The sequence below is a fragment of the Streptomyces sp. Z26 genome, assembly GCF_003665095.1.
Lineage (GTDB): Bacteria > Actinomycetota > Actinomycetes > Streptomycetales > Streptomycetaceae > Streptomyces > Streptomyces phytohabitans.
On the sequence record NZ_RCHV01000002.1, the window covers coordinates 3,305,149 to 3,362,547 of the forward strand.

Sequence of the window (57,399 nt, forward strand, 5' to 3'; positions counted from 1 at the left end):
TGGAGACACCGGCGGCGGCGGCCACGTCACGGATGCCCGCTCGCCCGTTCAGCCGGCTGCCCGACGGGGGGTTGGCGGCTTTCCGGCTCACCTGATGCTTCTCTGCTGCTGTCATGGCGACCCGATCGTAGGCCCGCAGGAGTGTGTTCGCGGGGACGTACAAGCAAAGGGGGGCAGGCACGATTCTGCATGCTGCCTGTGCACTAACGGCCTTGGAATTTCCGGTAGTTGTGCTGTTCGCTGAGCGGATCATCCCAGATGGGGCCAGTTGCACCCGCAGAATCAGCCAGGTCTCGAACCGGTCACAACTCACCTTCACGAGCGATGCGCGCTACGGCGCGCGCCACCGGCGCACAGATATGGGGGAACACACCCCCTCCCCGCCTGGGAATCCTCTTAGGGTGTGCGGAGATCGCCCGATCCGAGGAGGCAGCCACATGTCCGAGAACGTTCCGAAGCTCCGTGCCGCGCTGGACGACATGCCCTCCTACAAGCCCGGAAAGCGGAACTCCTCCGACGGCCCCGCCTCGTACAAGCTGTCCTCCAACGAGAACCCCTTCCCGCCGCTGCCCGGTGTCCTCGAATCGGTGACCGGGGCCGCCGCGTCCTTCAACCGCTATCCCGACATGGCCTGCGCCGATCTGCTCAACGAGCTGTCGACGCGGTTCGATGTGCCCGTCGAGCACCTCGCCACGGGCACCGGCTCGGTCGGCGTCGCCCAGCAGCTGCTCCAGGCCACGGCGGGCCCGGGGGACGAAGTGATCTACGCCTGGCGGTCGTTCGAGGCGTACCCGATCATCACGCAGATCTCCGGCGCCACCTCCGTACGCGTGCCGCTGACCGCCGGTGAGGAGCACGACCTCGACGCCATGGCGGACGCGGTCACCGACCGCACCCGCCTGATCTTCGTCTGCACCCCCAACAACCCGACGGGCACGGCGATCCCCGGCCCGGAGCTGGAACGGTTCCTCGACCGCGTCCCGCGCGACGTGCTGGTGGTGCTGGACGAGGCGTACCGCGAGTTCGTACGGGACGACCGCGTCGCCGACGGCCTCGCCCTCTACCGCGACCGCCCCAACGTCTGCGTGCTGCGCACCTTCTCCAAGGCGTACGGGCTGGCCGGGCTGCGCGTCGGCTTCGCCGTCGCGCACGAGCCGGTCGCCGCCGCGCTGCGCAAGACGGCCGTGCCGTTCGGCGTCAGCCAGCTCGCCCAGGACGCGGCCGTCGCCTCGCTGCGCAGCGAGGACGCGCTCCTCCAGCGCGTCGGCGCGCTCGTCGCGGAGCGCACGCGCGTCGCGGCGGCGCTGCGCGACCAGGGCTGGACGGTCCCGGCGACGGAGGCGAACTTCGTGTGGCTGCGGCTGGGCGACCGTACGACGGACTTCGCGGGGGCGTGCGAGCGCGCGGGTGTGGTCGTACGGCCCTTCGCGGGCGAGGGCGCACGGGTCACCATCGGTGAGCCGGAGGCCAACGACATCTTCCTGGAGACGGCCGAAACCTTCCGCAAGACGCTCTGAGAGCGGCGCGGCGGGGCGGGCTCCGGGGCGCCGTCGGGTCCTTCACGGGCCCGGCGGGGCGCCGTCGTCCGGTGCGCGGAGCGAGAGGGACCCCCGTGTTTCGGGTGAAAAAGGCCTGCTGCATACTGGGCTTGTGAATGTGAACGCATTCACAAGATCTGTTTGCGGGCCGAAGGAGACCACCTCGTGGACCACCTCGCTCTGGCGCCGGAGACCCTGGCGCGATGGCAGTTCGGCATCACCACCGTCTACCACTTCCTCTTCGTCCCCCTGACGATCTCGCTGGCCGCCCTCACCGCCGGCCTGGAGACCGCGTGGGTGCGCACGGGCAAGGACACGTACCTGCGCGCCACCAAGTTCTGGGGCAAGCTCTTCCTGATCAACATCGCGATGGGCGTCGTCACCGGCATCGTGCAGGAGTTCCAGTTCGGCATGAACTGGTCCGACTACTCGCGCTTCGTCGGTGACGTCTTCGGCGCCCCGCTCGCCTTCGAGGCGCTGATCGCGTTCTTCTTCGAGTCCACCTTCATCGGCCTGTGGATCTTCGGCTGGGACAAGCTGCCGAAGAAGCTCCACGCCGCCTGCATCTGGACCGTCGCCGTCGGCACCGTGCTGTCCGCGTACTTCATCCTCGCCGCGAACTCCTGGATGCAGCACCCCGTCGGCTACCGCATCGACGAGGCCACCGGCCGCGCCGAACTCACCGACTTCTGGGCCGTCCTCACCCAGGACACCACCCTCGTCGTCGTCTTCCACACCCTGACCTCCGCCTTCGTCGCGGGCGGCGCCTTCATGACCGGCATCGCCGCGTACCACCTGCTGCGTGGGCGGCACGTCGCCGTGATGCGCACCTCGCTCCGGCTCGGCCTGGTCACCCTCGTCGCCGCCGGGGCGCTCACCGCCGTCAGCGGCGACGAGCTGTCCAAGGTGATGTTCAAGCAGCAGCCCATGAAGATGGCCGCCGCCGAGGCCCTGTGGGACGCGGAGTCGCCCGCGCCGTTCTCGATCTTCGCGTACGGCGACGTGGAGAAGGGCCACAACACCGTCGCCGTCGAGGTGCCCGGCCTGCTCTCGTTCCTCGCCGAGGGCGACTTCTCCGCCGAGGTCCCCGGCATCAACGACGTCAACGAGGCCGAGCAGCGGGCGTACGGCCCCGGCGACTACCGCCCCAACATCCCCGTCGCCTACTGGGGCTTCCGCTGGATGATCGGCTTCGGCATGGCCTCCGTCGCCCTCGGCGCCGCCGGACTCTGGCTGACCCGCCGCCGCCTCTGGCTCGCCGAACGCCTCCGCACCGGCCCCGACGAGGTGCCGCGCCTCGCGCTCACCCGGGAACGGGAGCTGGGCCCGGCGCTCACCGGCTGGTACTGGCGGCTGTCCTTCCTCACCCTCACCTTCCCGCTGATCGCCAGCTCCTGGGGCTGGATCTTCACCGAGACCGGCCGCCAGCCCTGGGTCGTCTACGGCGTGCTGCGCACCCGCGACGCCGTCTCGCCCGGCGTGACGCAGACCGAGGTGCTGATCTCGATGTGCGTCTTCACGCTGCTCTACGCCGTGCTGGCCGTGATCGAGGTGCGGCTCCTCGCCACGTACGTCAAGGCCGGGCCGCCCGAGCTGACCGACGCGGACCGGCACCCGCCCACCCGGATCGGCGGCCCGCCCGGCGGCGGGTCCGGTTCCGGTTCCGGGGACGGTGCGGACGCGGACGACCCCGACCGCCCGATGGCCTTCTCCTACTGAGCCCGAGGAGCGCGAGATGGAACTGCACGACGTCTGGTTCGTCCTCATCGCCGTCCTCTGGACCGGCTACTTCTTCCTGGAGGGCTTCGACTTCGGGGTCGGCGTCCTCACTCGCGTGCTCGCCCGCGACCGGCGCGAGCGCCGCGTACTGATCAACACCATCGGGCCCGTCTGGGACGGCAACGAGGTGTGGCTGCTGAGCGCCGGCGGCGCCACGTTCGCGGCGTTCCCCGACTGGTACGCCACCCTCTTCTCCGGCTTCTACCTGCCGCTGCTGCTGGTCCTGGTCTGCCTGATCGTGCGCGGCGTCGCCTTCGAGTACCGCGCCAAGCGCCCCGAGGAACGCTGGCAGCGCAACTGGGAGCGCGCGATCTTCTGGTGCTCGCTGCTGCCCGCGTTCCTGTGGGGCGTGGCCTTCGCGAACATCGTGCACGGCGTGGACATCGGCCCCGACAAGGAGTACGCGGGCGGGCTGCTCGACCTGCTCACCCCGTACACCCTGCTCGGCGGGCTCACGACGCTCGTCCTCTTCACGTTCCACGGCGCCGTGTTCACCGCGCTGAAGACCGTCGGGGACATCCGCGGCCGGGCCCGCGCCCTGGCCACCGCGCTGGGCTGCGCGGCGCTCGCCCTGGCGGCGGCGTTCCTGGCCTGGACGCAGGCGGACCGGGGCGACGGCGGCAGCCTCGCCGCGGCCGCCGTCGCGGTGGTCGCGCTGGCGGGGGCGGTCGGCGCGAACGTACGGGGCCGGGAGGGCTGGTCGTTCGGGCTGTCCGGGGTGACGGTCGCGGCGGTGACGGCGGCGCTGTTCCTCGCGCTGTTCCCGGACGTCATGCCCTCGACGCGGGACCCGCGGTGGAGCCTGACCGTGAGCAACGCGGCGTCCAGCCCGTACACGTTGGAGATCATGACGTGGTGCGCGGCGATCGCCGCGCCCGTGGTGGTGCTCTACCAGGGCTGGACGTACTGGGTGTTCCGCAAGCGCATCGGCACCCAGCACATCGCGGACAGCCACGCGGTCGGGCACACTCCGGCCGGTGGCGACACGGCAGCGAAGCGCTGAGGGGTTTCACGTGAAACCAGTCGACCCCCGGCTGCTCCGGTACGCGCGCGCCACCCGGTTCTTCCTCGTCGCCCTCGTGGTGCTGGGGCTGGCCGGGGCGGGGCTGGTCATCGCGCAGGCGATGCTGATCGCCCGGATCGTCGTCGGCGCCTTCGAAACGGGCCTCTCCACCGCCGAGTTGCGCACCCCGCTGCTCCTGCTCGCGGCCGTCGCGCTCGGCCGCGCGCTCGTCGCCTGGGCCACGGAACTCGCCGCGCACCGGGCCGGTGCCGCCGTCAAGTCCGAGCTGCGGCTACGGCTGTTGCGGCACGCCACGGCGCTCGGCCCCGCGTGGCTGGGCGACCGGCGCAGCGGCGAACTCACCGCGCTCGCCACGCGCGGAGTGGACGCCCTCGACGACTACTTCGCCCGCTACCTGCCCCAACTCGGCCTCGCCGTCGTCGTTCCCGTCGCGGTCCTCGCCCGTATCGTCTGGTCCGACTGGATCTCCGCGCTGACGATCGCGCTGACGCTGCCGCTGATCCCCGTCTTCATGATCCTCATCGGCTGGGCGACGCGCAGCCACATGGACCGCCAATGGCGGCTGCTGGCGCGGCTGTCCGGGCACTTCCTCGACGTCGTCGCCGGGCTCCCCACGCTGAAGGTCTTCGGCCGGGCGAAGGCACAGGCCGACAACATCCGCGCCATCACCGCCGACCACCGCCGGGCCACCCTGCGTACGCTGCGGCTCGCGTTCCTGTCGTCGTTCGCGCTCGAACTGCTCGCCACGATCTCCGTCGCGCTCGTCGCCGTCGGCATCGGCATGCGCCTCGTCCACGGCGAACTCGACCTCTACACCGGGCTGGTGGTGCTCGTCCTGGCCCCCGAGGCGTACCTTCCGCTGCGGCAGGTCGGTACGCAGTACCACGCGGCGGCCGAGGGGCTGGCAGCTGCGGAACAGGTCTTCGACGTGCTGGAGACGCCACTCCCCGGCCCGGCCGACGTGCCCGCCGGGGGCGCCGGTGCCGGCAGCGGCGTTGTGCCCGTACCCGTACCCGACGTCCGTACCGCCGGGCTCGTCCTCGACCGCGTCGCCGTACGCCACCCCGGCCGTGCCCGGGACGCGCTGCCCGAGACCAGCCTGACCGTCGCGCCCGGCGAGACCGTCGCCCTCGTCGGCCCGTCCGGCGCGGGCAAGTCGACGCTGCTGGCGGCGGTGTTGGGCTTCGTACGCCCGGCGGCGGGCCGGGTGCTCGTCGGCGGCACGGAGCTGGCGGCGCTTCCCCCGGCGGGGTGGCACGCGCAGATCGCCTGGGTGCCGCAGCGCCCGCACCTCTTCGCCGGGACCGTCGCCGACAACGTGCGGCTCGCCCGCCCCGACGCCACCGACGCGCAGGTACGCGCCGCGCTCCGCGCCGCCAGCGCCGCCGACCTCGCGCCGGACACGGTCCTCGGCGAGCGCGGCGCGGGCCTGTCGGCGGGCCAGGGTCAACGGGTCGCGCTGGCCCGCGCGTTCCTCGCGGACCGGCCGCTGCTGCTGCTCGACGAGCCGACCGCCGCGTTCGACGGCGCGACCGAGGCAGATGTCGTGGCCGCCGTCCGGCGCCTCGCGGCGGGCCGTACGGTGCTGCTGGTCGCACACCGGCCCGCGCTCCTCGCCGTGGCCGACCGCGTCGTGACCCTCCCGGACCCGGACACCGGCCCGCCCGCCGCGGCGGACACGGCGGGTCCGACCCCGGCGGCGGTACGGGGCGCGGACGCCGCTGCGCCGGCGCCCGGCCCGGCGCCCGCCCCGACGGCGCCCGCCCCGGCCGAGCACCCCGACGCCCCCGCCGTACCCGCGCCCCGTACCGGCCATCCGCTGGCGGCCGTACGGCGGGCCGCGCGGCCGTTCGCCGGGCGCTTCGCCCTCGCGCTGCTGCTCGGAGCGCTGGCGCTGGGCAGCGCCGTCGGGCTGATGGCCACCTCCGGGTGGCTGATCTCCCGCGCCTCCGAACAGCCGCCGGTGCTGCACCTGTTGGTGGCGGTGACGGCGACGCGCGCGTTCGGGATCGGGCGGGCCGCGTTCCGGTACGCCGAGCGGCTCGTGTCCCACGACGCCGTGCTGCGGGTGCTGGCCGGGCTGCGCGTGACCGTGTACCGGCGGCTCGAACGCCTCGCGCCCGTACGCCTCGCCCGCGCCCGGCGCGGTGACCTGCTGTCGCGCCTCGTCGCGGACGTCGACACCCTCCAGGACCACTTCCTGCGCTGGCTGCTCCCCGCGGCCACGGCGGGCGTCGTCGGCGCCGCCGCCGTCACGTTCACGGGCGCGGTGCTCCCGGCGGCGGGCGCCGTACTGGCCGTGGGCCTGCTGGCCGCCGGGGTCGGCGTACCGGCCCTCACCGGCGCCGTGTCCCGGCGTACCGAACGGCAGTTGGCGCCCGCCAGAGGCGTACTGGCCACCCGCACCGTCGACCTCCTCACCGGCACCGGCGAACTGACGGTCGCGGGCGCCCTCCCCGCGCGTACGGCGGAGGTACGGGCCGCCGACGCCGCCCTGACCCGCGTCGCCTCGCGCAGCGCGGCCCGTACGGCGCTCGCGGCCGGGCTGACCGCGCTGGTCACCGGGCTGACGGTGGCGGGCGCGGCCTGGGTCGGCGTACGCGCGGTGGGTGACGGGCGGCTGGACGGGGTGTGGCTGGCGCTGGTGGTCCTCACGCCGCTCGCGGCGTTCGAGGCGGTGGCCGGGCTGCCGCTCGCCGTGCAGCACCGGCAGCGCACGCGCCGGGCCGCCGAACGCCTCGAAGACCTGCTGGACACGGGTGACGCGGGGGGCCCGTACGGGCCGGAGGCGCGCCCCGGGCGCGTACCCGCCGAGGCGGAGGCGGCGGCGCTGCGGGCCGCGCCGCGCGTCGCCCTGCGCGGGGTCACCGCCCGCTACCCGGGGCAGGCCCGCCCGGCACTCACCGGCTTCGACCTGGACCTGACGCCCGGCAGGCGCGTCGCCGTCGTCGGCGCCTCCGGCGCGGGGAAGTCCACACTGGCGCAGGTCCTGCTGCGCTTCCTGGAACCGGAGTCGGGCACCTACACCCTCGCCCCGGACACGTCCCCTCTCCCGAACGCGCACGACGCCACGGCCCACGACGCCACGGCCCACGACGCCACGGCCCACGACGCCACCGCGCTCGACCCCGACGCCGTACGCCGCGTCGTCGGGCTGTGCGCCCAGGACGCGCACCTCTTCGACAGCTCCCTCCGCGAGAACCTGCGCCTCGCCCGCCCCGCCGCCGACGACGACGCCCTCCACGGCGCCCTCGCCGCCGCGCGCCTCGACGACTGGGTGCGCACCCTCCCGTACGGCCTCGACACCATGGTCGGCGAGCACGGCGCCCGGCTCTCCGGCGGCCAGCGGCAGCGCCTCGCGCTGGCCCGCGCGCTGCTCGCGGCCTTCCCCGTACTCGTCCTGGACGAGCCCGCCGAGCACCTCGACCTGCGGACGGCCGACGCCCTGACCGCCGACCTGCTGGCCGTGACGGAGGGCCGTACGACCGTGCTGATCACCCACCGCCTGCACGGGCTTGAAGCCGTCGACGAGATCGTCGTCCTCGACGCGGGCCGTACGGTCGAACGCGGCACGTACGGGCGGCTGGCCGCCGCCGACGGCCCCTTCCGGCGGCTGCTCGACCGGGAGGCGGAGACGGCCGGGCTGCTCGCGAAGCGGTGACGGGCGGGGCGACCCGGGGGACGCCCCGAGGAGGCGACCGCTCGCTACGCGGGCGCCGCCAGCAGCTCCTCGATGGCGACGGCCACACCGTCCTCCTCGTTCGACACCGTGCGGTCGGTGGTCGCGGCCAGCACGGCGGGATGCGCGTTGGCCATCGCGTACGACCTGCCCGCCCAGGCCAGCATCTCCAGGTCGTTCGGCATGTCCCCGAAGGCGACGACCTCGTCCGGGCCGATGCCCCGCTCCGCGCAGCACTGCGCCAACGTGCTGGCCTTGCTCACGCCCGGAGCGCTGATCTCCAGCAGCGCGCTCGGGCTGGAGCGCGTGAACTCCGCGTGCGCGCCCGCGTGCGTACGCCCCAACGCCAGGAAGTCGTCCGGGTCCAGGTCCGGGTGACGCGCCAGCAGCTTCAGCACCGGTCCGTCGCTCAGCGTACGGCCGTCGCGCTCCGCCGCCGACTCCGCCAGGAGCTTCTCGGCGGGGGCGACGGCGCCGCCGGGGTCGAGCGCGTACTGCGGGTACTCCGGTTCGTGGTCCACGCCGCCGCTGCGCTCCACCGCGAAGCACACGCCGGGGGCCGCCGCGCGCAGCGCGTCCACGACCGTCAGCGCGTCGGCCCGCTCCAGCGGGCGCACCCGCACCGTCTCGCCGCCCCGGTGCAGGTCCACGACGGCGGCGCCGTTGGCGCAGATCGCCAGGCCGTGCCGGTGCACGTGCTCGCTGACGACGCCCATCCAGCGCGTCGGCCGCCCGGTGACGAAGAAGACCTCGACCCCGGCCTCCTCGGCGGCGGCCAGCGCCCGCACCGTACGGGCGGACACCGACTTGTCGTCGTGCAGCAGCGTGCCGTCCAGGTCGGTGGCGATCAGCCGCGGGCGGGGGCCGTACCGGGAGGCGCTGACGGCGGCGGGGGCGGGGGCGGCAACGGGGTGCTCGGAAGGCTCGGTCACGTCCCTATCCTCCCGTAACGCCCGCACAGGAGTGCGGCCGGGCGCCCGGATGAGCCCCGCGTATCCCCCCACTCCTGGTCACAGCCCGCCTCTCCGCGATCACCCACGGCCAACCCCGCTCACTCCCGGGCCCGGTTCGGCCACCGCCAGCGGTGGGTGGGTCAGCGGGCTGAGGGGGAGAACAACCGGGTCTCGTTCAGCCTGGCCCACGCCACGGAGGCGTCCTCCGAGGGGAAGAGTCGCTTCTTCCGCGAACTCCACGCCGCGAGATCACGCGCGACCTCGTCCGGGTCGCGGGGAGCGCCGCCGTCGCGCGTGGCCAGGTAATGCACGCTGGCGAGCAGCTCCATTCCCTCCGGGTATTCGTAGCCGGTGAACGTGCGGCTGAGTTTCTGCCACGCCTGCTCGAACTCGCTGTCGCCCCGCACGATTTCCTCGGCCTTTTCGGCGGTCTCGGGGCGCAGGCTGATATCGGCGCGCGCTCCGCCGGTGCCGTCACCGAAACCGATCACGTGATGACTTTCCAGCGCCGCCATCGCCCGGTCGAGACCGCTGGAGTACGGGCCGTAATGACCGGCCTCGAATCGCAGCCCCAGGTCGGCCCCGGCGCCCTGGAGAAGATATGCGATCTTGTGGAATTCCAGCAGTGACGCCTTGGGCACCTCGGTGATGCCCGCCGACCAGGCGCTCCCGATGTATCTGCCCACCGCGGTCAGGAACCTGGCTCGCTGCCGGTTCAGCTCCGGCGGCGCCGTGGCCGTGGGCATGTCCTCGGGAGAGGGCGTGCCCAGGCCGTAGAGGCGGACATCCACGTCGAGGTCCTGGAGTTTCTCGACGATCAGGGACCGCACCTCGGGCCACGGCAGACCGCCGTTGCCGCAGCCGAGCGGGGGCACGGCGACGCTGGAGATGCGCAATTCACCGAGCACACGCGCCAGATCGTCCAGCCCCGTCCGGATGTCCTCGATACGGGACGGCTGCCGCCAGTGCCTTTTCGTCGGGAAGTTGAGCACCCATCTTCCACCCGGCACGGGGACCGCCTGCACAGTGCCCGGTTTTACTTCCCCCGCCGCACACGCGGCGGCATAGGAGGTGAAAACCTCGGGGAAGGCGCGTTTGAACTGCAAGGCGATTCCCTTGCCCATCACTCCCACCGTATTGACGGTGTTCACCAGAGCCTGCGCGTCGTCACGCAGCAGATTTCCCCGGGTCTCAGTGATCATCGCTGTCGCCTCCCCTCGTTCGAAGTCCAGGATCGCAGGTGTCCGGCGGCCGGTGCGGTTCGTGAACCATCTCTAGAAGTACCACCCGGGTAGGACAGCGACATCCGGCCGGTGGGCGAGGCCGCCGGTGACCGACCCGACCCGCTGCGCCATGGCCGGTGTCCGGACCACGACGCCGACGACCGCGGTCCAGGGTAGGACGCGGTGCACCAGGAACTCCGCCAGCCGACGTTCCCGCCGAGACCCGTCCGTGGGGGTGTTCGTCCAGATCTGGGCCCTCATGACGTCCCAGTCGACATGCGTCGCGAGCCGGGCCGCCTGATCCGTGTACTTGGCCGTCGCGAGCGCCGCGTTACGGTCGGTGGCGGCCCACGCCAGGCCGTGGCCCTCCACCCGTGACACCCGGGACACGAGGTAGACCAGGTCCTCCTGCCGCCCCGAGTAGGTCTTCACTCCGCCTCTGTGGATGCGGTACAGCATCGGGGACCGTGGCGCGAAGTAGAAGGGGGCGTAGTCGGCGACGACTCCGCCGGGGCCCGCCCGTACGGCCTGGGTGCGTCGCCGCTCCTTGATGGTCAGGTCGGCGCACTCCACGGTGTCCGAAGGCTTGCGACAGTCCGCGACGAGACCGGTGGCGGCGATCCCCGCGAGGTTCTCCACATGCGTGAAGTGCAGCAGTCGAGGATCGGCGGTGTCCCACATGAGGGCACAACTCTAGTGCCCGTTCCGTGGTGCCGACCCTCCACCGCATGGCCCGGGGCTGGGGGGCTCTCGTAGGGTCGGGGGATGCGACTGAGCACCTGCATCCTGCCCGTGCACCGTTGGGCCGAGGGCGGTCGGGAGGTGTGGGAGCGGGCCGAGGCGCTCGGCTTCGACACCGCCTACACCTACGACCACCTGTCCTGGCGCGAACCGTTCCGCGACGGCCCGTGGTTCGGCGCCGTACCGACGCTGACCGCCGCCGCCGGTGCCACCTCCCGGCTGCGGCTCGGCACCCTCGTCACGTCGCCCAACTTCCGGCACCCGGTGACCCTCGCCAAGGAACTCGTCACCCTCGACGACCTGTCCGGCGGCCGGATCACCCTCGGTGTCGGCGCGGGCGGGTCCGGCGCGGACGCCACCGCGCTGGGGCAGGAGGCGTGGTCGGCACGCGAACGGGCGGACAGGTTCGGGGAGTTCGTGACCCTCCTCGACACGCTGCTGACGCGGGACGTCACCTCGTACGCGGGGACGCACTACTCCGCGCGGGACGCCCGTATGCTCTCCGGCTGCGTGCAGCGCCCCCGCGTGCCCTTCGCCGTCGCCGCGACCGGCCCGCGCGGCATGCGGCTCGCCGCCCGGCACGGGCAGGCGTGGGTGACGACCGGCGACCCGGCGGTGTCGGGCGCGCCGGACGCTACGGCGGAACGCTCCCGTACGGCGATCGCCGCCCAGCTCGCGCGGCTCGCCGCCGCCTGCGAGGAGGAGGGGCGCGCGGCGGGCGGGCCGGAGAAGGTGCTGCTGACGGGCTTCACGCCGGACGAGCCGCTGGACTCGCTGGACGCGTTCGTCGACTTCGCCGGTACGTACGCCGCCCTCGGCTTCGACGAACTCGTGCTGCACTGGCCGCTGCCCCACTCCCGGTTCGCCGCCGACCAGCGGGTCTTCGAGAAGATCGCGACGGACGGGCCCGGCCAGCTCTGACCCGGGGCCGCCGCCGCGTTCAGCGCAGGGCGTTCGGGGCGTCCAGGGCGAGGCGTTCCGTCGCCAGGTAGTAGAGGGTGGCGTCCGGGTCCAGGGTGACGTCCCAGCCGGGGGCGACCAGCAGCGTGCCCTTCTGCCGTACGGCGATCACCGTGGCGCCGAACTCGCGGCCCAGCCGCGTCTGGCAGTCCCCGAAGGTGCTGCCGGAGAGGGCGGCGGGCAGGCGCGTGGAGTACGTGTTGCCGCCGCCGTCGCCGCTCATCAGGTCCGCGTACACCTCGGTGATGCCCGGGTCCAGCGACTCCTCCGTGAGCAGCGCCGGGGTGTGCCACTGGACGCACTGCACGCGGGAGTTGACGTACCGCAGGTGCTTGCCGCGGTTCATGTCGCGCAGCGCGGCGACGACGTGCGCGTCCGGGCACAGGTGGTCGACGGCGACGGCGACGGCCAGCGTCTCGTTGTCGTCGCGCGCGTCGATGACCACGGTGGCGGCGCGGCCCACGCACGCGCGGGTGAGCACGTCGACGTCGGTCAGGTCGCCGCGTACGAACTCGACCCGCTCCTCCTCCGGCACGGGGTGCTCCGGCGTCTCCTCCCAGGCGCAGAGCACCAGGGGCGTACGCAGCTCCAGGAGCAGCTCGTTGATGATCCGCTCGGTGCGGCCGGGGGTGTAGCCGAGGAGGACGAGGTGGTCGCGTACGTCGAGAGCGACGGCGCCCTTCATGCGCTTTCCCTTCACGGCCTGGATGTTGACGGCCAGTTCGGTGAACAGGATGGTCAGCGCGACGATCCCGCCGACGATCACGTACGCGCCCACGACCTGCCCGGCGGCGGACTCCGGGAAGAAGTCGCCGTAGCCGACGGTGGCGCTGGTGACGAGGAACCACCACCAGTACGTGCCCGGCCGGGCGATCTCGTTCGAGCCGGGCTCGGCCAGCCACATGGCGAGCCAGCTGCTGGCGAAGACGAACAGCGCGACGGCGAGGGCCGCGCGCCAGCCGCGTACGCGGGCGCGGAGGGCTTGGACGAGCTTGGCGACGATGATCGGCACCGGTGTGTCCGTCCCCGTTCGGTGTGGTGCGGTCGCGCCCGATGGCGCGACGCGGTGGGTGGTGGTGCGGCGGTGGCGGTGGTGCGGAGGGGGCGCGCGTGGTGTGCTGCCGCGCCCCGCCGTGGAGAACAGCACCCTAGCCGCAGGGGCGCGCGGCGTCAGGCGTGCAGGATGCGTTCCGGCCGCAGCGGCACCTCGTGCAGGAGCAGGCGGCTGCGCAACTCCCGTACGCCCAGGTCCCGTTTGAGCACGTCGATCACTGTCTCGAACTCGCGGGCGTCCGTACAGACCACGCGCAGCTGGTAGTCGTACTCGCCGGTGAGCCGCATCGCGCCCACCACCTGCGGCACGTCCGCGAGCCGCTGTTCGAACTCGGCCCGGTCGGTGGCCTCGCGCAGCCGTACGTCGCTCAGCATCTCCATGCCGTGGCCGAGCACGGCGTGGTCCAGCTCGGCGCGGTAGCCGCGGATGACGCCGTCCTTGCGCAGGCGGCGTACGCGGTCGGCCACGGTGTTCGCGGAGAGGCGCACGTGGCGGCCCAACTCCTGGTACGTGGCGCGGGCGTCGGCCAGCAGGAGGGTGAGCAGGTCGCGGTCGATGCGGTCCAGGCGGGCGGGGCCGGTGGGGGCGTCGTCGTGGCGGGGGTGCGGGCGGTCGGTGCGCGGCATATCGCCAGCCTAGACAATCTCGGCCCAGGAGGGAAAGCGACGAGAATAACTCGGCACTCAGCGATCAGGTGCCGAGATTACCGAGCCAAGTGCGGCGGCCGTCCTGGCAGGGTCGCGGGTATGGAGATCCTCCTCGCCCGCGCCGCCCTCGCCCCCTCCGTCGTCCTCCTCGCCTCCGTCGTCGCCCGCCGCCTGGGACCGCGCCGCGGCGGGCAGTTGCTGGGCGCGCCGACGACGTCCGGTCCGTTCCTCCTCCTCGTGTGCGCGGAGTCCGGGCCCGGCGCGGCCGGGCGGGCGGCGCAGGGAAGCGTCGCGTCGCAGCTGGTCGTGGCCGTGTTCTGCCTCGTGTACGGGCGGCTCGCGACGCGTACGCGCCCCGCGCGGGCGCTCCCCGGCGCGCTGCTCGCCGCCGCCGGTGCCGCGCTGGTCGCCGCCGCGATCGCCGCCGCCGGTACGGGCTCGGGTGCGGGTGGCGGTACGGGCACGGGCGGCGGTACGGGTGGCGCGGCGCCGATCGTGGCCTGCGCCCTCGTCCTGGCAGTCGTCGCCGCCGGGCTCCGGACCTGGCCGCCCACCCCGCCCGATCGCGTACCGGCGCGCCGCCCCCGCCGCTGGGAGACCCCGATGCGGATGGCGGTGTCGGGCGTGACGGTCGTCGTCGCGGTGGTCGCCGCGCGGGAGTTGGGCACGTACGCGGGCGGGGTGCTGTGTTCGCTGCCGGTGCTGCTGTCCGTGATGGCGCCCGCCGTGCACCGTACGACCGGCTCGCGCGCCGCCGCCGAACTGCTGCGCGGGGCGCTGACGGCCACGGCGGGCACCGTCGTGTTCCTGTTCGCGCTGGCGACGGGTCTGCCGCGGCTGGGTGCGGCCGGTGCGTTCCCGCTGGCGCTCGTCGCGATGCCCGCCGCCGACGTACTCCTCCGTACGGCACTGGCCCGGCGCCCGGGAACAGGTCATATGCCTTGACGGGTATATAGCCGCTTCCGTATATTCGCGTCCCGTGAACGACACCGTCTGGTCGGCCCTCGTCGATCCCCGCCGCCGTGCCGTGCTCGACCTGCTGTGCGAGCGTGAACGTACGGTCGGTGAACTCGTCGACCGGCTCGGCACCGCACAGCCCACCGTGTCGAAGCACCTCCGGGTGCTGCGGCAGGCGGGGCTCGTGCGCGTACGGGTCGACGCGCAACGCCGCGTCTACGGCCTCGAACCGGGGCCCCTCACCGAACTCGACAGCTGGCTCACCCCGTACCGCCGCCTCTGGAACGCCCGTCTCGACGCCCTCGGCGACCACCTCGACCGACAGGCGGAGGCGGCCGAGGGGGATACCGGAACCGGTGACGGGACCGCCTGAGCGCGTACCGACGAACCCTGAGCACGTACCGACGAACCGAGGAGCGCACCACCATGACCACCCGCGTCATCGACGACGGAAGCTACCTCGAACACGACGGCCGCCCGGCCGTCCGCTTCCGACGCCACTACCCGGGGCACCCCGTCGCACGCGTCTGGGCCGCCGTCTCCGAACCCGACGGCCTGCGCCACTGGTTCCCGTCCACCGTGCGGATCGAGCCGCGACGGGGCGGCCGCATCGAGTTCGCGGACGACCCGCACGCGGAGCCCGACACCGGCGAGGTCCTGCGTTACGAGCCGCCGCACGTCCTCGCGTTCACCTGGGGCGGCGACGAACTGCACCTGGAGGTCGCCCCCGGCACGCCGGACGACCCCGACGCGGACGGCTGCACCCTCACCCTCGTCAACGTGCTGGAGGCCCGCGACACCGCCGCCCGCAACGCCGCCGGCTGGCACGTCTGCCTCGGTGAGCTGGCGCGCCACCTCGACGGCCACGCCACCGGCGGCCCGCACGCGCCGGACGCGCAGCCGTGGCGCCCGGTCTACGAGCGGTACGTCGCGGCGGGCGTACCCCACGGCGCGGCCGTCCCCGGCGCCGACGCAACCGGGGACGACGCCTAGGGGGCGGGTGCCGGCGGCGAGGGCTGACGCCCCGCCACGACGCGCGCCCCCGCGCCCGTACGTGCCGTACGCGCCCCCCACGTCACCGCTTCAGCGCCAGCCCCCCGTACACCGCTACCTCCTCCGGCACACCGAACGGCGCGATCTCCAGCCGCCACTGCGAGCAGGTCACCACCCCCGGCGACAGCAGCTCCAGCCCGTCGAAGTACCCGGCGATCTCGGCGGGCGTACGCGGCGTGTACGGGGCGGCCGGGCTGTTGCCGTTGTGGCGGCGGATGGCCTCCACGTACGCCGGGTCGGTCGCGGAACCGTCGTTCAGGCCGAGGTAACTGCCCGGCGGCAGCGCCTCCAGCAGGCGCCGTACGGAGGCACGCGCCTCCTCGTAGTCCGGGACCAGACCGAGTACGCCCATCAGCATCAGGCCGACCGGCCGCGAGAAGTCCAGGGTCTCGGCGGCCCGTTCGAGGATGCTCTCCGGGTCGCGCACGTCGGCGTCGATGTAGTCGCACGCCCCCTCCGGCGAACTCGACAGCAGCGCACGGGCGTGCGCGAGCACCAGCGGGTCGTTGTCCACGTACACGATCCGGCTCTCGGGTGCCACGCGCTGCGCCACCTCGTGCGTGTTGTCGTGCGTCGGCAGACCGGTGCCGATGTCCAGGAACTGCCGTACGCCCTCCTCCTGCGCCAGGTGCCGTACGACGCGGCCGATGAACGCCCGCGACTGGAACGTGATGTCGCGCATCCCCGGGAACACCGAGAGGACGCGCTCGGCGGCCTCACCGTCGACGGGGTAGTAGTCCTTGCCGCCGACCAGGTAGTTCCAGATCCGGGCCGAGTGCGGGCGGGTGCTGTCGATGGTGTCGCTGCCGCTGCCGCGACCGTTGCCGCCGGGCGGTTGTCTGACGCTGTCCCTCATGTCGTCCGCTTTCTCGGGTCCCCGCGCCTTCGGCCGCCTCGTCGCGCGGCCGCGGGTCCCTCGTCGCCGTTCGTGGATGGGTGGTTGGGGGGTGGGGTTGGGTTCTGGTGGGTGCGGGTTTCGTCGTCCGGGGTGTCGTGGCCCGGGGTGTCGTGCGGCGGGCGGAGGGGCGTGGCGTACGGCTCCGTCCGACTCCAGTGTCCCGGCGCCCCGTTCAGCCGTCGCGGCGCACCCCCGCTCCACCCGTACGCCCGTCCATGTCCCCATCCTGCGGCAGCGGGCGCCGCACGGGTACCGGCGCGGGGCGACGGCCGCGCCCCGTCAGGGGGCCGGGGCCGGGGCACCGCCCGGGGGCGGGGGCGCGTGGGTCGGCAGGGACGCGAAGTACGCGCGCTGCGCCGGGTAGTACGCCGTGAAGTCCGGCAACGGCGCGTGCGCGCGGGAGGCGACGAGCAGGTCGAGGTAGAACTCCCAGCCGGGGCCGATCTCCCCGACACCGTCGGCGCTCGGTCGGTGGTGGACGAGACGGAGTTCGGTGACCCCGTCCGCCTCCGAGAGCAGCAGCTCCATCGGCCACGGGTCCGCGTCCCCCGCCTGCTCCGGCGGGGAGGCGTGCGGGACGCCGGGCTCCCCGGGCGCGGACGCGTCGGACGTCGGTTCCTCGGACGGGGACGGGGACGGGGACGCGGGCGCGGACGCGTCGGACGCTTCGGAGGCGGACCCGTCGGCCATGGACACGGCGAGCCGGTACGGCGGTTCGCACGCGTCGATCCGCATCGCGCACCACGGCGCCCCCTCCTCGAACGCCATCCGCATCTCCACCACCCTCCCCGGCCCGGCCTCCCCACGCCACTCGCCGAACCAGCGGGCGGTGCGCGCCGGTTCGGTCACGCTCGCCCACACGTCCTCGACCGGCGCGCGGAACGTACGGGTGAGGACCAGGTCGTACCCCTCCCGCGTACGGACGAGGCGGCCGGTCGGCGTGGGCGGTCCCGAAGGCGCGCGCCGGGACGGGTCGTCGTGGGGCGGATCGTCGTGGGGCGGGTTCATGCCGATTCCTCCTGCTGGTGGTCCGGTGCCCGCGGGTGGTCCGCGGAGTCGTCCGCCGCGTGCCGCCGTTCCCGGCGGGTGCGGCGCACCTCCGTGTCGAGGGCGTCCAGCCGCTGCTCCCAGCCGGCCGCGCGGGTGAACAGGCCGGTCCACGCCTCCAGTTCGGCCAGCGGCGAGGTGTCGAGCGCGTACAGGCGCTGCCGTCCCACGGACTCGTCGCGCACGATCCCGCTCTCGCGCAGCACGCGCAGATGGCGGCTGACCGCCGGGCGGCTGATCGTGAAGTGCCGGGCGATCCCGCCCGCGGACCGGGGCCCGTCGAGCAGCATCTCCAGGATGCGGCGGCGTACGGGGTCCGCGACGGCCGCCGCCACGTCGTCCAACGACGCGGCGGGCGGCGGCTGTCCCCCCTCCTGCTCCGGCGCGGGGCGGTGGGGGCGCGGGCGTTGGCGGGGGGCGGGGAGCTGGCTCACGGACGTAAGCGTAACGCATCAGTTACGCGTATGGGTGGGCGTACGCCGCACGGATCGGTCTGGCCCCACGCATGGCGCTCCGCGCCCGACGCGGGGCACGATGAACGCGGCAACCCGCGCCGCGCCGCGCCGCGCACGACGACGGGCGGAGCGGGCGGGACGGGGCGGTGAACCGGCGGCCGTGGTCGAGCGGGGAAGGCGGTGACGGTGTGACGGAGTCGTCGGAACGGGCCGTGGAACCGGACGCGGGCGCGGCCACCCCCGGTCGGACGGCGGCCGTGCCCCCACCCGACCCCCGCCCCACGCGCCGACACCGCTTCGACCGGGCCGCCCTGCGCGCCGACCTGCGCGCCGCCGTACCCGACGCCACCGCCGCCCTCGTCGTCACCGCCCTGATCTACGCGTGGCTGTACGCACGCGTCCAATCCGGCACCTCCGCCACCCTCGCCGTCATGCCGTTCCTCGCGGACGCCGACACGTACTGGATGTACTGGCTCTGCCAGGCGTTCGGCTGGTCCGCGCTCCTCTGGTCCTGGATCACCCTCGTCCTCGGCCTCGTCCGCTCCAGCGCGCGCCCCGCACCCCTCCGCGTACCCGCCGCCCGCGTCGAACGCTGGCACCGCACCACCAGCCTCACCACCATGGGCCTGATGTTCGCCCACGCGTTCCTGTTCTTCGCCGAACTCGTCCGCGACAACGGCGACGAACTCGCCTGGCCCGGCCGCCTCACCAGCGCCTTCACCGACACCTTCGTCCCTGGCGGCTACACGTCCGGCACCGGCCGCCTCGCCATCCTCATCGGACTCCTCGCCTTCTACCTCGCCGTACCCCTCGGCCTCGCCTACTACCTCCGCCGCTCCACCGGCGGCCGGACGTGGCGCGCCCTCCACCGCTTCATCGTCGTCGTCTACGTCCTCAGCGTCTGGCACACGCTGCTGTACGGCACCAACGTCTGGTACGACGGCACCTTCCGCACCCTCGTCTGGCTGCTCCAACTCCCCGTGGCCGCCCTCTTCCTGGCCCGCCTCCTCGCCCCCGCCCGGCGCGGCGACCGGCTCGGCCCGCCACCGCGCCGTACCGCGCCGCGGCACCCGTTCCCGTACGCGCTCCCGTACGCACTACGGCTCGCGGCGCGGCTCGCCGCCGCGGCCACCCTCGTCGTCCTCCTCGCCGTGCCCGCCACCGGGCGGGACGGCGGCCGCACGCCGGACGGCGAGGCCACCGCGCCGGGCGTCGAACCCGGCACGGTGTGGGCGGGGTTGGCGGTGCTGTGCGTCACCGTGGCGATCACCGCGTACCGCACCCGGCCGCGCGCGACGGCCCGTACGGGGACGACTTCCCGTACGGGGGAGGCTTCCCGTACAGGGGAGGCTTCCCGCACGGGGGAGGCGGCGGGGCCGTCGTGACCGGCGGCCGGGTGCGCCGCGTTCGGGAGGGCGCCGTGCCTACGGGGGCGTCGCGCCCGTTCCACCGAACCGTTCGACGCGGAACCGGGCCGGTGGGCGCGTCGCGTAGCGGGTCGTCGTCCCGACCGCCCACACCTCGTCCGTACCGGGGACCGGCGCGAGATGCGTCATCATCGGCGTCAACCCCTCGGCGAGCGGCCCGCGTTCGCTGACCCAGCCGTCGCCGCCGCGACGCAGGTAGTGGGTGCGGGCACCGTCCCAGAAGTCCCAGCCGGACAGCAGCGCGGGACGGCCGTCGGCGTCGGCGACGACCGAGAACAGGGCGCCGACGCCGAACGGGAGGCTGTCCCGTTCGGACACCCACTCCGTACCGTCCCAGCGGAGCAACACGACGCCCGGCGGCTTGTCCGGCGGGCCACCGGGTCCGAACGCGGCACCCACCGCCCACACCTCGTCCGGCGCCACCGGCAGCAGGTCGGTGACGGTGAGGCGGATGCCGCCGGGGGAGGGCAGCACCGTCCAACCGCCCTGGTGCCAGCGGGCGATGGCGTCGCCGGACACCCAGACGGAACCGTCGGGTGCGGTGCGTACGTTCCACAGCGCGGGCGGGCCAACGGGGCTGTCGGGGTCCGTGGGGTCGGTGGGGCTGTCGGGAAGGGGCGGCAGCCAACGCCACCGGCCGCCGGACCGCCGCAGCAGGCGGGCGCGACCGTCCCGTACGCCCGCCGCCCACACGTCGCCGTCCGCCGCCACGGTGAGGGCGGAGAGACGGGTGCCCGCCTCGGCGCGGCCGGGGAAGGGGCAGTCCTGCCACGTCGTACCGTCCCAGCGGAGCAGGCGGTCGCAGCCCGCGCCGGTGTCGCCGCCGATCGCCCACGCGGCGGGGGGAGTCGGGGGCGTGGCGGATGGGGCGGACGTACCGGATGTCGGGGCGGTGGGGGCGGTGGGGAGCGCCGCGACCCCGGTCAGGGCGCCGACCAGGGCGAGGTGGTCGAGGTCGGTGTGCGACCAGGCCGTACCGTCCCAGTGGAGCGCCAACGGCTGTCCCGGCGCGGTGCCGTCCCGGCCCTGCTCACCGACCGCCCAGGCGCGGTTGGGCCCGGCGGCGGCCACCTTGAGGAGCCGCGCGGCGGAGACACCCGGCGGTACGGCGACCTCCTGCCAGCCCAGCAACGCCCGTCGACCCCGCGGGGACGGTACGCCTGTCCCGTTCGGGCCCTTCAGCCCGGGCGCGCTCCGGCCGTGGGCCACGGCCGACTCCGGCACCGCGCCCCACCCCAACCCGGCCGTCATCCCCGCCAGTCCCGTGACGAAGTGTCGTCTTCGCATGATCGGTCCCCTCTCCGACGTGTCCGCGAGAGGCATCGTCGACGAGGAGGCGATGGAGGGCAATGAGGGCAGATGAGCCCTTCGGGCCGAAAAGATGTCACGTGTCTGCGGTACGCGGCCCGCACCACCCTGCGGAACCTCCCCCTCCGTAAGGGCCCCGCTTCACCGTGTACGGCAGCCGCTCGTTCCCCTGGGCGGGGCGCAGTCCGGAGCGTCGCCCTCCGGCTCAGGCCCGTTCGCCGCTGCCGCGGGGTCGTTCCCCGTACGGGGGTGGCTCGGCCAGGCGGTCCATCGTGCGGGCCGCGACCTCCCGTTCGGCGGCCGCCGCCACGAAGGCGGCGGTGCGGTCCGCGCCCACCAAAGCCCGTACGGCTGCCACCGTCGCGGCCGGGAGCGCCACCCACTCCGTCTCGGCGCCACCGGGTCGGGCCGCCGCGTCGAGGGTCCCCGGGTGCCCGGCGGCGGTGACTGGTGCCTCCGGCGGGTCCGTCGCCGCGCCCACCCGGGCGTCCCGGCTCTCCGCCACCGCGGCACCGGCCCCGACGCCGATCCCGACGCCACCCGCGCCGACGGCCGTCCCCGGCGCACCCGACACCACCGCGTCGTGCAGGTGGTCACGGAGGTTGCGGGTCGCCAACAGCTGCATGGCGCGGGCGAGTTCCGCGTCGACGGCCTGCTGCGCGAGGGGCCGCAGCTTCCGTACCAGCTCGGCCGCCTCCCCGACCTCCGCGCTGCTCGGCGTGTGCCCGAGGTAGCGGGCGAAGACGTGCTCGTTGGTGAAGTCCACGAAGCGGGCGGCGATGTGCTCCACCCGGGAACGCAGCTCCCGCAGATGTCCGCTGACCGCCGTCAGCGGCACCCCGGCGTGGTGCAACTCGGCGGCGACGGCCAGTTCCTGGGGGCTGGGCACCACGAACTCGCCGGTGCCGTCCGGGGCGGGCACCAGCACGCCCAGCGCGACCGCCTCCGACACCGCCTCGTCGTCGTACCCGCCGCCGAACAGCTCGCTCAGCTCCGCGCGGGTGAGGCGGCTCGACTGCTCGTCGCTCCAGGGGCCGTCGACCTCGGTGACCAGGCCGAGGACTCCGCCGAGGCCGCGGCCGGTGTCCCACGCGTCGAGGAGTTCCTTGATGGAGGCGAGGGTGTAGCCACGTTCGAGCAGCTCGGTTATCTGCCGCAGGCGCGCGAGGTGGGTGTCGTCGTAGACGTTGGCGCGGCCGCGGCGTTCCGGCCGGGGGAGGAGCCCGCGGTCCTGGTAGGCGCGGATCGTACGGACGGTGGCGCCGCTGCGGTGCGCCAGATCCTCTATGCGGTACTCGGTGAACGCCACACCCTCACCTTCCCCTTCGCGCCTGGCACCCTGGGCGCCGGACCCCCTCAGCACCGTGCTCTGCCCTCACCACACCGCTCTCACCACCGGAGCCGACCCACGCCGGTGCCGCAACGGGGCGGTGCCTTCGGTCACTTCCGCTGCCTGGGGGCCCTCCCCCCCCCCGCCCCCACCCCTCCCCTCGCCCCCCTGCCCCGTTCGCCGACCCGGGTCTCACAGCCGCGGCTTGACGCGGGCCAGCGCCCGCGCCGCGCCCGGTGAGACGCGGGACAGCAGGCGTGCGCCGTGCGCCTCCGGCGTGACCGGGACGACGGCCTCGTCCCGTACGACCGCGCGGAGCACCGCGGCGGCGACCTTCTCCGGCGGGTAGTTCCGCATGCCGTACAGCTTCGCCGTCCGGTCCTGTCGGCGTTTCTCCTCCGCCGTGTCGGTGCCCGCGAACCGCGTCGTGGCCGTGATGTTCGTGTCGACGACGCCGGGGCATATCGCGCTCACCCCGATGCCCTGGCCGGCCAGCTCCGCGCGCAGGCACTCGCTGAGCATCAGCACGGCGGCCTTCGACGTCGCGTACGCGGGCAGGGCGCGCGACGGCTGGAACGCGATGGCCGACGCCGTGTTCACGATGTGGCCGCCCTGACCCCGCTCGGCCATCTGTCTGCCGAACGTCCGGCAACCGTGGATGACGCCCCACAGGTTGACGTCGAGGACCTTCCGCCACTCCTCCACGCTCGTGTCCATGAAGTCCCCGGAGACGCCCGTACCGGCGTTGTTGACCAGCACGTCGACCACGCCGTGCTCCGCCGCGACCCGCTCGGCCAGCTGCTCCACGGCCTGCCCGTCACCGACGTCGACGGTCTCCGCCCACGCGCCGGTCGCGCCCGCCCGCCGCGCCGTCTCCGCCGTACGGGCCGCGCCCTCGCCGTCGCGGTCGACGGCGACGACCCGCGCACCGGCCGCCGCGAACGCGAGCGCGGTCGCCCGGCCTATGCCGCTGGCCGCCCCGGTGACCACCACCAGCTGCCCGCCGAAGCGCTGTGCGTACCGGCCGGTCCGCGGCGCCGCCGCGGGCGGGGCGTCACCGCCCGCGCCCGGCTCGTGGGCGGCCGCGAACCCGGCTATCCAGAGCGCGAGTTGGTCGGGTCTCGTGCGCGGCAGCCAGTGCTTCGCGGGCAGTGTGCGCCGGGTGAGGCGCGGCGCCCACCTCTCCAGGTCGTCGTACAGCCGCTCGCTCAGGAACGCGTCCCCGGTCGGAGTGATCAGTTGTACGGGGGCGTGCGCGTGGCAGTCCTCGCGGGGTCTGCCGAGTCGTGCCCGTACGTTGTCGCGGTAGAGCCAGGCGCCGTGTGCGGCGTCGGTCGGCAGCGACGCTGTCGGGTACGGGCCGGGTGGCACCTTCTCCAGTCGCTGGAGGATGCGCGGCCAACTCCTGCCGAGCGGTCCCCGCCAGGCGGCCTCGGGCAGGACCGGGGTGTGCAGCGCGCCCACGTACCAGGACTTGACGCCCTGGTTGAGGAGTTGGGCGACGCGGCGGGGCGTGGGCTTGGCCAGCCGTTCCCTGATCCAGTGTCCGAAGTGGTCGAGGGAGGGGCCGGACATCGAGGTGAAGGAGGCGATGCGGCCCTGCGTGCGGGCCACCGTCACGAACTCCCAGCCCTGCACCGATCCCCAGTCGTGGCCGACGAGGTGCACGGGTGCGTCGGGGCTCACGGTGTCCAGCACCGTCAGGAAGTCATCCGTCAGCTTCTCCAGGGTGAAGCCGCCGTGCAGCGGCTTCGGCGCGGACGAGCGGCCGCAGCCCCGCACGTCGTACAGCACGACGTGGAAGCGGTCGCGCAGGCGGGCGGCGACGGGCGCCCAGACCTCCTTGCTGTCGGGATAGCCGTGCAGCAGCAGGACGGTGGGGTGCGACGGGTCGCCCAGCTCCGCGACGCACAGCTCGACGCCCTCGGCGGTACGGACCCGGTGCTCCCGTGCTCCCGGCAGCACCGGTTCGTGGGTGTCGCCGCTCCGTTCCGGACCGTTCGCCATCTGCCCCGGCTCCTCCCCCGCTGCCGCTCCCCTTTCCCGTTCCGGTCCGCGTCCCTGCTCGCGCTTCCGCCCTTGCTCGTCCGTGCCCATGCGGCCCCCTCACCAGCCGTGTTCCGCTGCTCCACCCGCCCCGCGCGTCCGCCCCGCGCCACCGCCACCGCCCCCGCCCGCGGCGGAGGGCCGGAGCGGAGCCGGGCCGAGGCGTTCCGGCTTGCGCGCAACCTGACACCGATGACTGTGACAACGACCGATGGCGCAGTCAAGATCGAGGTACGCGCCTGTGGATACTGCCGGTAACGGAACTTTCGTCCCCTTGCCCCTGACCCCGACCCGCGCTTTCGTACCGGTGCCCTTAGGGGCCCGTCCGCCTCCGGTACGACGCCGATGCACGCCCACCGGGGGACGTGTTCCCGCGCACAAGGGCACTAACTTCGTGGGGTGACTGTGATCGCGACCCAAAGCCTGACCATGCGGTACCCACGGGTGACCGCTCTCGACCGGCTGACCGTGGACATCACACCAGGTGTGACCGGTCTGGTGGGTGCCAACGGCGCCGGAAAGTCGACCCTGATCAAGATCCTGCTCGGGTTGTCGCCCGCCACCGAGGGCAGCGCGCACGTCCTCGGCCTGGACGTGTCCCACGAGGGCGGCGCCATCCGCGAACGTGTGGGCTACATGCCGGAGCACGACTGCCTGCCGCCCGACGTGTCGGCGACGGAGTTCGTCGTCCACATGGCGCGGATGTCGGGCCTGCCGCCCACCGCGGCCCGCGAACGTACCGCCGACACCCTGCGGCACGTCGGCCTGTACGAGGAGCGGTACCGCTCCATGGGCGGCTACTCGACCGGTATGAAGCAGCGGGTGAAGCTCGCCCAAGCACTGGTGCACGACCCGCAGTTGGTGCTGCTGGACGAGCCCACGAACGGCCTCGACCCGGTCGGGCGCGACGACATGCTGGACCTGATCCGGCGTGTCCACACCGACTTCGGCATCTCCGTGCTGGTGACGTCGCACCTGCTCGGTGAGTTGGAGCGCACCTGCGACCACGTCGTCGTGATCGACGGCGGGAAGCTGCTGCGTTCCTCGTCCACGGCGGACTTCACACAGGACGCGGCGTCCCTCGCGGTCGAGGTCACCGACACCGACGCGCGGCCGGACGGTACGGCCGCGCTGCGTGCCGCGCTCACCGCCGCCGGGCTCACGGTGAAGTCCCTCGCGGACGGCGGCGCGCCGGGCAGCGGGCACGTGCTCCTCGTCGACGTCGAGGGGGAGTCGGTGTCCGACACCGTCCGCGACGCCGTCGTCGACCTCGGGCTCGGCCTGGTGCGGATGGAGCAGCGCAGGCATCACATCTCCGAGGTGTTCTCCGACGACACCCCCGCCGCGGGCAGCCACGAGGGCGGCAGCGGCGGCGATGACACCGGGGCCGGTACGGCCCACGACCCCGCCGCCTGGCAGCGGCAGTACGCGGGCACCCGCGCGCAGGAAGGGGGCAGTGGCGATGTCGCCTGAGCCCAGCCCGACGCCCGTCGCACCACGCGGCACGGACGTCATCCACAACATCGGCTACCGCAAGTACGACGGTCCCCGTCTCGGCCGCGCCTACGCCCGCCGCTCGCTGTTCCTCCAGACGCTGCGCGGCGCGTACGGTCTGGGCCGGGCCGGTAAGTCGAAGGTGCTGCCGATGATCCTCTTCGCGGTGATGGCGCTGCCCGCGGGCATCATCGTGGCGGTCGCCGTGACGACGGGCGCGGACGAACTGCCCGTGGGTTACGCGGAGTACGCGGTGCAGCTCCAGTTCGTCATCGCCCTGTTCGTGGCGGCGGTGGCGCCGCAGGCGGTCTCGCTCGACCTGCGGTTCAAGACGATCCCGCTGTACTTCTCGCGGCCCATCGAACGGAGCGACTACGTCGCGGCCAAGGCCGCCGCGCTCGCCGCAGCCCTGTTCGTCTTCATCGCGTCACCCGTGGTGATCCTGTACGCGGGGGCGCTGCTCGCCAAGCTCGACTTCGTCGACCAGACCGGCGGTTTCGTGCAGGGGGTCGTGTTCTCGGCGCTGTACGCGCTGGTGTACGGCGGGGTCGGGTTGGCGGCCGCCGCGCTCACGCCACGTCGCGGGTTCGGCGTCGCGGCCATCATCGCCGTACTGACGATCCCGTACATGCTGGTCAACGCCTTGCAGAGCATCGCCACGGAGCAGGACAGCGACGCGGGCGGCTGGCTCGGGGCGGCCTCTCCGGGCACGTTGCTCACCGGGGTGCAGGAGAAGTTCTTCGGCGGTGACTCGCTGTTCGCCGGTGCCGTGGAGCTGAGCGACGCGCAGGGCGCCGTCTACCTCCTGCTGCTCGCCGGGCTGATCGCCGGTTCGTACGCGCTCCTGCTGCGCCGCTACGGGAAGGCCGGACTGTGACCGCCTTCCCGCCGCCCGCCGCACCGCCGCCCGCCGTCCCGCGGCCCCTCGGCCCGCCGCCCACCGCACCTTCGCCCGCCCACTCCCAGCAGCCAAGGAACGGGTCGCGCTCATGACCACCCTCACCATCGACCGCACGTCCCGCTGGTTCGGGAACGTCGTCGCGGTCAACGACGTCACCATGGAGATCTCCCCGGGCGTGACCGGCCTCCTCGGCCCCAACGGCGCCGGGAAGTCCACCCTCATCCACATGATGGGCGGCTTCCTCGCGCCGTCCACCGGCAGCGTCACGCTCGACGGCGCGCCGATCTGGCGGAACGAGAAGGCGTACCACGAGATCGGTCTCGTGCCCGAACGCGAGGGGATGTACGACTTCCTCAAGGGCCACGAGTTCGTCCTCGCCAACGCCGAGCTGCACGGTCTCGCCGACCCCGGCGCCGCCGCCCGCCGGGCGCTGGCCACGGTCGACATGGAGCACGCGCAGGACCGCCGGATCTCCACGTACAGCAAGGGCATGCGGCAGCGCGTGAAGATGGCGTCGGCGCTGGTCCACGACCCGTCGGTGCTGCTGCTCGACGAGCCGTTCAACGGCATGGACCCGCGGCAGCGCATGCATCTGATGGACCTGCTGCGGAAGATGGGCGACGACGGCCGTACGGTGCTGTTCTCCTCGCACATCCTGGAGGAGGTGGAGCAGCTCGCGTCGCACATCGAGGTGATCGTCGCGGGGCGGCACGCCGCCAGCGGCAACTTCCGGAAGATCCGCCGTCTGATGACGGACCGGCCGCACCGCTACCTCGTACGTTCCAGCGACGACCGTGCCCTGGCGGCGGCCCTCATCGCCGACCCGTCCACGGCCGGTATCGAGGTCGACCTCGGCGAACACGCCCTGCGCGTGCAGGCCGTCGACTTCACCCGCTTCACCGAGCTCCTGCCGCGGGTCGCCCGCGAGCAGGGCATCCGGCTCCACACGGTCTCGCCCTCGGACGAGTCCCTGGAGAGCGTCTTCTCGTACCTCGTCGCGGCCTGAAAGGAGCCTGAGCGATGTCCGCGTACAACCCCACGGTCGCCCGGCTCACCTACCGTGCGCTCCTCGGGCGCCGCCGCGCGCTGACCCTCTGCGTGCTGCCCGCGCTGCTGCTGGCCGTCGCGGTCGCCGTCCGCGCCATGGTCGGCGCCGACGACGACGTCACCGCCGAACTCCTCGGCGGCTTCGCCCTCGCCACGATGGTGCCGCTCATCGGCGTCATCGCCGGTACGGGCGCCATCGGACCGGAGATCGACGACGGTTCCGTGGTCTATCTGCTGGCGAAACCGCTGAAGCGGTCCACGATCGTCAGCACGAAGCTGATCGTCGCGATCGGTGTCACCGTCGTCTTCTCGGCGGTGCCGACGCTCGTGGCGGGCTTCGTACTGAACGGCAACAGCCAGCAGTTGGCGGTCGCGTACGCCGTGGCGGCGGCCGTCGCCTCCGTGGCGTACAGCGCGCTGTTCCTGCTGCTCGGCACCGTCAGTCGGCACGCCGTCGTGATCGGCCTCGTCTACGCGCTGGTCTGGGAGACCCTCTTCGGCAGCCTGGTGCCCGGTGCCCGGACGCTGTCCGTGCAGCAGTGGGCGCTGGCGCTCGCGGAGCGGATCGGCGGCGACGGCATGATCACGTCGGACGTGGGTCTGCCGCTCGCCGTCGTGCTGCTCGCCGCGGTGACCGCGGGCGGCGCCTGGTGGGCGGGGCAGAAGCTGCGCACGCTGACCCTCGCAGGGGAGGGGTGAGCGCGCCGCGCGGCTGAGGGCCGCCGCCCGTCTGCCGCGTCACGCCGCGCCGCCCGGTCCCCGTCGAAGGGGGGCGGGCGGCGCGGCGGGCGTTCCGGCCGGTGCGGTGGCGGGGTCAGCCGGCGAGCAGCTTCTCCAGGACGACGGCGATACCGTCGGCGTCGTTCGACTCCGTGACCTCGTCCGCCACGGACCGCAGCTCGGTGTGGGCGTTGGCCATCGCCACGCCGTGCGCCGCCCACGCGAACATCGGGATGTCGTTGGGCATGTCGCCGAACGCGAGGGTCTCCGACGCGTGGACGCCGAGGCTGCGTGCGGCCACGGCGAGGCCGCGGGCCTTGCTCAGCCCCAGGGGCAGGAGTTCGACGACGCCGGGCCCGGCCATCACGACCCCCACCAGGTCGCCCGCCGACTCGCGTGCGGTGCGGGCGAGTTCGTCGTCGCTCAGCTCGGGGTGCCAGAGGTAGACCTTGTTGAGGGGTTCGGCCCACAGCTCCGCCGGGTCGTCGGTCACGAGGACCTCCAGCGGGCCGTCGCCCTGCGGGAAGCCGGGGCCGACGACCACCGCGCCGTCCAGGCCGTCGCGGGACGCGGCGAGCGCCAGGGGGCCGGTCTCCGCCTCGATCCGTGCCAGCGCCAGTCCGGCCAGCTGCCGGTCGAGGGTCACGGACGTCAGCAGGCGTTGTTCGCCCGCGTGGTAGACCTGCGCGCCCTGCCCGCAGACGGCCAGGCCGGTGTGGCCCAGGTCGGCCAGTATCCGCTTCGTCCACGGCACGGCCCGGCCCGTCACCACGATGTGCGCGGCGCCGCGTGCGCAGGCCGCGTCGAGGGCGTCGCGGGTGCGGCGGGAGATCGAGTCGTCGGAGCGCAGCAGCGTGCCGTCCAGGTCGGTGGCGATCAGCCGGTACGGGAACGGCGCCGTCTCCGCGGGCCCGTCCGCGGCGGGCCCGGTCACCCCGGGCCCGTTCACCGCGCGACCGGTTCGAGCACCTCGCGCCCGCCCAGGTACGGCCGGAGGACCTCCGGGACCCGTACCGAACCGTCGGCCTGCTGGTGGTTCTCCAGCAGCGCGACGATGGTGCGGGGCACGGCGCACAGCGTGCCGTTCAGCGTGGCCAGCGGGCGTACGCCGCCGTCCTGGCCCTTGCCGCGCATCCGGACCGACAGGCGGCGGGCCTGGAACTCGTCGCAGTTCGACGCGGAGGTCAGCTCCCGGAACTTCCCCTGCGTGGGAATCCACGCCTCGCAGTCGAACTTCCGGGCCGCCGACGCGCCGAGGTCACCGCTCGCCACGTCGATCACCTGGAAGTGCAGGCCCAGCCCGGTCAGCCACTCCTTCTCCCACTCCAGCAGCCGCCGGTGCTCCGCCTCCGCCTCCTCCGGCGCGACGAACGAGAACATCTCGACCTTGTCGAACTGGTGCACGCGGAAGATGCCCCGCGTGTCCTTCCCGTACGAGCCGGCCTCGCGGCGGAAGCAGGGCGAGAAGCCCGCGTACCGCAGCGGCAGCCGGTCGGCGTCGACGATCTCGTCCATGTGGTACGCGGCGAGCGCCACTTCGGAGGTGCCGACCAGGTAGAGGTCGTCGTCCTGGAGGTGGTAGACGTCGTCGGCCGCCTGGCCGAGGAAGCCGGTGCCCTCCATGGCCTGCGACTTGACGAGGGCGGGCGTCAGCATCGGCGTGAAGCCCGCCGCGGTGGCCTGCGCGATCGCCGCGTTGACCAGGGCCAGTTCGAGGAGGGCGCCGATGCCCGTCAGGTAGTAGAAGCGGGCGCCCGACACCTTCGCGGCGCGTTCCACGTCGATGGCGCCGAGGAGCTGGCCCAGCTCCAGGTGGTCCCGGGGGGTGAAGCCCTCGGCCCCGAAGTCCCGCGGCTCACCGACGGTCTCCAGGACGGTGAAGTCGTCCTCGCCGCCGACGGGCACCTCGGGGTGCACCAGGTTGCCCAGGCGGCGCAGCAGCTGCTCCGCCTCGTCCGCGGCGGTGTCCTGCTCGGCGTGCGCGGCCTTGACCGCCGTCGACAGCTCGCTCGCCCTCGTCAGCAGCGTGACCTTCTCCTCGCCCGCGGCTTTGGGGATCAGCTTGCCGAGCTGCTTCTGCTCGGCGCGCAGCTGGTCGAAGCGGAGGCCGGACGACCGGCGCCGTTCGTCGGCGGAGAGCAGCGCGTCGACGAGGTCGACATCCGCTCCACGGGCTCGCTGCGAGGCGCGCACACGGTCGGGGTCCGTTCGAAGGAGGCGAAGGTCAATCACCCCGCCAGCGTACCGGTGCCCTCCGACACCCTCGACTCGATATCCGATTTGGCCTGCTTGTATATGTTTAGGGGGAATGGTGATCTCGGGTGCCGCCGCCGTTCGGCCGAGTCGCGTACGGGCCGTGGAAGGGAATCCGTCATTCTCCCCGGTGTCACCTCCGGGTGGCCTTCCGTCCCCGTTCCCGTCGCTCCAAGGGCGGCGAGGAGGGGCCCGGTGGCGGCTGACCGGGGTTCTTATCCACAGCCCTGTGGCCTTCTCCGAGGGTTTTCCACAGGGAGGGGGTGGGCTGTGGAAATTCTTCGGCGGTGCGTCGCCGGGAATGCGCGGTGGCGCAGAATTCCCCTCGCACGTGCGGGATACACCCGGTTTCAAGAAGAAATGCGTCACTCCAAAGAGTTGTTCGGCTCAATTGGGGTGACGTACGTTGTTTCGGAGCGCTGTGGATGCCTCCGAGGTCTCCATGCGGTTTTGTCGACACTGCCCGTTTCGGGTGTCGACTTGTGCACAGGCAGCCCGTACGGCCTGTGGATAACCACGGGACCGTCAGGCGCGGCCGTCCATGCAGCGGGTCAGCCAGTCGGCCGCCGCCACGAACTCCTCGTCCGTCGTCCCCGCCGTCAGCGTCGGCGGCACCTCGTCCGCCCGCGGATACGACCCCAGGAAGCGCACCTTCTGGCACGACCGCTTCAGCCCCATCAGCACGTCGCCCACGCGCCGGTCCGACACGTGCCCCTCGCAGTCGACCGAGAAGCAGTACCGCCCGATCCCCTCACCCGTCGGCCGCGACTCGATGCGCATCATGCTCACGCCGCGCGACGCGAACTCGTGCAGCAGCTCCAGCAGCGCGCCCGGATGGTCCTCGCGCAGCCACATCACCACCGACGTCTTGTCCGCGCCCGTGGGCGCCGCGGGCCGCGCCGGGCGCCCCACCAGCACGAAGCGGGTCGTCGCGTTCTGCGCGTCGTGGATGTCCCGTACCAGCGGCTCCAGCCCGTACGGCGCCGCCGCGAACTCGCCCGCGAACGCCGCGTCGTAGCGCCCCTCCTGCACCAGCCGCGCGCCGTCCGCGTTCGACGCGGCCGACTCCCACAGCGCGTCCGGCAGGTGCGCCCCCAGCCAGTTCCGCACCTGCGGCTGCGCGACCGGGTGGCCCGTCACCGTCTTCACGCTCTCCAGCGCGGTGCCCGGCCGTACGAGCAGCGCGAACGCGATCGGCAGCAGCACCTCGCGGTAGATCATCAACGGTTCGCCGCCCGCGAGTTCGTCCAGGGTGGCGGTGACGCCGCCCTCCACCGAGTTCTCGATCGGCACCAGCGCACCGGCGGCCTCACCGCTCCGTACGGCGTCCAGCGCGGCGGGCACCGAGACCATCGGCAGCAGTTCGCGCGTGGCGGCCTCGGGCAGGGTGCGCAGGGCGGCCTCGGTGAAGGTCCCCTCGGGACCGAGGTACGTGTAGCGGCTCGCGGGTGACATGCGGACACACTAGTCGCGCGTACGGGTGCCCCGTCCCGGCCGTCCACGCCCGTACGGGACGCCCGCGCGGAGCCCGTACGACACGCCCCGCGCGCGGTGCTCAGCCCTCCAGCAGCCGCTGACCCACGTACTCGCCCTCCGCCGCCCCGCCCGGCACCGCGAACAGCGCGCTCGCCTCGTGCCGCAGGAACGCGGACAGCGCGTCGCCGCTGTCGAGCTTCCGCTGCACGGGCACGAAACCGGTCAGCGGGTCCGCCTGCCAGGCGACGAACAGCAGGCCCGCGTCCGGGGCGCCGTCGTCGCGGAAGCCGTCGTGGAAGGAGAAGGAGCGGCGCAGCATCGCGGCACCGCCGTTGGTGTCCGGCGCGGTCACCCGCACGTGCGCGTTCGCCGCCACGGCGGGGGAACCGTCGCCCTTCCGCTTCTCCATGTCGACGGCGGTGGTCTCGGTGCCGCCCGACAGCGGCGCGCCGTCCGACTTCCGGCGGCCGATGACCTTCTCCTGCCGCGCCAGCGACAGCTCGTCCCAGCTGTCGAGGAGCATCCGGATGCGCCGGAAGACGGCGTACGAACCGTGCTCCATCCAGTCGGGCGTGCCCCCCGGCGGCACGAACACCCGCTCGTCGAAGTCGGGTTCGGACGGCTTGGGGTTGTTCGTGCCGTCGACCTGCCCCATCAGGTTGCGCATGGTCATCGGCCGGGCGGTCGCGCCCGCCGAGCGGTTGAAGCCGTTCATCTGCCAGCGCAGCCGCGCGGTGCCGGACGCGTCCCGCTGCACCGCGCGCAGCGCCTCGAACGCGACGAGCCCGTCGTCCGCCCCGACCTGCACCCACAGGTCGCCGTCCGAGCGCCGCGCGTCGAGCGCGTCCGTCGAGAACTGCGGGAGCGGCGCGAGCGCCTCGGGCAGTCGCGCCGCGAGCCCCGTACGGCGGAAGAAGCCGCGCCCGAAGCCGAACGTCACCGTGAGCGACGACGGGCCCGCGTCCAGGGCCACCCCGGAGTGCCCGTCCGGCGCGGGCCCGCCCGCCATCAGCGCGGCGGCCGTACGCGACCAGCGGCGCAGCAGCGCGGCGGCCCGCCCGCGGCCCGCGTCGGACACCAGGTCGAACGCGGCGAGGTGCGCGTGGGCCTGGAGCGGCGTGGTGATGCCCGGCTGGTGTCTGCCGTGGAAGGGCACCTCCGTCGACCCGACGGTGGCGAGCGCGGTCGGCGCCTCGTCCTCGGCGGCGGACCGGGCGAACGCGCCGCCCGCGCCGCCGACCGCGAGCCCGGCGGCGCCCGCGGCGCCGACGGTGCCGAGGAGGCGGCGCCGGGTGGGGCTGGTGTCGTGCTCGTTCATCGCTTCCTAGTTCCGTGCTGGTGCTGGTGCTGGTGCTGGTGCTGGTGCTGGTTGTGGTTGTGGTTGTGGTTGTGGTGCCTGTGCTGGTGCCGGTGTCGTCCGTGCCGACGGCCGGGCGCGCGTCAGCCGATCCGTACGGACTCCGTCTCCGTGACCTGGTCGATGTCCGACGTGCGGACCGTGACGGCGACCTCCCACTCGCCCGCCACCGGCAGCCGTACGTCCGTCGCCTCCCAGTGGCCCGCGCCCGCCGAGCGGGGGGAGCTGCGCAACGGCCCCAGATCCTTCGCGGGGAGGCTGAACGCGACCTGCACCTCCGGCACCGTCAACGGCTTCCCGGCCCGGTCGGTGACGTGCACCTCCAGCAGGTTCGCGCCCGTACGGCCCGGGTCGACGGTGACCTCGGCCGTGCCCGCGCCGCCGGGGCCGCCCGTGTCGAAGGGGAGGGTGAGGGCCGCCGGGCCGTCGGGCGCGCCGCCGGACGGGCCGCCCGCGCGTTCCGTGGCCTCGGCCGTACGGCCGGGCTCGGCGCCGGTCAGCGCCGTCGTGACGGCGAGGACGACGACGGCGACGGCTGCCTCAGCCAGTACGGAACGCCGCAGTCCGGCGCGGCGCGGGTCCGCGTCCCGCACCCGCCTGCGGTGCGCGGTGTCGGCGGCGGCACGTTGCCGGGCGAGCTGCGCGGCGCGTACGGGATCGGGCACCCCTGCGGGTGACGACGCGTCCGCGCGCGCGGTGGCCGGAACGGGCTCCGGGACCTCGTCGGACGCGGGTTCCGCGACCGGTTCCGGTTCGGCGTCCGGCCCCGACGCCGGACCCGTACCCGCGTTCGTACCCGTACCCGTACCCGCGTCCGGCGCGGTCGCCAGCCGGGCCGTCCAGCGTCGCGAGAACCAGCCCAGGCCCAGCAGCACCGCCACCAGTCCGACCTTGACCAGCAGCAGCTGCCCGTACCAGGTGTCCACCAGCGCGGACCAGGTGCCGACCTGCCGCCAGGACTGGTAGACGCCCGTGGCGACCAGCGCCACGACGCTGCCGAACGCGACCCGCGAGAAGCGCCGTACGGCGTCCGCGGTGACGGGGGCGCCCCCGTGCAGTGCCGCGAGCAGGGCCGCCAGGCCGCCGAGCCAGGCGGCGACCGCCAGCAGGTGCACGACGTCGGCGGGCATGGCCAGGGAGGTCTGGATGCCGGTGGAGGCGTGTTCGGCCATGGCCCAGGTGGCGGCCAGCCCGGTGGCCACGACGGCGCCGCCGAGGGCGAGTCCGAAGAAGAGGTCGCGCTGCTCGGCGCCGGTACGGAGGTTCCCCTTCCGTTCCGTTTCCCCTTCCGGTCCGCCCTTGCTCGGCGTCGTCGTCCCCGCCGCCCCTTCCGGAACCGTGACCGTCCCGGTTGCGGACGCGGTGCTCCCGGACCCGCCCTCGGGCCCGCCCTCCGCGCCGTCACGCGCGGGGCCGCGTTCCGCGTCCACCGCCCCCCGCGCGTACGTGCCGAACAGCACCGACACGAACAGCGCCGCCGCCGCGAGCAGCAACAGCCGTGAGATCAGCGCGGCCGCCGGCTTCGTGTCGACGACCGCCCGCAGCCCGGACAGGTCGAACACGTCGCCCGGCCCGCCGCCCTCGTCGTACGCGTGCCGCAGCAGGAGCATCGCCAGCGTCGCCGCCGTCAGCGTGACCCAGCCCGCCGCGACCAGCCGCCGCACCGCGTGTTCCCGCGCCCCGCCCGGCCAGCAGGCCAGCACGAACACGGCGCCGCCGACGAGGAGCACGAAGCCCGCGTACGCCGCGTAGCGCCCCACGTCGTACAGGAAGCCGACCGTGCCGCCGCCCGCCTCCTGCCGGGGCAGGTCCACGGACGTCTCCGAGGGGGCGCCGACGGAGAAGGTGAACGCCCCCGACACCGGGTGGCTGTCGGCGGACACCGCCTTCCACGCCACCGTGTACGTGCCGTCGCCCAGCTCGTCGCGCAGCGCCGCGCCGTACTCGACGCTGCCGCCGCCGCCCAGGTCGCGGACCTTCCCCGCGTCGACACGTTCCCCGTCTGGCGCGAGGACGCGTACGGAGTCGTCGGACAGGGCGACGCCCTCCGAGAAGGTCAGCGTGATCTCCGCGGGCGCGCTGCCCACCACCGCGCCGTCCGCCGGGTCGCTGCCCGTCAGCGCGGCGTGCGCGGAGGCGGGGGCCGCCGTGCCGAGCAGCAGCGCGCAGACGGCGGCGAGCAGGCCGAGGACGCCGAGCAGGGCACGGTCACGCCGCGCCCGTACGCGTCCCCGCGCCCGCTCCCGTACGCGTATCCGGCTCCGTACGTCCGCACCCGCGCGCGCGGATGCCCGGGACCGTGCGCGTGTGCGCGGCCGTGGTGCGGTGGTGAGCGGCACGCTTCAGCACCTCATTTCGGGGGTGTGTAGTTCGTCGCCTTGACCGGAACGGACAGCTTGATCGGGTCGGACTTCTCGAAGTGCAGCTCCACGGAGACCTTGTCGCCCTCCGCGGGCCTGCGCGCCAGGTCGAGGAACATCAGGTGCTTCCCGCCCCGGCTGAGGGCCAGTTCGCCGTCCGCCGGGATCGGGAACGACGTCACCTGCCGCATCTGCCGGTCGACCGTCTCGTGCAGTTCCACGGTGTCGGACAGGTCGCTGGTGACACGGGTGAGGCGGTCGGCCGTACCGCCCTCGTTCTCGACGACGAGGAAACCGCCCGCCATGTCGTCCATGACGGGCCGCGGCACGTACGCCCCGCTGGCCTTCAACTCGGGCGCGCCCCCGGAGTCCGAGCCGGAGTCGGACGAGCCGCAGCCGCCCACCGCGAGGGCACCGGCGAGCGCCAGGGCGCACACGCGCGCGCGGGTCACGGCGTACCGCCCTTCAGGAGCGTCGGCAGTTCCTTCGCGAGGATCTGCGCGGTGGCGTTCTGCTCGGTGTAGAGGACGTGCGCCTTGTCGTCCTTCGCGGAGAACGCCAGCACCTGGGCGCCGTGCGTGGACACCACGTCGCCGTTCTTCTTCTCGTACGACGGCTCGATGTGCACGCCGACGCTGCGCGCCCCCGCCTGGATGGTGTCGAAGTCGCCGGTGAGGCCGACGAACGACGGGTCGTGCATCCGGAGCCACTTGCCGAGGCGCTTCGGGGTGTCGCGCTTCGGGTCGGAGGTGACGAAGACGACGTCGAGTTTCCGCTGTTCCGCCTTGTCGAGCTTGGACTTGGCGACGGCGATGTTGCTCATGGTCAACGGGCAGACGTCGGGGCAGTTGGTGTAGCCGAAGTAGACGAGGGTGGTGCGGCCCTTCGTCTCGTCGACCAGGTCGTACTCCTTGCCCTCGGTGTCGGTCAGCGTCAGGTCGGGCTTCTCGAAGGGGCGGTCCAGTACGGCGCCGCCCTTCTCCTGCCCGCCGTCGACCCGGGCGGCCGCGGAGTCGTCCCCGCCGTCGTCGCCGTCGTCCCCGCCGCAGGCGGTGAGGGCGGCGGCCGCCACCGCGACGAGCGCGGCGGCGACTGCCCTACGTGTTGCTGTGGTGCGCATGTGCTGTTCCCGCTGTTCTTCGTGTGGACTGACGGACGGTACGGAGGGTCACGCGGAACGGCGTCGTCCGGCGAGTACGCCGAAGGCCACCCCGGCGACGCCGACGACGATCCCGGCGACGCCGAGGACGCGCGCGGTGGTGTCCGTGCTGTCGGAGTCGCCGTCGGAGGAGGCGGCGGCGTTCTCGGTCGCCGTGTCGTCCTCACCGTTCTTCGCGTTCCCGGCGTCGGCGCCGTGCCCGCCCTCCGCGGCGGGCGTCAGCTTGAGCACGGGCGCCGGGCTCTCCGGCTCCTCCGCGCCCTCCTTCGGCTCCTCGATCCAGCGGACGACCTCCTTGTTGTCGTACGTCTGGAGGGACTTGAGGACGAGCTGGTCGGCGTCCTCCGGCAACTGCCCCATCGACACGGGGAACTGCTGGAACTGCCCCGGCTCGATCTTCCCGCCCGACCACGTGATCTTCGAGACGGCCTCGTCGATCTGCTCGCCGTGCGACTCGATGGGCTCGTCCAGCTTCGACTTGGTGACCTTCACGTCCCAGCCGGGCACCGGCTGCGGCATCACCGACGTCAGCGGGTGGTCGGTGGGGAGGCTGACCTCGAGCTTGATCGTGGAGGCGTCGTCCCGCTCGTTGGGGACCTTGAAGTTGACGGTGGCGTAGCCGCCCTGCTCGGCCGCCTCCGGGTTGACGGACACGTGGGCGGAGGCGGTGCCCGCGGCGAGGAGTACGGCGGACACGGCGAGCGCACCGGTGGTCGCGGCGCGGCGGTGGGACGTCTTCATGGGGTTCCTTACGGCTGGCTGTCACGGCGGATGTCTTCGGTGGGCGCGCGCGGGCGCGTCCGGCACGTGTCGGGCCCCCGCCGCGCGCGGCGGCGGACGGGCGGTGGACGGCGGTGCGCGGGGGCGGTACGGCGGCGGGGCGTGTCCGCGCGCGGGGCGCGCGTTCCACGGGGCGGCGGGGTGTACGGCGGAGCGGTACGTACGCGGTCCGCCCGACGTGTGGGCGCGTCCGCGCGCGCGGACGCGTTTCTCCGTGTCCGCCCGCTCCCGGAACCCTGCTCCCCCGACGCCTGCCGTACGTGCCCGGACGCACCACGTGTCACCGCGTCCGGCACCGGCCTGTCACGGCCGGTGCGTACGGGCCGCCGTCACGCGCGCGCTGTCACGCGCCGAACGGCCGCCCGGTGGGCGGTCACGTGGCGAACCGTCACGCTGCGAGCGCGAGGCTCTCCGTCCCGGACGGCGGCCCACGCCGCCGCACACCGTGGCGCAGCAGTACGGAACGGGGCACACGTACGTCGTGCGCCCCACGGGTGAGGTACGGCTCCGGGGCGCACGCCGGCAGCCCCGCGCGGAGAGCGCGCGCACAAGCGAACGCCGTCCGCAGCTCCCGTACGGTCGCCAGCTCCTCCGCGCGCGCGGCGGCCTCCGCCGAGCAGCGCACCAGCCGCCACAGCGCGGCCTCGCCGCGCCGCAGCAGCCAGCCCGTCGCCACGGCGGCGAGCAGGTGCCCGAGGAGCATGGTGGCGGAGCACGCGGTGAACGCCGCGTCCACGGCGGCCCGCAGGCACTCGACGGTCGTCTCCGGCCCCGTACCCGCGCCGCCCGTACCTCCGCCCGCGCCGCCCGTGGCGGCGTGCGCCCCGGCGGCGTGCGCGGCGTGCCCGCCGCCGCCGATGCCCGCACGGTTGAGGACCTGGTGCGCCTCGGAGTCGGTCAGGGTGGTGGCGGCGGCGCCGTCGCCGCACAGCAGCCGCGCCGCCAACTCCCGGGCGCCACCCGCCGCTTCGCCGCCACCCGCGGTGTGTCGCGGCGCCGCGTGCGGCCCGTACGGGGCCGCGTGCTGCCCGTACGAGAAGAGGGTGTGCAGCGCGAGCTGGCCGAGGGCCAGCAGGGCGGCGATGCCGGGCAGCGAGCGTTCGCGTCCGGCGAGCGGCGCGGCCACCGCGAAGACGAGGGCGCAGCCCGCGCCGACCGCCCACAGCGGTACGCGCGGTGTCCCGGCGACGAGGACGTGCCCGGCCACGGACAGTGCGACGCAGACCGCGGTGAACACCGCAGCCCGCAACACCCTCAGATCCGCACCGGCAGTCATGGCGGCGCCATCATCTCACCGCGGGCGCGTTCCGGACCTGGCGGGCCGGGAACCCGTTCCGGAGCACGCCATGCACAAGCGGGCTCCGCGCCACATCGGCCGAACGGGCGGAGTCAACCCAAAACCACGCTTACTACGCGTTCGTCCCGGCAATACCTACCGACATGGCCGGACGGCCCCTCGCGGCCGGACACGAGCCGCGGCCTGGAGGGTGAGCATGAGCATCTGGTGGACGCTCCATCTGCGCCGCGAGGCGGCGAGTGTGCCTCTCGCGCGGCGGCTGCTGCTGGGGACGATGGAGACCGCGGGCGTCGACCGCGAGATCTCGTACGAGCTGGCGGTCGCCCTGTCGGAAGCCTGCGCCAACGCCGTCGAGCACGGCGCCGGGGACCGTGGCGACGCGTACCGCGTCACCGCCTGCATCGACGGCGACACCTGCCACGTCGAGGTGACGGACGCGGGTCCGGGCTTCCCGGAGCCGCCCGCGCGCGCGGCGGCCGGTTCCGACGCGTACGCCGTGTGCGCGGCGGCCGGGACCGCCGCCGGGGTGGGCGTCGGCGTCGGTGCCGCACCCGTGCCGCCCGTCGCGGAGGACGGCCGCGGTCTGCGCATCATCGAGTCCCTCGCGGACCACGTCCGCTTCCACAACCGTTCCGACCGGGGCGGCGCGGTGGTCAGTTTCGACAAGATCCTCAAGTGGCGGGACGACGCCCTGCTCCGCGCGGGCTGAACGATCCTCGCCGGGCGATATGCGTGGCGACCAGGTGTTCGGATCGTTACGCTCCCCTTTGAGGCGGGTTCACAGCGGGAGCGGAGGATCGCCCCATGTCGTCCGGAGCCCCGGGGGAGGAGTACGGCATGTGGTCCGCCGTCGGCGTCACGGAGTTCGAGGAGCGCGTCTACCGCGAGGCGCTGCGCCACCCCGGCGCCGGGCCGGAGAGATGGGCGCACGGTGTGGGGGAGAGCGAGCCCCGCGTACGCCGGGCGCTGGCACGCCTCGCGGAGCTGGGGCTCGTCGAACTCCCGCGCACACCCGACCGTACGGACGGCGCGGACGGTACGGCGACCGAGGACCCCGCCGAACCCGCCGCCGGGTCGTCCCCGTCCGCAGCGTCCGTACGCTCCGCCGACATCACCGCGCTCGACCCCCGCGTCGCGATACGCGACCTGATCCGCCGCCACGAGCGGCAGTTCGACCTGCTGACCGCCCTCGCCGGTGGCGAGCTGGCGCGCGAGTACGACGAGGCGCGGCTGCACACGGAGCCGTCCCGGCTGCTGGAGGTCGTCGTCGGCGGCACGGAGCACTCCGTACGGCTGCGGCAGCTGTACGCCGTCGCGGAGCACGAGGTGTGCGTCCTGGACACCGCGCCGTACGTGGTCGACCCCGCGCTCCACTCCGCGTACGAGTCGGAGGCGATGCGCCGGGGCGTCGCGTTCCGCACGGTCTACGCCATCGGCGGCCTGGAGGACCCCGAGCGCCTCGCGCAGGCCCGCCGGATGGCCAGCTTCGGGGAACGCGGGCGGGTGCTGCCCGCCGTACCGCTGAAGCTCGTACTGGTCGACGGGCGGACCGCGATGGTGCCGCTGACCAGACCGGAGTACGGGGCGGGGGCGAGCGCCGCGCTCGTGCACCACTCGGCGCTGACGGACGCGCTGGGCGCGGTGTTCGAGACGCTGTGGCGGGGGGCGGCGCCGCTCGGCACGACCGGCTCCGGGGTGCCGTCGGCCACCGCCTCCGGTGAACTCACCGGCACGGAACGGGAGATACTCACCCTGCTGGCCGCCGGGCTCAGCGACGTCGCGATCACCCGGCAGCTCGGCCTCAGCGTCCGCACGCTCCGCCGCAGGATCGGGGACCTCCAGGAACGCCTCGGCGCGAACGGCCGCTTCCAGGCGGGCGTGCTCGCCGCCCGCCGCGGCTGGATCTGACGGGGCGCCGCGCACCGCCCGTACGCCCCGTCACCGTCATCCGTCACCGGCGTCCCGTCGGACGGCTTCCCGGCCGTCCGCGCGTCAGGCGTCCGTCCCCTTGAGCCGCGCCATCCACGACTCCACGTCCGCGCTCGTACGCGGGAGCGCTGCGGACAGGTTGCGGTTGCCGTCGTCCGTGACGAGGAGGTCGTCCTCGATGCGGACGCCGATGCCCCGGTACTCCTCGGGCACCGTCAGGTCGTCCGGCTGGAAGTACAGCCCCGGCTCCACCGTCAGGCACATGCCCGGTTCGAGCGTCCCCTCGACGTACGCCTCCCGGCGCGCGACCGCGCAGTCGTGCACGTCCATGCCGAGCATGTGCCCGGTGCCGTGCAGCGTCCAGCGGCGTTGCAGGCCCAGCTCCAGGACCCGTTCCACCGGGCCGTCCAGCAGGCCCCACTCGACGAGTCGCCCCGCGAGCACGCGCTGCGCGGCGCGGTGGAAGTCCAGGTACTTCGCACCCGGCCGCACCTCCGCTATCCCCGCCACCTGCGCCTCGTACACCGCGTCGTAGATCTTCCGCTGGAGGTCCGTGAAACGGCCGCTGACGGGGAGGGTGCGGGTGACGTCGGCGGTGTAGAGCGTGTGCGTCTCCACACCGGCGTCCAGCAGCAGCAGGTCACCGGAGCGCACGGGACCGTCGTTGCGCACCCAGTGCAGCGTGGTGGCGTGCGGGCCGGACGCGCAGATCGAGCCGTAGCCGACGTCGTTGCCCTCCACGCGCGCGCGGAGGAAGAAAGTGCCCTCCAGATAGCGCTCGGAGGTCGCCTCCGCGCGGTCCAGCACCCGTACGACGTCCTCGAAACCGCGCACCGTCGAGTCGCACGCCTTCTCCATCTCCCCGATCTCGAACTCGTCCTTCACGAGCCGCATCTCGGAGAGGAACGTGCGCAGCTCCGCGTCCCGCTCGGCCGTCACCTTGTCGGTGAGGGCGTCGTCGACCGACGCGTCCTGGCCGCGCACCACGCGCACCGGCCCGGAGGCGGCGCGCAGCCGGTCGGCGACACCGCGCACGTCCTCGCACGGCAGCCCGTACAGCCGCGCCGACTCGGCCAGGCTGTGCCGCCGCCCGACCCACAGCTCGCCCTGCCCGTCGAGCCAGAACTCGCCGTTCCCGCGGTCGGAGCGGGGCAGCAGGTAGAGGGTGGAGACGTGCCCGCTGTCGCCGTCCGGCTCCATCACCAGGACGCCGTCCTCGACGAGGGCACCGGTGAGGTACGCGTACTCGACGGTGGCGCGGAACGGGTAGTCGGTGTCGTTGGAACGCACCTTCAGGTTGCCCGCCGGGACCACCAGGCGCTCGCCGGGGAAACGGGCGGACAGGGCGGCGCGGCGGGCGGCCGTACGCGCCGCCTGCGGGAGGGGGCTGACGTCGCGCAGCTCGGTGTCGGCCCATCCCGTCCTCATGTTGGCGGCCAGCTCGTCGGACACGTCCGCGTACACCCCGTTCTTCCGCTGCTGCACCGGCTGTTCCGGCGCGGCCTGCCCCGACCGTCCCCCGTCCGCCGCCCCCGGCGAACGGGGCTCCTCGGGCGACCCTGCGGGCTGTTCTGCGGCGTCTGTCACGTCTCCTCCTCGTACGGTGCCGGACCGCTCTCCATCGTATGGCTGCCGGGCCGGACGTACAGGAGCGAAAACCTGTGACGTCTATGTCAGCCCGGGTGGGGCGCCGTACGGGAGCGCGCCGCACCCGTACGCCGCGTACGGACGAACGTGGTGCGGGTCCCTCCGCCCGTACCGCCGCGCGGGCGTGACACGCGCTCCGCGCGCGGGGCGGTGCTCTCGCCGCCCGTCAGGCGAAACGGGCGGCCAGCAGGACGACGTCCTCCGGGTCGTCCGACCGGTCCCGCCCGTCCGGCAGCACGGTGCGCAGCACGTGGTCGACCAGCGCGTCCGGGTCCTCGCGCGCCTCGAACGGCGCGTCGACGGCGGCGGACCGGAGCCGGGCGGAGGCGCGGTCCGCCGACTCGCCGGTGCGGTGCAGCAGCCCGTCGCTGTAGAACAGCATCGTCTCGCCCTGCCGCAGCGTCAGTTCGACGCTCGGCGCCTCCCAGCAGGCCAGCATGCCCAGCGGGGCGGAGAGAGTCGTTTCTGCGTACTCCGTGCGCCACGGCCCCGTGATCAGCGGCGGGCAGTGCCCGGCACCCGCGACCACCACCCGCCGCGTGGCGGGCTCCGCGTACGCGAACAGGGCGGTCGCCGAACGCGCCGGCTCCGTCAGCCGCAGCAGCAGCTCCAGGTCGGACAGGACGGCGACGGGGTCCTCGCCCTCCATCACCGCGTACGCGCGGAGGGACGCGCGCAGCCGCCCCATCGCCGCCATGGCGCCCGCCCCGCGGCCGGTCACCCCGCCCACGGACAGGCCCAACGCGCCCTCCGGCAGCGGCAGCGCGTCGTACCAGTCGCCGCCGCCGAGCGGCCCCGTCCGGTGCCGTACGGCCAGCCGCACACCCGGCACCCGCGGCAGGCGGCTGGGCAGCAGCTCCTCGCGGACGGCGGCGACGTCCGCGCGGGCGCGGGCGACCTCGAGGTGGCGGGCGAGGAGTTCGCCCGCGCAACGGACGTAGAGGTCGAGGAGGTGGCGCTGGCGGGCGTTGGGCTCGGCGGGCTCGTCGTAGAGCCAGAGCGCGGCGCCGACGTGGGTGCCGTCGTGCGCGGTGACGGGGACGGCGTAGCTCGCGCCGAAGCCGAGGCGGCCCGCGACCTCGCGGTGCCGGGGGTCGAGGGCGGGGTCGGTGGCGATGTCGGGGTGCGCCACGCCGGGGCGCGCGCCGGGGGCGCCGCCGCCGGAGTCCCCGCGCCCACGCGTTCCGCTCGCACCGCTTCCTCCGGCGCCGTTCCCGCCCGTACCGCCTGGGGAGCCTTCCCGGCCACGGGCCGGACCGTCCTCCGCTTCGCCGTCGGCGGCGGACCCGGGGGCGGGGGTGCCGGACGTACGGGTGGCGCGCGGGGCGTTCACGGGAGCGAGGCCGTCGAGGAGACGGGTGTACGAGGTGGCGGTGCGCGGGACGGTCTCGATCTGGCCAAGATCGGCGCGGCCCAGCCCCAGTCCGACGGTCCGCTCGGGCCCGTGCCTGTCGACGGGCGCCAGGGCCATCAGCCCGCGCCGCGCGCCGACGAGGGTCGCACCCGCGGCCAGCAGCTCGTTCATCGCGTCGTCCACGCCGGTCGTACGGGCGAGCCGCTCGGTCAGGTCGTGCAGGGAGGTGAGGTCGGAGATCCAGCCCGCGAGCTGGTCCTGGACGGCGGCGAGCTGATCGACGGGCGCAGTTTGCTCGGGCGGGGGGAGTGTCGGGCTGATTCCGGCCACTTTCGGAGTACGGGGGGCGCTCATGGGCGGCGGCCCGCACCGTCGTTCACACTTCTCAATAGCATCGCAAACCCCCATGTCATGCTGCTCCGCTATCAATGCTTCCAGATGTACACGCCCCGGCGACGCGATGTCCAGCATTGTCCCCGTGGGATTGCTGGTGTCCGCGTGACGACGTTGTCAGGGGGCAGCGGGGCCGTGACGCACTGAAGTTGGCGGGAAAACATCCCTCAGTGAGGGCTTTTACGGTCGACTGGCCGCGCACGGCAACGACATCACGACGCACGAAGCCCAGCGCGGGTCGGCGCCCCCACAGGGGTGGTGGCCGTGCGACGGGATGGAGAGTCACCTCGGCCGACGCGGGTACGGAACTCTGTAGCCAGTCCGCGCGTCTTACTCCGCGACGGCCGCGCCCCACCCCCCGAATCGGCGGGATGCACCTGAGGAAGCGCCACGTGAGCGCTCTCCCCCGCCGGGTACCACGCTCTTCGAGCGGCATGATGCAGTGCCTCGTACGCACGGTGACTCATGATCCACGTGGTGTGATGGGCTGGAAGATCTCCGAACGAGAAGATCATCATTGGCGTTTACGGGAAAGGAACGAGCGCTCATGCGCGAGATCCTCGGAAGGCGACGCATGACCCTGTCATCGATGCGGAACGCGGCACTCACCTGCGCGGCCCGCTGGCAGTGGCCCGTCCTGCCGGGCACGACCTGCGTCGGCGGCAGACTGCCCACGCTCGCGTGCTCCTGCGGCGCGGCCGACTGCGTGGTGCCGGGCGCCCACCCCGCAGACCCCGTCCTGCTGGCCGCGACCACCGATCCGCGCATGGTCAGCTGGTGGTGGTCGGAGCAGCCGTACGCCTCGCTGATCCTGGCCACCGGCGCACCCGTGGACGGCGGACACGCGCCCTGCGCGCTGAGCCTGCCGGCGGTCGCCGGGGCGCGGGCGCTGGCGGAGTTCGACGCGTGCGGCGTACGGGTCGGGCCGGTCGCGGCGACGCCGACGCGGTGGACGCTGCTGGTGGCCCCGTACGGTTTCGAGGAGCTGGGCGAGCTGCTCAACGCGCACGGCGCGGTGCCCAGCTCCCTCCGCTTCCACAGCGACGGCGGCTACGTCGCGCTGCCGCCCGGACTCACCGGCCACGGCCAGGTCCGCTGGCAGCGCGAGCCGTCCGTCGAGGCCGAGCACGGCACCCCGTGGCTGCCGCGGATGGAGACGCTGGTGGACGTGCTCGTCGAGGCGAGCGCCGCGATCCCCGACCCGGGCAGCACGCTCGCCTACTGAGTGCCGGGTGCCCCGTCGCCGTACGGGACGGCCCGCGCGGGGGTGCGCGGGGTGCGGGTCACCGGTGCGCCACAGCGGGCAGGAACGTTCAGCCGTGCGGGCGGCGGCCGGTCGGGCCGCTGGCGGGGAACGGGCGGCTTGGGCGGTGCAACCGGCTCTCGGCGCCGGTGGGTTCGGGCCACGGGGCAGCCCCCGAGGTGGCCTCCCCGGGCGGCCCCGCGTGCGTACCACCTCGGGTGGGCCCGTACGCGCGGTGCTGTCCCCGCCGCGTCCCCACAGCCGTACGGTGAGCGCGAGTCGTGTGCTCGACGGGCGGGCCGGACGGACCCGTGCGGGCCCCCAGGGGCACGGCGGGGTGCGCACGGGCGGTCGAGGAGTTGACCGTGGGGCGGAGCCGGTGTAGAGCGCGGTCGCGGAGTGCGCGGCGAGAGGCGGTGACCGGACCCTGCCGCGCGCCGGGAGCAACTCCCCCCGCCTGGCGGCGAGTTGACGGGACGCCGTCACGCCGTACCGGGTCCGGGCATGCAAAAACCCGATCGCTGGCGACGGGGGATGCACCAGCGACCGGGCACTTAGAACGGTAACAAGAGATCGGCTATTAGCAAATTCGATCGCCCGGTCGAGGAAGCCGACTTACCTGCGGGTACGCCGCCCGGGTCGCGCGGCTGTGACCCGAGTCACGGGCACGATTTCTCCGCAGCACCCTCACGGGGCACTCAGTTGAGCGTCACCTGTCGGTTCGTGAGCCCGCTGCGCGCGCGGCGCTCGTCGGGGCTCAGCGGGGTGGCGGCGGCCAGCGCCTCGGCCAGCCGCGCGGCGAACGACTCCGCGGGCTTCTCGCAGTCCTCCGCGGTCATCGCGCGCGGCAGGTCCCAGACGGGAACGGTCAGCCCGTGCGCCCGGAACGAGCCCACCAGCCGCGTGTCCGGCCCGAGCGTCGACTCCCCGGCGGCGTGCAGCCGCGCCAGGGCGTCGAGCAACTTCTCCTCCGGGTGCGTCATCACCCACCGGAGGTGGTTCTTCTCCGGTGTCTCGCACCAGTACGCGCCCTCCACCCCGGAGAGCCGCGCCGTCGGGATCGCCGCGGAGTTCGCCCGTTCGAGGGACGCGGCGACCTCGCCGGTGGCGGCCTCGGCGTCGTCCAGCCAGAAGTCGAAACCGTCGTGCACCTCGGGCGTGAACTCCGCCTCCGGGTCGAGCAGTTCCTGGAGGCGCGGGCCCTCGGGGTCGGGCCGCGCGGCGCCGACCGGGTTGCCCGGCTCGGCGGTCAGCGCGCGCTGGAGCACGTCGGCCAGGTCGCGGCTGATGTCGCCGGACGCGGTGTCGTTCTGGAGGCCGAGGAGGACCTCGCCGTTGTCGCGGCGCAGCGCGGGCCACGCCATCGGCAGCACGGTGGCGAGCCGTACGGCGGGCACGTCCGCGGGCAGCCCGCCCTTGAGGGTGAGTTCGACGGTGGCGGCGGGCACCAGCTCGCGCAGCGCGACCCAGTCCTGCTCACCGGGCAGGCCCTCGAACGGTCGCCGCACCAGCTCCGTCACGGCGTGCGAGGCGGCCCGGCCGTGGCACGCCTTGTAGCGGCGGCCGGAGTCGCAGGGGCAGGGCTCGCGCGCTCCGACAACGGGAATGTCACCGTCCGTCCGCTGCGGTGTGCTGGCCTTCGTCTGGGGGCGGCGCTTCTTGGCCATGGCGTGCGGTACTCCCGGTCTGGCGGATGCCGGTGCGGCGGTCTGCGGTCGATGCTTGCGCCCGCGAGCCTAGCCGGTCGCCGACCGGCGTCGAGGGGCGTCGGCCAAGTCCCACCCCGGTGTACGTGGTTCACCGGCCGTGGTTCGCGTTCCACCGTTCGCCGTTCGCGGCGGAGGGCGCGTGCCGCCGTCCCCGCCGTCCGTACGCGCCCGACCCGGTCCCGTACGGGCGACGGCGCCGCTACGCCGGTTCGTCCAGCTCGGCCAGATCCAGTCCCGCGTACGCGCCGCCGAGCCGTTCGCCGGGCGTCAGCACCGCCCACACGGTCACGCCGTGCTCGTCGGCCGGAACCGTCGCGGCGCCACCACCCGTACCAGGCGCACCACTTGCCCCACCGGCACCGCCCGCACCGCGGCCGAAACCGCCCCCTCCGAACGGGTTCCCGGCCTGTCGTCCCGCCCCGCCCCGGGCGCCACCGGCGCGCGCTCCCGCGCCCGCGCGGTCGGCGCCGTCCCGCCTGCGCGTACCGGCGCGTGAACCCGCCACCGTACGGCGAGCGCGTCCGCCGGAGGGGCCGGAGCCGGACGTGGAGGTGGGGGTGGAGCCCGGTCCCGAGGAGCCCGGGTGGCCGTGCCCGTACTCGTCGATGCCCCAGTCGCTCGCCAGCGACGTGATGATGGCCAGCCCGCGCCCGCCGCGCGCCGTGACCGATGGCGTGGACGCGCGCGGCCGGGTCGGGCCGCCGCCGTCGGTGACGGAGATCGTCAACTCGCCTGCCGCGTCACGGCACCACGCCGCCCGTACGTACTCCCCGGCGCTGTCCGGGGAGAGCGGGCGGGCGTGCCGGCAGGCGTTGCTCAGCAGTTCGGAAAGGATCAGTACGGCGTCGTCCACGATCGCGTCCGGCGCACCGTCCGCGAGAAGTTCCCGGCGCATCCTGCGCCGTGCCGCCCCGACTCCGGCCGGCCCATGGGGCACGGCCATGGTCGACGAAGCGGGCACCCCCTGTGCCACCACGAACGCCACCCCCGAGACCTCCTTGCCGCCCCCACACCAAGGACATGGATGCCCCGCGGAACTGCGCAGGAAACCGGCCATGCACGTTCTCTTGACGCATTCGTGACAATCGAATACGGCGCGAGCGCCCGTACGACCCCGGGTCCCGCGCGGGGCGCCGAATCGTCCTCCGCGCGCGGAGGACGAAAACGGTACGGGTGCCGCCCGTAGGGAGTGTGCGAACGGCGCGGAGGGACGTACGAGAAGGCGTGCGGAGGGACGTAGGGAATGCGCCACTCCGTTTCGCCCTCCGTCCGGTCCGGTCCGGTCCGGTCACCCGAGCGGTGCCCGCAGTTGGGCACGTACGCGCTCCGGCCGGTTGGTGATCACCGCGTCCACGCCGAGCCGCGCGCACAGTTCGACGTCCTCGGGCGCGTCCACCGTCCACACGTGCACCTCGTGCCCCGCGCGGTGCGCGCGCTCCACGTACTCGGGGTGCGCCCGCAGGATGCGGATGCCGGGGCCCGCGATCCGTACGCCCGGCGGCAGCCGCCCGTCCCGCAGGCGCGGCAGGAGCAGCTGCATCAGGTAGACGGTGGGCAACTCCGGTGCCGCCGCGCGGATGCGGTGCAGCGAACGGGCGGAGAAGCTCATGACGCGTACGGGGGTGGCGGGACGGTAGCGGTCCAGCAGCTCCAGCAACCGCTCCTCCACCTGCCCCGCCCAGCGCGTCGGGTGCTTCGTCTCGATGGCCAGCTCGACGGGGCGTTCCGCGTCGGCGACGAGCTGGAGGAGGCGTTCCAGGGTGAGGACGGAGGTGTGCTCCGGGTCCACGCTGTCCGGCGACTCGTACGGGTCCCGCCCGCGCTGCGTGCCCTGTCCCGCCTTCCAGGAGCCGAAGTCCAGCTCGGCCAATTCGGCGAGTTCGAGGGCGGAGACGGCGCCGCGCCCGTTGGACGTGCGGTTGACGCGGCGGTCGTGGACGCAGACGAGATGGCCGTCCGCGGTGAGCCGTACGTCGCACTCCAGGGCGTCGGCACCGTCCTCGATCGCCTTGCGGTAGGCGGCCAGCGTGTGCTCCGGCACGGCGTCGGAGGCGCCGCGGTGCGCCACGACGGAGATGGCGGAGGGCGGCCTGGCGCCGAGGGGCTGCGGTCCGGGGCGGCTCGGGCGGCTCGGGCGTGTCACCGGGTTATCGTGCCACCGGTGTGATGACCGGAGCGGATGCGGGCACGGGTGCGTACGGTGAATGCGGCGAATCGCCCGAAGTAAAGGTTCGTCGTCCGGTCGGGCGGGGTGGTTTACGCCCCGCTGACGGAGCATGGGAAATGCTGATGACACAACCCGAAGACATGCCCGCCCGTTCCGCGATGTCGTGTACCTGAGGAGATAGCTGTGAGCACCGAGAACGAGGGCCCGGCCGTCACGCCCGCGGCCGGTCCTCACCCCACGCAGGGAGACGCGACGCCCGGCGGCACGCCGGGCGCTCACCCGTCGCCGTCGCCGGAGCGCTCGGCCGCGTCGCAGGACGAGGGTGACTTCCCGCTCCCCGAGCCGGCGCCGCACGCCGGGAGCGGCCCGCAGGCCGGGAGCGACGCGCACGACGCGGTCACCACGGCGTTCGGCGGACCACGGGACCCCGCGCGGGGCGCGCCGCAGGCGCCCGCACCGGCGGGGGAGACCGAGGCCACGGCCGTACTGCCGCCCGTCGGCGCCTCCGCCCCGCCCCCCGTCGTACCGCCGCCCCCCGGGCAGGCCCCGCAGCAGCAGCCGCCCGCTCCGTCGCAGGCGCCGACGGCCAACGCCGCGGAGCCCCCCGGCAACGGCGGCCAGTGGGGCTCCGGCGCGGCCGCGCCCCCGCCGCCCCCCGGCGCGTACGGCGGCGGACCCGCCGACGGCGGCGCCGGACAGGGCGGGCAGGCCGGACACGGCTCCGGCGGCGACGGGCCGCAGAACCCGTGGCACTCGCAGCCCGCCGCGCCCCCGCCCGGCGGACGCCGCCGCGGACCGGGCGCGCTCATCGCGGCCGTCGTCGTGGCCGCGCTGGTCGCGGGCGGCGTCGGCGGCGGCATCGGCTTCTGGGCCGCGGACGACGACTCGTCCGGCTCCACCACCGTCTCGTCGACCGGCGACGCCGGCTCCAAGGAGCTGAACCGCTCGCCCAACTCCGTAGCGGGCATCGCGGACAAGGCGCTCCCCAGCGTCGTCACCATCGAGACGGGCGGCGGCGAGGGCGCGACCGGCACCGGCTTCGTCTTCGACGAGGAAGGCCACATCCTCACCAACAACCACGTCGTCGCCGGTGCCGCCGGTGGTGGCGGCAAGCTCACCGCCACCTTCTCCGACGGCAAGGCGTACGACGCGGAGGTCGTCGGCAACGCCAAGGGCTACGACATCGCGGTCATCAAGCTCAAGAACGCCGGCGACCGCGAACTGTCCCCGCTGCCCCTCGGCGACTCCGACAAGATGACGGTGGGCGACGCGACGATCGCCATCGGCGCCCCGTTCGGCCTCTCCGGCACCGTCACCACCGGCATCGTCAGCGCACAGGACCGGCCCGTGGCCTCCAGCGACGGACAGAGCGACGACGCCTCGTACATGAACGCCCTCCAGACCGACGCCTCCATCAACCCCGGCAACTCCGGCGGGCCCCTCCTCAACGCCAAGGGCGACGTCATCGGCGTCAACTCCGCGATCCGCGGCAGCGACGGCGGCATGGGGCAGGGCCAGTCCGGCAGCATCGGCCTCGGCTTCGCCATCCCCGTCAACCAGGCCAAGCGCGTCGCCACCCAGCTCATCGAGACCGGCGTACCCGTCTACCCCATGATCGGCGTGCGAGTCGACCGCAGCGAACAGGGCCGCGGCGCCCCCATCGTCGACAACGACGCCGGTGGCGGCGAAGCCGTCACCAAGGGCGGCCCCGCCGACAAGGCGGGCCTGCGCGCGGGCGACCGGATCACCGAACTCGGCGGGCGCGCGATCGACAGCGGCCCCACCCTGATCGCGACGATCTGGTCGCACGAACCGGGGGAGACGGTGAAGGTGAAGTACGAGCGGAACGGCAAGGAGAGCACGACGGACCTGACGCTCGGCAGCCAGAAGGGCGACGGCTGACGCGGCGCCCGTACGGGGGCGGCGGCGGGCCGTCCCCGAGCGGCCGTCAGCCCCGTACGGGCGGGTGAACGGGCCCGCTCCCTCCGGTTAGGCTGTCCCTGTGCCGCCTCGCCGAGGCGGCACAGGGAGGTGTGCCCGAGCGGCCGAAGGGAACGGTCTTGAAAACCGTCGAGGCAGCGATGTCTCCGTGGGTTCAAATCCCACCGCCTCCGCGCTGAGAGCAACGAGATCGGCCCCTGACTAACCCACTGGTCAGGGGCCGTTATGTGTCCCAGTACTGACGTTCCCCTTGCACTTCCGTGGCTTTTGTTGACGATTGCACGTCAACTTCGATCGCTCCTGACTGCTTTGTTTCATACCTATCGAGCGTTCATGACTATGACCCTTGCTGCGGTTTAATGGACTGGATTGAAGTCCCCATGGGGGATGCTCCCGCGGTAGCGTCATCCGTCGATGGGGCTTTCGCCTGCTCCTCGCGCATGCGGGGATTCGAGTGAGGGGAATGGCTGAGGGGTTGGCCGGGCCCCTCCTGCGGTTGGGAAACTTGATTTTGGAACGCGGTAGCGTCATCCGCGGGATGGAGCTATTAAGAATATAAGTTCGAGGTGGTGAAGGCGATCCCACTGACTGGCAAGAGGCTGTGCCTCAGTGCATACTCGGCTCCGACAGAAAAATTCTGGTGAAGCAATGCGTCCATGCGCGTGCTCCGCTTCTCGCTTCAGTTCCGCAAGTCGAAAGGGTTAGTTATGGGTCAGGCTTCACACAGCGATAGGGGCCATGAAATCCGACACTCGCTGGATCGTGCGCTCGCCAGCACAAGGCAGTCGACGTGGCTCACCGACCGCTTCGCGCGTGCGCTTGCGATCGTCATCCTTGCTCTTGCGGTAGCGCGACACTGACGCTCGAAGCGGTGCGCGCCCCGGGAGCAGGCGGGTCCGGGCCGCGCAGCGGGATCCGTCGAGCTACGTTCAGCGGCGGTAGCGGCGGCGTTTGGCCGCGGTGCTCCACCCCTGGCGGGGTGGGGTCGTCGCGGCCGTGGGGCCGGTGGGGCGTTCGGTGGGGCGGTGGATCAGGGTGATGCCCTCGTGGTCCACGGGCAGCCAGTGGTGGTCGTGGGTCTCGAACGTGTAGCCCTGTTCCGTGTCGGTCGTATACGTCAGCAGCGCGCGCCCCTCCCCCGCGTACTCCCGCACCTCCGCCCACAACGCGTCGCGGATACGGGCCGAGGGGTTGCCGACGAAGACGCCTGGCGAGATCTCCAACAGCCAACGGGTGAGGAAGCCCCGCAGCCCGGTGGGGCAGTTGGTGAGGACGATCACGGTCACCAGATCAGACCCTCGCCGTAGTTGCGGCCGGACTCCAGCTCCTCGCCTCCGTCGGACTGGAGGGACACCCGGTCGCGCATCGGATCGGCGGTGTGCTCGTCGGAGGTCTCGGCGGCTTCCGAGGCCGTGCCCGGTGCCAGCAGCGTCTTGACGTCCTGGACGCAGCGTTCGAGGAGCCCGGACGAATGCACACGGTCGCGTACCGCGCGGCGTACGCGGGCACCGACGTCCTCCTCGTCCTCCGCCGCGACCTCGAAGGCCACGGGGATGCCGATCTCCGTCTTGTACAGGTCGGCGATGTCCAGAGCGAAGGACAGTTCGTGACCGGAGTGGACGAAGCCCAGGCCGGGTACGCAGCCCAGCGCCGCGATCACGCTCTGCGCGACGCCGTACATGCACTGCCCGGCAGCGGTGACGGCCTGGTTCGGGGCGTCACCGGAGGCGAAGTCGCCCTTGACGTAGCGGCGTCCGCGCCAGCGGATGCCCGTACGCGCGGCCTCCGTGCGGTAGCACGCCTTGACCCGGTCGCCCTCCATGCCGAGCAGCGTCCGGCGGCTGCAACCGGAGGGGTCCTCGTCGGGGAACCTGAGCGCGTACATCGCGCGGGCGACGGACAGTCGGCTGCGCGGGTTCGCCCACAGCCGGGCCTGTGCTTCGGCCAGGGCGGCGGAACGGGAGAGCGCCCGGCCTCCGGCGTAGTAGCGCACGCCGTGTTCACCGACCCAGACGACGCCCACGCCGCTCTCGCCCAGCAGCCGGATCGCCTGCTGAGAGACGGTCGTACCCGGGCCCAGCAGCAGGGTGCCGATCGTCGCGGACGGCAGATGCCGTACGCCGTCGCCGTCCGCCGCGGTGATCGCGTTGTCGGCGCAGTGGACGACGGCGCGTTCCAGGTAGACGAACGACAACCGGTCGCCGATCCGGGTCAGTTCGCGTGGGGACGAGGCGCCGCGTCTGCCGACGGTCGTCATCCGGTCCCCTCCGGTGCCAGGGTGAGCAGCCCGCAGCCGTACGCCTTCCCGCGGCCGATGCCGTGGGTGAGGGCGTTCCGCAGGGCGTCCGGGTCGGTGACCTCCAGGCGGCCGCTGAAGACGGTCGTGACCAACGTGACCGGGGCGCCGCGTCGGTTCGTGTTTCCCGTGGCCGTACGTGGCGGCGGTTCGTCGGTCTGTTTGCGGAAGGAGAGGTCGCGGCGGCCGTGGACGGTCACGGCGTAGCGGTGCAGGGGTTCCTCCGCGTCCGGTGCGATTCCCGTCAGCAGGTCGAAGCCGTGCCGGGCGCGTTGCTCCAGCAGCCAGCCGAGCTGGTGGCGCGGTGTGACGTGGGCGGTGCGCTTGGTCGGTTCGCCGTCCTTCCGGCGGATGGAGTGGACCGGGTTCGCGGTGAGGCGGAACGACCAGCGGTCGCCCTTGGCGAGGCGGCCCAGGAACGGCCGGTAGGGGCGGCTCTCCCAGCCGGGGGCGTCGGGTTCGGCCAGGGTGGGCCAGCCCGCCTGCTCCACCAGGTGCGTGAGGTCCGGGCGGTCGGGGCTGACGACGTACAGCCGCACGTCGGCACGGTCGCCGTGGTCCAGCCGCCAGAGGACGCGGGGCCTGGCCGCGGGGTCGGCGGGCAGGCCGGGGAAACCGGCCAGGACCGCTGCGTGCAGCCGCTGTGGTGAGGAGAGCACATAACGGGCCCCGGAACGCGCGACGTTGACGCGGAAGCGGGTGAGGTACATCAGTCGTCCTCCAGCGACGGCATCGGATCGTGTGCCGGTACGGTCGGGCCCGGCCCCGGCACGGTGCCGCGCTGCACCGTACGGCGGGCGTACCGGCGGTGCCGCGGGTCGAAGCTGAGCGGCTGGTCGGCCACGATGTCCCCGGGCGGGTCGCCGGGCCCGGAGTCCACGACCACGGGCAGCCGTTCCGGCGCCGCCTCGACCCGCCGCCGGTACCAGGGGGACGCGAGCCACGGCTGCTCCCGCAGCGCCTCCTCCAGCGTCACGTCGTGCCGTACGGCCAGGTCGAGCGGCCGTGCGGGCGGGCAGGCGCGGCGGCCGAGGAACGGCAGGAAGTGTGGGGCCCGTACGGCGGAGCGCAGCTCCTCGACCAGCGCCCGTTGCCCCTCGACGGCGGCCAGGAACACCGCGTCGGCGAGGTAGAAGCGCTCGGTGACCGGCATGGCCTTGTCGCTGACCTGGTGATGCGCGGTGTGGAAGTCCCGTACGCGCGTGCCCGGTTGGTCGATCCGTACGCCGAAGCGCAGCGCGGCGAGGTCGGACATGTCCGCCGTACGGGGGCGGCCGAGGGCGGCGGCGAGCAGGCCGACGACCCCGCTCTTCGTCGGGGCCGCCTCGGTGGACCGGCGGGGGAAGCGCGAGGCGGTGCCCCACGACTGGAGCGGGCCGGCGAGCTGGAGCAGCAGCACGCTCACCGCGTGCCGCCCCGCCGCTCCGCGACCGCCGCGCCGACACCCGCCACCAGCTCGTCCAGGGTGACGGAGGTGCCGACCTCGGCGAGCTTGGCGGTGTTTCGCCCCACCTGCACCACCCAGGTCGCCTCGGCGGTTTCGCCGAACTTCTCCTCCACGTCCGCGATCTGCTCCACCAGCCGTTCGCTGGCCTGCCGTACGTGGCCGCTGCCGGACTCCCCCATCGTCGGCTCCTCGAACGCGCCCACGAAGCTGACCGGTCGGGTCTCGCGCAGCTTCACGACGATCGCGTCCGGCGTGGTGTGGTGGGCGAAGGTGTTCACCTTGCCGGTGGGCAGCGAGGACACGAAGCCGCGGATGAACGCCTCCACCGCGCGGCGTACGGGGGTGGCCGGGTCGGTGTCCTCGGCCAGGCCCTGGCCGAGGTTGTCGGCCAGCCGGTCGACGTCCACCGCGGCGTAGCGGTAGAGCGTCGCGGAGTTGAACTCGACGGTGCCGATCATCCCGGCGCCGGTCTCGCCGTCCTCGTTCCGGTCGTCGACGGCGGTGTAGTAGTCCGACTCGTTCTCCACCGCGTGCACGCTCAGCGCGTGCGCGACCTGGGCGGCGGCGTCCACGTTGATGTCGGCGCCGTCGGCGACCATCCGGCCGAAGAGCGCGATGTCCACGGAGTGCCGGGTGTCCGCGATCTGTCGGGCCCGCTCCTTGTTCTCCTTGACCTTCAGGAACCCGGCGATGTCGGCGCGGCCCTCGACGGCCAACTCGGCCAGGCCCCTGCGCTGTTGCGCGCTGAGGAACATCAGGTACGAGGACTCCGGCGGCAGCGGCTTCTCGTCTTCGGCGGGAGCCTCCTCGCCCTTCTTGGGCTTCTTCCGTTCCGGCACCGCGAGCTTGGTGCCCGTACCGGCCTCCACGACCGCCTTGGCCAGTTGCCAGGACTCCTCGTGCGTCGTCGCCGGTTCCAGATCGCGGATCGACTCACCGATGAGCTGGGCGACCTTCTTGGTGCGTACGCCCAGCTCCGCCGGGTCGAGCAGCTCCTTGAACGCCGTACGGGTGGCGCGTTTCCACGCCTGGCTGGAGACCCGGGAGCGGCGCACCCCGCCGTAGACGGCGCTCTTGGGCGTGCCGGTGTCGTCCCGGTTCAGATTGCTCGGCGGGACGGTCTGGAGGACGTGGATGTCAACGATCGTACGGCTCACGGGCGTTCCTCACTCGGTGTCCTGGTCGGTGGCGGGCGTACCGCCGTCGTCGGAAGGGGGCGCGTTGTCGGTGTTCTTGGGCGGGCGCCAGGTGTGGAAGTCGCGTCCCCACTCCTGACGGACCCGCAGCCGCCGACCGGGGTCGAGGGCCCGCTCGATCTGGTCCGCGAGGCGGACGTAGTCCAGCGGCTGACCGGCACGGCGTAGCAGCAGCACCAACTCCCGCAGCCGGTAGGCGAGTACACCTGCCGAGGTGGCCCCGGCGGTGCGGACGAAGCGGCGGCGGATCGGCTCGTCGATCTCGCCGGGCGGCATCAACGCCCTTACCGCACCGCCGAGTCCGTGCCCGGCGACGTTCATCGGGTGCGCGCGCTGCGACTGCTGGTGCAGCGCGTAGAGGGTGACGGCCAGATGGACGGCGGTGGGGGCGTGCTCCCTGTCCCACTCCCACTTCTCACCCGTGTACAGCTTCTCGGTGCCGGTCAGACCGAACAGCTCCGGCACCTCCTCCGGCGCCTTCCCCGCGCCGCGCCGGAGCTGGGCGAGCCGGGCGACGGTCCACGCCTCGTCCTTGAGGTAGCCCTTCTGGAGCGGCAGCAGGAAGTCCCGCACCGTACGGCCGACGTGACCCGGCTCGTACGGGCCCCGCCGAGAGGAGGCGGCGGCCGGGGGGTCGGTGCTCATGGTGTGGGCTCCTCGGGTCGGTCGGCGGACGGGGCGTCGCCGGTGGTGTCCGTCGAGTCGTCCTCCTCGGGCAGGAGGACCCGGACGCGCAGCTGCCTGCGGAAGTGGTTCTCGACGCTCGCGGAGTTCAGCCAGTACGTCCCGCCCTGCGCGGTCGGCAGGACCCGGCCCTCCCAGGCGGCCTCGCCGGAGCCCTCGACCAGCTCCAGGCCGAGGGCCCGTACGCGGTCGTGCGCGGTACGGCGCCAGACCTCCAGCAGCGCCTCCGGGTCCGTGTCGGGGCCGAGGCGCGCCAGCCAGTGGCGGAACGGGTCGTCCAGGTCACCGAAACCCCTGTCGCGGGCTTCCGCGCGGGGCGTCTCCTGGTCCGCGCCCGCGGCTTGCGCCAGCCCGCTGGCGAGGTTGCCCAGCAACCAGACCGCCTTCTCCGCGAGTTGCACGGCCTGCACCGCGATGTCGCGGAACGTCG

Annotated in this window: 49 protein-coding genes, 1 tRNA gene and 1 pseudogene (2 of these 51 cut by a window edge); 18 read left to right on the plus strand and 33 right to left on the minus strand. The window is 73.6% G+C overall.

From position 1 onward, the window contains the following. Positions 1-115 carry the beginning of a LacI family DNA-binding transcriptional regulator gene (locus D7M15_RS14680; RefSeq protein WP_121517926.1) on the minus strand. It extends 1,013 nt beyond the left edge of the window, so the window shows 115 of its 1,128 coding nt (coding positions 1-115); its start codon is at positions 113-115; its stop codon lies off the left edge, out of view. 322 nt (positions 116-437) lie between these two features. Here D7M15_RS14680 and hisC point away from each other — a divergent pair, with 322 nt between their 5' ends. The 4 genes from hisC (at position 438) to cydD (ending at position 8,002) form a co-directional block, all read left to right on the plus strand. Continuing rightward, positions 438-1,517 (plus strand): histidinol-phosphate transaminase, encoded by a 1,080-nt coding sequence (gene hisC / locus D7M15_RS14685; protein WP_121517927.1) that lies wholly within the window; start codon positions 438-440, stop codon positions 1,515-1,517. 186 nt (positions 1,518-1,703) lie between these two features. After that, complete coding sequence (locus D7M15_RS14690; protein WP_121517928.1) at positions 1,704-3,257, plus strand: cytochrome ubiquinol oxidase subunit I; 1,554 nt, start codon at positions 1,704-1,706, stop codon at positions 3,255-3,257. A gap of 16 nt (positions 3,258-3,273) precedes the next feature. Then, positions 3,274-4,320: a cytochrome d ubiquinol oxidase subunit II gene (gene cydB / locus D7M15_RS14695; protein WP_121517929.1), complete on the plus strand. Its 1,047-nt coding sequence runs from the start codon at positions 3,274-3,276 to the stop codon at positions 4,318-4,320. Positions 4,321-4,330: 10 nt separating this feature from the next. Further along, entirely contained in the window at positions 4,331-8,002 is a 3,672-nt protein-coding gene (gene cydD, locus D7M15_RS14700) for a thiol reductant ABC exporter subunit CydD (protein ID WP_121517930.1), read from the plus strand. A 44-nt stretch (positions 8,003-8,046) separates the two neighbouring features. Here cydD and D7M15_RS14705 read toward each other — a convergent pair whose 3' ends face one another. The 3 genes from D7M15_RS14705 to D7M15_RS14715 form a co-directional block, all read right to left on the minus strand. Continuing rightward, positions 8,047-8,871: a Cof-type HAD-IIB family hydrolase gene (locus D7M15_RS14705; RefSeq protein ID WP_240649654.1), complete on the minus strand. Its 825-nt coding sequence runs from the start codon at positions 8,869-8,871 to the stop codon at positions 8,047-8,049. Positions 8,872-9,113: 242 nt separating this feature from the next. Next, positions 9,114-10,175, minus strand: a complete 1,062-nt coding sequence (locus D7M15_RS14710) for a macro domain-containing protein (protein ID WP_121517932.1) — start codon at positions 10,173-10,175, stop codon at positions 9,114-9,116. Between the two features lie 72 nt (positions 10,176-10,247). After that, positions 10,248-10,877 (minus strand): DUF4433 domain-containing protein, encoded by a 630-nt coding sequence (locus D7M15_RS14715; RefSeq protein WP_121517933.1) that lies wholly within the window; start codon positions 10,875-10,877, stop codon positions 10,248-10,250. A gap of 84 nt (positions 10,878-10,961) precedes the next feature. Here D7M15_RS14715 and D7M15_RS14720 point away from each other — a divergent pair, with 84 nt between their 5' ends. Next, positions 10,962-11,858, plus strand: a complete 897-nt coding sequence (locus D7M15_RS14720) for an LLM class flavin-dependent oxidoreductase (RefSeq protein WP_121517934.1) — start codon at positions 10,962-10,964, stop codon at positions 11,856-11,858. Positions 11,859-11,877: 19 nt separating this feature from the next. Here the strand turns inward: D7M15_RS14720 and D7M15_RS14725 are convergent, their stop codons facing one another. Beyond that, entirely contained in the window at positions 11,878-12,909 is a 1,032-nt protein-coding gene (locus D7M15_RS14725; RefSeq protein ID WP_121517935.1) for an ion channel, read from the minus strand. A gap of 158 nt (positions 12,910-13,067) precedes the next feature. After that, positions 13,068-13,577 carry an Lrp/AsnC family transcriptional regulator gene (locus tag D7M15_RS14730; protein WP_206337367.1) on the minus strand — a complete coding sequence of 170 codons (510 nt, stop codon included), beginning with the start codon at positions 13,575-13,577 and terminating at the stop codon, positions 13,068-13,070. A gap of 120 nt (positions 13,578-13,697) precedes the next feature. Between D7M15_RS14730 and D7M15_RS14735 the strand changes: the two genes are divergently transcribed. Genes D7M15_RS14735 through D7M15_RS14745 form a run of 3 tightly spaced genes read left to right on the plus strand, consistent with a single transcriptional unit; the run spans position 13,698 to position 15,548 of the window. Continuing rightward, positions 13,698-14,543 (plus strand): hypothetical protein, encoded by an 846-nt coding sequence (locus D7M15_RS14735; RefSeq protein WP_121517936.1) that lies wholly within the window; start codon positions 13,698-13,700, stop codon positions 14,541-14,543. Positions 14,544-14,577: 34 nt separating this feature from the next. After that, entirely contained in the window at positions 14,578-14,928 is a 351-nt protein-coding gene (locus tag D7M15_RS14740) for a metalloregulator ArsR/SmtB family transcription factor (protein WP_121517937.1), read from the plus strand. Between the two features lie 53 nt (positions 14,929-14,981). Next, complete coding sequence (locus D7M15_RS14745; protein WP_121517938.1) at positions 14,982-15,548, plus strand: SRPBCC family protein; 567 nt, start codon at positions 14,982-14,984, stop codon at positions 15,546-15,548. A gap of 82 nt (positions 15,549-15,630) precedes the next feature. Here D7M15_RS14745 and D7M15_RS14750 read toward each other — a convergent pair whose 3' ends face one another. From D7M15_RS14750 to D7M15_RS14760, 3 genes are all read right to left on the minus strand, one after another. Further along, positions 15,631-16,464 carry an SAM-dependent methyltransferase gene (locus D7M15_RS14750; protein WP_121517939.1) on the minus strand — a complete coding sequence of 278 codons (834 nt, stop codon included), beginning with the start codon at positions 16,462-16,464 and terminating at the stop codon, positions 15,631-15,633. Between the two features lie 321 nt (positions 16,465-16,785). Beyond that, positions 16,786-17,406: an SRPBCC domain-containing protein gene (locus tag D7M15_RS14755; protein ID WP_346428833.1), complete on the minus strand. Its 621-nt coding sequence runs from the start codon at positions 17,404-17,406 to the stop codon at positions 16,786-16,788. 104 nt (positions 17,407-17,510) lie between these two features. Then, positions 17,511-17,987, minus strand: a complete 477-nt coding sequence (locus D7M15_RS14760; RefSeq protein WP_346428807.1) for a metalloregulator ArsR/SmtB family transcription factor — start codon at positions 17,985-17,987, stop codon at positions 17,511-17,513. 209 nt (positions 17,988-18,196) lie between these two features. Between D7M15_RS14760 and D7M15_RS14765 the strand changes: the two genes are divergently transcribed. Then, a complete protein-coding gene (locus D7M15_RS14765; RefSeq protein WP_346428808.1) occupies positions 18,197-19,393 on the plus strand; it encodes a ferric reductase-like transmembrane domain-containing protein in 1,197 nt (398 codons plus the stop codon). 39 nt (positions 19,394-19,432) lie between these two features. Here D7M15_RS14765 and D7M15_RS14770 read toward each other — a convergent pair whose 3' ends face one another. The 3 genes from D7M15_RS14770 to D7M15_RS14780 form a co-directional block, all read right to left on the minus strand. Continuing rightward, complete coding sequence (locus D7M15_RS14770; protein ID WP_127201751.1) at positions 19,433-20,722, minus strand: hypothetical protein; 1,290 nt, start codon at positions 20,720-20,722, stop codon at positions 19,433-19,435. Between the two features lie 226 nt (positions 20,723-20,948). Further along, the gene (locus tag D7M15_RS14775) at positions 20,949-22,052 is read right to left on the minus strand and encodes a MerR family transcriptional regulator (protein ID WP_121517943.1); all 1,104 of its coding nucleotides are present in this window, start codon (positions 22,050-22,052) and stop codon (positions 20,949-20,951) included. A 213-nt stretch (positions 22,053-22,265) separates the two neighbouring features. After that, positions 22,266-24,080 carry an SDR family oxidoreductase gene (locus D7M15_RS14780; protein WP_121517944.1) on the minus strand — a complete coding sequence of 605 codons (1,815 nt, stop codon included), beginning with the start codon at positions 24,078-24,080 and terminating at the stop codon, positions 22,266-22,268. 444 nt (positions 24,081-24,524) lie between these two features. Between D7M15_RS14780 and D7M15_RS14785 the strand changes: the two genes are divergently transcribed. From D7M15_RS14785 to D7M15_RS14800, 4 genes are all read left to right on the plus strand, one after another. Then, positions 24,525-25,592: an ABC transporter ATP-binding protein gene (locus D7M15_RS14785; RefSeq protein WP_121520797.1), complete on the plus strand. Its 1,068-nt coding sequence runs from the start codon at positions 24,525-24,527 to the stop codon at positions 25,590-25,592. Beyond that, on the plus strand, positions 25,582-26,490 hold the full coding sequence (locus D7M15_RS14790) for an ABC transporter permease subunit (protein WP_121520799.1): 909 nt from the start codon (positions 25,582-25,584) through the stop codon (positions 26,488-26,490). The genes D7M15_RS14785 and D7M15_RS14790 overlap by 11 nt, the downstream gene beginning before the upstream one ends. Before the next feature lie 112 nt (positions 26,491-26,602). Beyond that, positions 26,603-27,520, plus strand: coding sequence for an ABC transporter ATP-binding protein (locus D7M15_RS14795; RefSeq protein WP_121517945.1), 918 nt, complete (start codon positions 26,603-26,605; stop codon positions 27,518-27,520). 14 nt (positions 27,521-27,534) lie between these two features. Further along, positions 27,535-28,260: an ABC transporter permease subunit gene (locus D7M15_RS14800; protein WP_121517946.1), complete on the plus strand. Its 726-nt coding sequence runs from the start codon at positions 27,535-27,537 to the stop codon at positions 28,258-28,260. A 115-nt stretch (positions 28,261-28,375) separates the two neighbouring features. Here D7M15_RS14800 and D7M15_RS14805 read toward each other — a convergent pair whose 3' ends face one another. The 9 genes from D7M15_RS14805 to D7M15_RS14845 form a co-directional block, all read right to left on the minus strand. Further along, positions 28,376-29,215, minus strand: coding sequence for an HAD family hydrolase (locus D7M15_RS14805; RefSeq protein WP_121517947.1), 840 nt, complete (start codon positions 29,213-29,215; stop codon positions 28,376-28,378). An 11-nt stretch (positions 29,216-29,226) separates the two neighbouring features. Continuing rightward, on the minus strand, positions 29,227-30,513 hold the full coding sequence (gene serS / locus D7M15_RS14810) for a serine--tRNA ligase (protein WP_121517948.1): 1,287 nt from the start codon (positions 30,511-30,513) through the stop codon (positions 29,227-29,229). A gap of 546 nt (positions 30,514-31,059) precedes the next feature. Next, positions 31,060-31,989, minus strand: a complete 930-nt coding sequence (gene pheA / locus D7M15_RS14815) for a prephenate dehydratase (RefSeq protein ID WP_121517949.1) — start codon at positions 31,987-31,989, stop codon at positions 31,060-31,062. Positions 31,990-32,089: 100 nt separating this feature from the next. Beyond that, the gene (efeB, locus tag D7M15_RS14820; protein WP_121517950.1) at positions 32,090-33,328 is read right to left on the minus strand and encodes an iron uptake transporter deferrochelatase/peroxidase subunit; all 1,239 of its coding nucleotides are present in this window, start codon (positions 33,326-33,328) and stop codon (positions 32,090-32,092) included. Between the two features lie 122 nt (positions 33,329-33,450). Then, a complete protein-coding gene (locus D7M15_RS14825) occupies positions 33,451-35,706 on the minus strand; it encodes a copper resistance protein CopC (protein ID WP_121517951.1) in 2,256 nt (751 codons plus the stop codon). Positions 35,707-35,717: 11 nt separating this feature from the next. Then, positions 35,718-36,179, minus strand: coding sequence for a copper chaperone PCu(A)C (locus D7M15_RS14830; RefSeq protein WP_121517952.1), 462 nt, complete (start codon positions 36,177-36,179; stop codon positions 35,718-35,720). After that, complete coding sequence (locus tag D7M15_RS14835) at positions 36,176-36,847, minus strand: SCO family protein (RefSeq protein WP_121517953.1); 672 nt, start codon at positions 36,845-36,847, stop codon at positions 36,176-36,178. Before D7M15_RS14835 ends, D7M15_RS14830 begins: the two co-directional genes overlap by 4 nt. A gap of 48 nt (positions 36,848-36,895) precedes the next feature. Further along, positions 36,896-37,627: a YcnI family protein gene (locus D7M15_RS14840; RefSeq protein ID WP_121517954.1), complete on the minus strand. Its 732-nt coding sequence runs from the start codon at positions 37,625-37,627 to the stop codon at positions 36,896-36,898. A 427-nt stretch (positions 37,628-38,054) separates the two neighbouring features. Further along, positions 38,055-38,942 carry a hypothetical protein gene (locus D7M15_RS14845; RefSeq protein WP_121517955.1) on the minus strand — a complete coding sequence of 296 codons (888 nt, stop codon included), beginning with the start codon at positions 38,940-38,942 and terminating at the stop codon, positions 38,055-38,057. Positions 38,943-39,159: 217 nt separating this feature from the next. Between D7M15_RS14845 and D7M15_RS14850 the strand changes: the two genes are divergently transcribed. Next, the gene (locus D7M15_RS14850) at positions 39,160-39,672 is read left to right on the plus strand and encodes an ATP-binding protein (RefSeq protein ID WP_121517956.1); all 513 of its coding nucleotides are present in this window, start codon (positions 39,160-39,162) and stop codon (positions 39,670-39,672) included. Positions 39,673-39,767: 95 nt separating this feature from the next. Continuing rightward, positions 39,768-40,871 (plus strand): helix-turn-helix transcriptional regulator, encoded by a 1,104-nt coding sequence (locus tag D7M15_RS14855; protein WP_121517957.1) that lies wholly within the window; start codon positions 39,768-39,770, stop codon positions 40,869-40,871. An 84-nt stretch (positions 40,872-40,955) separates the two neighbouring features. Here the strand turns inward: D7M15_RS14855 and D7M15_RS14860 are convergent, their stop codons facing one another. Together D7M15_RS14860 and D7M15_RS14865 are read right to left on the minus strand one after the other, a co-directional pair. Beyond that, entirely contained in the window at positions 40,956-42,377 is a 1,422-nt protein-coding gene (locus D7M15_RS14860) for an aminopeptidase P family protein (protein ID WP_240649657.1), read from the minus strand. Positions 42,378-42,705: 328 nt separating this feature from the next. After that, complete coding sequence (locus D7M15_RS14865; RefSeq protein WP_240649312.1) at positions 42,706-44,364, minus strand: PP2C family protein-serine/threonine phosphatase; 1,659 nt, start codon at positions 44,362-44,364, stop codon at positions 42,706-42,708. Positions 44,365-44,833: 469 nt separating this feature from the next. On the opposite strand from D7M15_RS14865, the gene D7M15_RS14870 reads away from it, so the two are divergent. Next, positions 44,834-45,511 (plus strand): bifunctional DNA primase/polymerase, encoded by a 678-nt coding sequence (locus D7M15_RS14870; RefSeq protein ID WP_121517960.1) that lies wholly within the window; start codon positions 44,834-44,836, stop codon positions 45,509-45,511. A 716-nt stretch (positions 45,512-46,227) separates the two neighbouring features. On the opposite strand, the gene D7M15_RS14875 is transcribed toward D7M15_RS14870, so the two are convergent. The 3 genes and pseudogenes from D7M15_RS14875 to D7M15_RS14885 all read right to left on the minus strand — a co-directional run bounded on the left by D7M15_RS14875 (position 46,228) and on the right by D7M15_RS14885 (position 49,315). Next, the gene (locus tag D7M15_RS14875; RefSeq protein WP_121517961.1) at positions 46,228-47,196 is read right to left on the minus strand and encodes a DUF5926 family protein; all 969 of its coding nucleotides are present in this window, start codon (positions 47,194-47,196) and stop codon (positions 46,228-46,230) included. 640 nt (positions 47,197-47,836) lie between these two features. Continuing rightward, a pseudogene (locus D7M15_RS29050) lies at positions 47,837-48,314 on the minus strand (ATP-binding protein); the annotation flags it as partial. Positions 48,315-48,526: 212 nt separating this feature from the next. After that, complete coding sequence (locus D7M15_RS14885) at positions 48,527-49,315, minus strand: glycerophosphodiester phosphodiesterase (RefSeq protein ID WP_240649658.1); 789 nt, start codon at positions 49,313-49,315, stop codon at positions 48,527-48,529. Positions 49,316-49,588: 273 nt separating this feature from the next. Here D7M15_RS14885 and D7M15_RS14890 point away from each other — a divergent pair, with 273 nt between their 5' ends. Continuing rightward, positions 49,589-51,307, plus strand: a complete 1,719-nt coding sequence (locus D7M15_RS14890; RefSeq protein WP_121517963.1) for a trypsin-like peptidase domain-containing protein — start codon at positions 49,589-49,591, stop codon at positions 51,305-51,307. A gap of 125 nt (positions 51,308-51,432) precedes the next feature. Next, positions 51,433-51,519 (plus strand) — tRNA-Ser (locus D7M15_RS14895). A 756-nt stretch (positions 51,520-52,275) separates the two neighbouring features. Here the strand turns inward: D7M15_RS14895 and cas2e are convergent. The 7 genes in view from cas2e to casA are tightly spaced (at most 9 nt apart) and all read right to left on the minus strand, a layout consistent with a single transcriptional unit that may run on beyond the window. Beyond that, the gene (gene cas2e / locus D7M15_RS14900) at positions 52,276-52,632 is read right to left on the minus strand and encodes a type I-E CRISPR-associated endoribonuclease Cas2e (protein ID WP_121517964.1); all 357 of its coding nucleotides are present in this window, start codon (positions 52,630-52,632) and stop codon (positions 52,276-52,278) included. Beyond that, positions 52,629-53,603 carry a type I-E CRISPR-associated endonuclease Cas1e gene (gene cas1e / locus D7M15_RS14905; RefSeq protein WP_121517965.1) on the minus strand — a complete coding sequence of 325 codons (975 nt, stop codon included), beginning with the start codon at positions 53,601-53,603 and terminating at the stop codon, positions 52,629-52,631. The genes cas2e and cas1e overlap by 4 nt, the downstream gene beginning before the upstream one ends. Further along, positions 53,600-54,352: a type I-E CRISPR-associated protein Cas6/Cse3/CasE gene (gene cas6e / locus D7M15_RS14910; protein ID WP_121517966.1), complete on the minus strand. Its 753-nt coding sequence runs from the start codon at positions 54,350-54,352 to the stop codon at positions 53,600-53,602. Before cas6e ends, cas1e begins: the two co-directional genes overlap by 4 nt. Then, on the minus strand, positions 54,352-55,047 hold the full coding sequence (gene cas5e, locus D7M15_RS14915; RefSeq protein WP_121517967.1) for a type I-E CRISPR-associated protein Cas5/CasD: 696 nt from the start codon (positions 55,045-55,047) through the stop codon (positions 54,352-54,354). Before cas5e ends, cas6e begins: the two co-directional genes overlap by 1 nt. Continuing rightward, entirely contained in the window at positions 55,044-56,246 is a 1,203-nt protein-coding gene (gene cas7e, locus D7M15_RS14920) for a type I-E CRISPR-associated protein Cas7/Cse4/CasC (RefSeq protein WP_121517968.1), read from the minus strand. The genes cas5e and cas7e overlap by 4 nt, the downstream gene beginning before the upstream one ends. 9 nt (positions 56,247-56,255) lie before the next feature. Continuing rightward, positions 56,256-56,930 (minus strand): type I-E CRISPR-associated protein Cse2/CasB, encoded by a 675-nt coding sequence (gene casB, locus D7M15_RS14925; protein WP_121517969.1) that lies wholly within the window; start codon positions 56,928-56,930, stop codon positions 56,256-56,258. After that, positions 56,927-57,399, minus strand: the final stretch of a protein-coding gene (gene casA, locus D7M15_RS14930; protein ID WP_240649313.1) for a type I-E CRISPR-associated protein Cse1/CasA. Its footprint extends 1,282 nt past the window's final position; the window shows 473 of its 1,755 coding nt (coding positions 1,283-1,755); its start codon lies off the right edge, out of view — the gene reads right to left on this strand; it ends in the stop codon at positions 56,927-56,929. The genes casB and casA overlap by 4 nt, the downstream gene beginning before the upstream one ends.

Coding starts and splice junctions, on each gene's coding strand:
- D7M15_RS14750 (WP_121517939.1), bottom strand. CDS start 16,464: ATGAGGGACAGCGTCAGACAACCGCCCGGCGGCAACGGTCGCGGCAGC.
- D7M15_RS14790 (WP_121520799.1), top strand. CDS start 25,582: ATGTCGCCTGAGCCCAGCCCGACGCCCGTCGCACCACGCGGCACGGAC.
- casB (WP_121517969.1), bottom strand. CDS start 56,930: ATGAGCACCGACCCCCCGGCCGCCGCCTCCTCTCGGCGGGGCCCGTAC.
- D7M15_RS14735 (WP_121517936.1), top strand. CDS start 13,698: ATGGAGATCCTCCTCGCCCGCGCCGCCCTCGCCCCCTCCGTCGTCCTC.
- D7M15_RS14800 (WP_121517946.1), top strand. CDS start 27,535: ATGTCCGCGTACAACCCCACGGTCGCCCGGCTCACCTACCGTGCGCTC.
- cas6e (WP_121517966.1), bottom strand. CDS start 54,352: ATGTACCTCACCCGCTTCCGCGTCAACGTCGCGCGTTCCGGGGCCCGT.
- D7M15_RS14855 (WP_121517957.1), top strand. CDS start 39,768: ATGTCGTCCGGAGCCCCGGGGGAGGAGTACGGCATGTGGTCCGCCGTC.
- D7M15_RS14850 (WP_121517956.1), top strand. CDS start 39,160: ATGAGCATCTGGTGGACGCTCCATCTGCGCCGCGAGGCGGCGAGTGTG.
- D7M15_RS14745 (WP_121517938.1), top strand. CDS start 14,982: ATGACCACCCGCGTCATCGACGACGGAAGCTACCTCGAACACGACGGC.
- D7M15_RS14795 (WP_121517945.1), top strand. CDS start 26,603: ATGACCACCCTCACCATCGACCGCACGTCCCGCTGGTTCGGGAACGTC.
- D7M15_RS14875 (WP_121517961.1), bottom strand. CDS start 47,196: ATGGCCAAGAAGCGCCGCCCCCAGACGAAGGCCAGCACACCGCAGCGG.
- D7M15_RS14730 (WP_206337367.1), bottom strand. CDS start 13,577: ATGCCGCGCACCGACCGCCCGCACCCCCGCCACGACGACGCCCCCACC.
- D7M15_RS14870 (WP_121517960.1), top strand. CDS start 44,834: ATGCGCGAGATCCTCGGAAGGCGACGCATGACCCTGTCATCGATGCGG.
- pheA (WP_121517949.1), bottom strand. CDS start 31,989: ATGTCACCCGCGAGCCGCTACACGTACCTCGGTCCCGAGGGGACCTTC.
- D7M15_RS14840 (WP_121517954.1), bottom strand. CDS start 37,627: ATGAAGACGTCCCACCGCCGCGCCGCGACCACCGGTGCGCTCGCCGTG.
- D7M15_RS14865 (WP_240649312.1), bottom strand. CDS start 44,364: ATGCTGGACATCGCGTCGCCGGGGCGTGTACATCTGGAAGCATTGATA.
- D7M15_RS14715 (WP_121517933.1), bottom strand. CDS start 10,877: ATGTGGGACACCGCCGATCCTCGACTGCTGCACTTCACGCATGTGGAG.
- D7M15_RS14710 (WP_121517932.1), bottom strand. CDS start 10,175: ATGATCACTGAGACCCGGGGAAATCTGCTGCGTGACGACGCGCAGGCT.
- cas1e (WP_121517965.1), bottom strand. CDS start 53,603: ATGACGACCGTCGGCAGACGCGGCGCCTCGTCCCCACGCGAACTGACC.
- cydB (WP_121517929.1), top strand. CDS start 3,274: ATGGAACTGCACGACGTCTGGTTCGTCCTCATCGCCGTCCTCTGGACC.
- hisC (WP_121517927.1), top strand. CDS start 438: ATGTCCGAGAACGTTCCGAAGCTCCGTGCCGCGCTGGACGACATGCCC.
- efeB (WP_121517950.1), bottom strand. CDS start 33,328: ATGAACGAGCACGACACCAGCCCCACCCGGCGCCGCCTCCTCGGCACC.
- D7M15_RS14720 (WP_121517934.1), top strand. CDS start 10,962: ATGCGACTGAGCACCTGCATCCTGCCCGTGCACCGTTGGGCCGAGGGC.
- D7M15_RS14845 (WP_121517955.1), bottom strand. CDS start 38,942: ATGACTGCCGGTGCGGATCTGAGGGTGTTGCGGGCTGCGGTGTTCACC.
- D7M15_RS14770 (WP_127201751.1), bottom strand. CDS start 20,722: ATGCGAAGACGACACTTCGTCACGGGACTGGCGGGGATGACGGCCGGG.
- D7M15_RS14835 (WP_121517953.1), bottom strand. CDS start 36,847: ATGCGCACCACAGCAACACGTAGGGCAGTCGCCGCCGCGCTCGTCGCG.
- D7M15_RS14780 (WP_121517944.1), bottom strand. CDS start 24,080: ATGGCGAACGGTCCGGAACGGAGCGGCGACACCCACGAACCGGTGCTG.